This is a genomic window from Paenibacillus rhizoplanae (assembly GCF_042684125.1).
Lineage (GTDB): Bacteria > Bacillota > Bacilli > Paenibacillales > Paenibacillaceae > Paenibacillus_AQ > Paenibacillus_AQ rhizoplanae.
In genome coordinates this window covers 1-57,671 of record NZ_JBHUKY010000012.1, presented here as the reverse complement: position 1 = coordinate 57,671, position 57,671 = coordinate 1, and the positions used below count along the sequence as shown (strand labels likewise).

The window sequence follows — 57,671 nt, the reverse complement described above, 5'->3', positions numbered from 1 at the left end:
CGCACCGTATTCCGGCGAGCCGAGATAGTTGGCCCAAGGAGCAGGCGTATTCGGCTTCGTAATCAGATACTCTTTGTTCTTGTCGTCAAAATGACCGTATTGCATAACCATTCCTCCTCATGATAGATGACAGGCAGGGTTATGAACGCGCGTTCATAAATGACCGAAGAATCCCGCCCAATTCCATTATAAGACAGTTGTGGTCTGACAATATACCCTATATTTGAGAAAAAAACAAACAGTAGAGTCTTTTTATAGCAGTTTCCTATATTTGAATGGGCACATGGCCTTGTTAAGATCAAAAGGAAGATCTATGTGAGTGCAGCCGAATGGCTGGAGGTATAAGGAGGAGTGCGCGATGAGTGTAAAGCAATGGTCTGAAGATACGATATCCTACGATTTAAATGGTGAATGGACTATTCGGAGAGCAGAGCCCGGGGAGTGGGGAGTATATTGCTCCGTCTATTATAACATGCAGTATAACGGCTTTTTTAGAGAAGAAGTTTATACGAATCCGCGCAGGAATGCCTTTTGGATATACAAGGGGGAGAGTAGAATCGGCGGAGTCCGGATGTCACCGAATGTGATCTACCATCTCTTTGTAATCCCTCCGTTTAACGATTCATTCGGAATATTGAAGCAGCTTAAAAAGTTGTTGATTCAGTGGTCTGACCGGAAGGAACCGATACGGACCTATGAGGTTCTGCCCGATCAGGTTCAGCTGTACGCGCGGGCAGGCTTCTGGCCGGATGAATTCAGATGCCGCTGGATGCAGCGGCCTACAGAAGAGTTCCACATCAACTGGGAGGACAATCTGCGGATTGAGAGTCCTGAAGTAGAGGAGAATGAGGCAGGGGATAAACGGTTCATCCTCGCAGAGGAGATTGCCCGCTGTGATTTTGAGAGCTTTAGAGGCGGACTGGATGCAACCCGGAGGAAGCAAACCGTTGTGGGAGATTTCCTGCCCACTGATCCTAATTACTCCAATGAAATATTGACGCAGGCTTCCACGCTGGTATTCGATAACGCGACAGATCAGCTCATTGCGGGCTGCAGGCTGTGTCTCCAGGAAAATGTGGCCGCAGTCTATAGCATTGGCGTGAATCCCGCCTATCGGGGGAGAGGACTGGCAACACGGATGCTGCAAAGAGCGCTGACGATGCTGAAGGGGACTTATCCGCTGCTGAGATTGTATGTAATGGAGGGAAATGATGCGGAATCTGTGTACTATAATCTCGGGTTTAAGCCCGGGGTGCAGGAGGTTCAGAACATGTATATCCCGGTGAATTAACGGAAATAAGCTATCCGCAGGATCAACCAGGGCACCCTTAGGGTGTCTTTTTTTTAATTTTTTTCAAATGAATCACAACACAAGGTCGGGAGAATATTCGCAATTATGCAATGATCTTTGTCACAAAAAAGGGGATTTGTAGAGTTAATGTAGAGGACTGTCGGATAGTATTAGAAACTAAGAGATTATTATACACAACCTGTCGGTATCCGTATCGCATGATTTGGTGAACGCCTGCATAGGAAGGGAGGAATTTACAGGTAACAGGCAAGCGGTCTATGAACAATAGGAAGTGTCGGCTGATCCAATAAAAGTCCCTTTAGATGAGGAGAACAAAAAAAAGATGACAACATCGAAGAAATGGAATAAAAGATGGTCCCGAAGTCTGGCCGCCTCTTTGTCGATTGCACTGGTCGCCGCTAACTTTGCGGTACTTGGGCCAGTGGCTCATGCAGCAGTCGCGGATAATGATGGCTCAGAACAAATTTTTACCTCAGACCAGTACCGGAGCTTCACCAAGGATGCCGGAGCGGTAAAATTAACCTTCCCGGAGCTCTTTATCACCGCAGAAGCGGGTGAAATGATGTCAGGGGCTACGGTTGTCATTAACGGATATAAGTCAGGTGACAAAATTACGTTCGCAACGGCGGGTACAGGAATTACAGCTACCTCCGGCCCGGGTGACGGTGTCTATATATTAAAAGGGGAAGCTTCAACTGCAGATTATCAGAAAGTATTGGAAAATGCTGAATTCACTATGACATCACCAGGAGAGCGCAGTCTGACCTTCGGCCTTGGTCCTGTCCCGGCCTTTAATAAAAATGGTCATTTCTATCAGTATGTGGCGGAAACTAGCATCACGTGGCCGAAAGCCAAGGCGGATGCCGAGCATAAAAGTTATTATGGACGCAAGGGGTATCTGGTGACGATTACCGACCCGGATGAGAACGCTTTTATTGTTGAAAAGACTCCGGTGATTGGCTGGATTGGCGGGAAAGATGTGGCCCGAGAACAAAATGAACAACAGAACGATAGGGCAACCACACGTGTTTCCACCTTACAGAACATTGAAAAATATAAAGGCTACGGCGATTGGCGCTGGGTGAGCGGACCGGAAGGAGAGATGAAGTACGAAGGTAAACCCGGACTTCCTTTCTTCAAAGGGTATCTCGCTGACGGAGGGAAAGATGATACCGCCGTGGTTACCGATGCAACTTACGGCCCCATGTACACTAACTGGGACGCGCTAGAGCCCAATGACGCCTCGTACGAGCATGTGGTCCATATTTATGCTAGTGGTGCTAAGAAAGGTAAATGGAATGATTATCCAACTAACTCCCAGGGGGTGCATGCCTACCTAGTGGAATACGGCGGCATGCCAGGCGATTCCAACACCAGCATTAACACAACCATTACACTGCTGGACAAAACACCGCTGAAAACGGATGCCGGTAAAGCGCAGAAAGACTATCTGGACGCTGCTCCGCAGACCTATACAAAGGAGTCTCTGGCCGTTCTTCAAAAGGCAACAGATGCTGCCAACGCTGTCCTTGAAGATGACCATGCTACCCCGGAAGAGATCGAAGCTGCCCGCAAGGGTCTGGAGGATGCGATTGCCGGATTGGTGAAGCAGCCGCCGGTGGCTGACAGCGCAAGCTATACAGCCGGAAGCAACAATCAGGTGTCTATCAAGTTCGACAAGGACATCAAGTTTAACGCGGACGATGCGGATACTACGGATGACTTCAGAGTGACTTTGGACGGAAGACTGGTCGACGTTACGAATGCTGTAGTATCGTCCGAAGATCCCAGTGTCATTATTCTGACCCTGGCCAGCCCGCTGGTTAATGACCCTGTGGTTAGAATCGAATATGATGACGCGCAATCGGCAATCGAGGCTAAGACACCGGGGAAAGAGCCGGTTTCAGACTTTACGCTGATCGCGAACGGTCCATTCGGTGACTCTTTGCAGATCCAAGAGCCTGCGAAGGGAACAGAGGTATATGGAGCAGACTTCCCACTCCCGGTAAGCGGACAAGCTGCGCTGGACTCGGTAGTTACGGCTGCTGTCTATAATGTGGACGCCCATCCCGACGCCTATCTGTTTGACCTTGAGGTGGGAATTACCGTAACCGATAATGTCTACAAATGGGATACCAAGCTGCCGGGTCCACTGGCACCGGGCTCCTACCATGTGGCGGTGACTTCTACCAAAACGTTCGGCGATGAAGTGAGAACCGAAACGAAGCTGGTGCCGTTTACTGTGCCGCAGCTAGAATTGACCCATGTGGCGGTGAACGAAGGTCAGCCGGATCACGCTGTATTGACTTTCAACCAGCCTGTAGGTTCTATGTTGACGGCTGCTGATCTCACGGGACTTACCGTCGATGGACGTAAGGTTATTGCTGTGAAGTCTGTACAGGGCGATAAAGTTGAAGTCGTTCTGGAGGATGCGCTTGGTCCAAATGATCCATTGGTCGTAGGGTACGATCCTGCTGCCGGTAATGTTACGGCTGAGGGCAACGTCCTGAACGAATTGAAGCCGATCCATGCCGGCGACCAGTCAGGCATTACGAAGGATAACAATGTAATTCCACTTCAGCTGATTGCCGCCTATCCCGAAGCGGGCAAGCTTAAGCTGGTGTTCAACAAGCCGATCAACGACTTAACGGATCTGGCCGGATTCACTTACGGCGGAGTGCCGCTTCAGGCACCTTTTGAGATCAATGGCAATGAACTGATTGTTCCGATTCCTGCTGATCATAAGGGCGGTCTGTTGAGCTACGATCCAGAGCTTGGCAACGTCACGGAGAATGGCAACAAGAATAACCCGCTTACGGGTCTACAGCCGGGAATTGATCTTGGCGGGGATTCCAAGTATATCTCAGACGCAGGCAAGCTGCCTGAGGACGGTCTGGGATTAAGTGTTGGAGGTAAGCCGGTACCCTTAAGTCCAGCCTTCCAGCCGGATGTACCAAGCGGCTATCAGGCGACCGTGCCTAATGAGACGGGTACTATTGCGCTGAATCTTGCTCCGGCAGGAGACAACGATACGCTGCGCAAGGTTAGCTTGAACGGTGTAGAGGTTCCTGACGGAGACTGGAGCAAGCTGCCGCTTCAGGAAGGGCTGAACATCATCCAGGTAGATATTGTAGATGCGAAGCGTCCGGGCGTTAAGCTGGGGCAATACCAGATTCAGGTCATCCGCGCAAGCGGGAAGCTCGTATCGCTGGAGCCTTCGAGCGGCACACTGCAGCCTGAGTTCAAGCCTGAAACTGCAAGCTATGATGTATCCGTAGCGAACAGTGTATATGAAATGTCATTCAAGCCGGTTACACTTGATCCGGGTGCGGTGGTAACACTCAGCATTGCCGGTGAAGCTCCGGTAGAGGTTACGAACGGTCAATGGAGCAAAGCGCTCCCTCTAAAAGTAGGCAAGAATGAAGTTCTGGTTACCGTCAAGGATTCTGCTGGTAAAACGAACACTTATACGATAATCGTTACCAGACAAGAGCCTGTTTCGAGTGGCGGCGGAGGCTCCGCACCTGCTCCTGCTCCAGATACCACCAAAACCGAAGTCATTGAGGTAGATGTGGCTATCGGCGGAGCCAATGTGGCTGGCATCACGAAAGTGCCGGTCCAGCGGACGACTCATAGCAACGGAACGATAACGGATCTGGTCCGCTTTACCAAGGATAAGGCCGAAGAAGCAGTGAAGAAAGCAAAAGAGACGGGACAAAGCATCGCCCGTGTGGTCATTCCGGATCCGGCAGACAATGTCAGCGAAGTGAATGTCCAGATTCCGGCAGAGACTGCCAAATTGCTGAAAGAGAATGGCATTGTGCTTGAGATCTACACAGAGAACGCGATCATCCGTATCCCGAACGCTTCTCTGGAAGGAATCGGGCAGGATTTCTATTTCCGCCTAGTACCGGTAAGGAATGCAGCAGAGCGCAATGAGATTGAGAAGAGAGCCACGCTTGAGGCTGTAGTCCGTGAAGTGGCTAAGGACAATCGGATTGAAGTGGTCGCAAGACCGATGACCATCGAAACGAACCTGTCCAGCCGGGCGGTAACCCTGATCCTGCCGCTAAGAGATGTGAGGCTGCCTGCGAATGAAGCGGCGCGTAATGCATTCCTGGCACAGCTCGGTATTTTCATTGAACATACCGACAGCACGAAAGAGGTTGTCAAAGGCAAAGCGGTTACCTATAAAGAGGGACTGCTTGGACTGGAATTCTCGGTAAGCAAATTCAGTACCTTTACGATTATCAACTTCAATAATCAGTCGCCTGCTACACATGTATCCTATATCGTTGGCTTCCCGGATGGTCAATTCAAGCCGGACGATCGGGTAACGCGCTCGCAGATGGCACTCATGATTGCCCGGAATCTGGGCTATGATGCTAGTGCGGCTGTAGGCACTCCTCCCTTCCCGGATGTGGCTGTCCGCCATTATGCGGCAGCAGCCATTGCCTTCGTGAATGCACAGGGCGTGATGAAGGGTGATCCGGCCGGGAAATTCCGGGGGAATGCACCGATTACGAGAGCAGAGATGGCCGCTGCTGCTGCCAACTACCTGAAGCTTGCCGTACCGGCAGACGGAAAATCGGGCTTCAGCGATACAACTGGACACTGGGCTCAGGCGGTAATTGAAGCCAACGTGTCGGCAGGCCTGCTCAAGGGCTACCCGGATGGCAGCTTCAAGCCGAATGCTTATCTGACCCGTGCGGAAGCAGTAGTCATTGTTAATCAGATGTTTGACCGCGGCCCGCTCCATGGAGCAGATGCGGTGAAATTCCCGGATGTCTCCAAGAATCATTGGGCCTACCTGGATATCCAGGAGGCTATCATCGACCATCAGTACCGGATCGACAGTGAACAGAAGGAACAACGGGTTACAGAATAAATGAATAGGGGTTGGAGGAGAGATCATTTCTCCTCCAGCCCCTAAATCATTAAATTTGAAGTATAATGGTTATACAACCGTACCGATTTCCAGTTGCGAAGGAGATCCGAATGAAAGCAATCCTGATTGACGATGAAGAATTGGCACTAAAGGCTTTGGAACGCCAATTGCATGCGCTTGGGTGTTTCGAGATTATCGGCAAATATACCGATCCGCTGCAAGGGCAGCAAAAGGTAGAGGAGACCGAGACCGATATTGTGTTTCTCGATATTCATTTACCGGAGCTGAGCGGGATTGAGCTGGCGGAAAGGCTGCTGGAACGGAGACCCGATCTGCAGGTTGTATTCGTAACGGCATATGATAAGTATGCGATCAAGGCTTTTGAGCTGAATGCCCTGGATTATTTGCTTAAGCCGATTCATATGGACCGTCTGAAGCTTACAGTTCGGAGATTGAATGCTCAGCAGAAGCCTGGCCTGGCAGCCCGGGCAGCGTCAGCGCAGACAAGCTGGAGAATGCTGATGTTCGATGCCTTCCGGATCTACGAAGGGAGTCAGGAGCTTCCGTCACTGCAATGGAGAACGGCGAAGGCGCAGGAAATCTTCTTTTATCTGCTGCATCATCGCGGCAAAGTGGTCAGTAAAGCCACTCTGATTGAATTGCTGTGGGCTGATTTTGATCCGAACAGGGCCTATCCGCAGTTATATACCGCTGTGTATCATATCCGCAAAATGCTGGAGCCCTTCAGCAGAGAACGGATTCTTCTGCAAAATACGGCGGACGGCTATCTGCTCAAGCTGGATGGAATCTGCCTGGACATTGATGAGTTTGACGGCTTTATCCAAGCGGGGTTAGAGCTCTCGAACGAGACACTGCCCGAATATGAACGAATCCTGAAGCTGTTCAAGAGCGAATACCTGGATGGTTACGATTATGTGTGGGCGGAGCTTGAACGGCAGAGATTCCAGCTGCAGTGGATTCGGCTGAAGCTGAATCTGGTCCGCTGGTATAAGGGGAATGCAGAATATGAACAGGCCTTCAAGCACATTGAACAGGTCTGCACCCGCTATCCGTTAGAGGAGCAAGCGCAATTATTATACATGCAAATATCGGATAGAATGGGTTTTCATTTTCTGGTGCAAAGACAATATGTATTGCTGGAAACGGTTATGGAAGCTGAGGTTGCGGAGAAACCGAGCCGGGAAATTGTCAAATGGTATAGGGATTGGGACAACAAGCGTCAAAAAGGGTGAATCCGTGGATTCATCCTTTTTGCCCTATCTAAATTATGATATATTTAATCTTGAATGAACTGGTTCTGCAAAGACCCGACGAAGGAGCACCCCATGACCCAATTTGTCTACAAGCAGATTATTGCTGACCTCAAAACGAAGATCTTTGCCGGGCAGTACGCCGATATGAAGCTGCCGGATGAGCGCAGTCTCAGCGAGGCGTATCAGGTTAGCCGCAGTACCATTAAGCGTGCGCTGATGAAGATGGAGAGCTCGGGCATTATTTTCAAGAAACGCGGCTCCGGCACCTTCATCAATCCGTTATACATAAAGAACGATTCGATCTTCAATTATGAGGGCTCTAACCTGGGGGTGTCGGATAACTTCCAGATGCACGGCAAGAAGCCGGAGATCAAGGTACTGAGCTTCGAGGTCATCCGGCCCACGGAGGAGCTTCAGCGGGATTTGTTCCTGATGCCCCATGATTTCGTGTATAAGATCGTGCGTCTGCGCCTGTTTGAAGGTGCGCCCTTCATGATTGAGACGGGATATATTCCGATCAAAATTGTGCAAAATCTCGACCAGACGATTATCGAAGGGTCGATTTTTCATTATCTGGAGGAGTCGCGCAATCTGGCGGTGACCAAATCCTTTTTGTCTATTTTTGCCGAGCCTTCGCTGCCTGAAGATCAGGAGCTGCTGCACCTTAAGGAGAATGAACCCGTGGGAATTATGGAGGGGATCTTCTTCCTGGATAATGGCACGCCGTTTGAATTCTCGCATATGCGCTTCCATTACGAGTATCTGAAGTTTAACACGTTCGTATCTGTGCATTAACGGACATAACTGAGGTATAGCAGGCCGGGAGGAGTCCCGGTCTTTTTTGGCAACTTTTCAGATGACATATTAAACCAAAATTATAAAATTAAACATCTTTTTGTACGTGATTTGCAGAGAATTTCATACTATGTTCAAAATTTCACAATATTGGACCGTATTAATTCCTAAAAAGATTGAATTTCTGAAATGCCGATGTATGATGTAACTGTAGAAGTGATACATTCAATTTACAAAGAAAAAGATTAGGGAGTGGAAGACATGGGATTAACAATCGAACAGGTGGATTATTCCTCCAAAACGTATCTGGCAAAGCTTGACGCTTACTGGCGCGCAACGAACTACATCTCCGTAGGTCAGCTTTATTTGAAGGATAATCCGTTGTTAAGAGAACCGCTTAAGGATGCAGACGTCAAAGTGAAGCCGATCGGACACTGGGGTACCATCCCTGGGCAGAACTTTATCTATGCGCACCTGAACCGTGTAATCACAAAATATGATCTCAACATGTTCTACATCGAAGGACCGGGACATGGCGGTCAGGTGATGGTCTCGAACTCTTATCTGGACGGAAGCTACACTGAGATCTATCCGCAGATCACCCAGGACATCCCTGGACTGAAAAAGCTGTTCAAGCAGTTCTCCTTCCCTGGCGGTGTTGCCTCCCATGCTGCTCCTGAAACACCTGGATCCATTCATGAAGGCGGCGAGCTGGGTTACTCCCTGTCGCACAGCGTGGGTTCGATTCTCGATAACCCTGACCTGATCTCCGCAGTCGTTGTGGGTGACGGCGAAGCAGAGACCGGTCCTCTGGCCGCTTCCTGGCTGTCCAACCGGTTCATCAACCCGATTACAGATGGTGCCGTATTGCCGATTCTGCACTTGAACGGCTTCAAAATCAGCAACCCGACCATCCTGTCCCGGATGAGCAGAGAAGAATTGACCGCTTATTTCGCCGGAAACGGTTGGGAAGCATTCTTCGTGGAAGGTGAGGACCCGGATCTGATGCACCCGGAAATGGCGAAGGTGCTGGACACTATTGTAGAGAGAATTGCCGCAATTCAGAAGAATGCCCGCGAGAATAACGATACTACACGCCCTGTATGGCCGATGCTGGTCTTCCGCTCCCCTAAAGGCTGGACTGGTCCGAAATCCTGGGATGGCGTGCCGAACGAAGGCTCCTTCCGCGCGCATCAGGTGCCGATTCCGGTAGATCAGAAGAACATGAAGCATGCTCCGGCATTGCTTGAATGGCTGAACAGCTACAGACCTGAAGAACTGTTCGATGAGAACGGCCGCCTGAACGCAGATCTTGCTGAAATTCTGCCAACCGGCGACAGACGTATGGGAATGAACCCGGTAACCAATGCCGGCAAGCTGATTAAAGACCTGCACAAGCCGGATTTCCGTAACTACGCCCTGGATAATTCTGTTCCGGGTCAAGTGATTGCGCAGGATATGGCCGTACTGGGCAAATACCTGAAAGAGGTTGTAACCCTCAACGAAGAGAACCGCAACTTCCGAATCTTCGGACCGGATGAGACCATGTCTAACCGACTGGGACCAGTATTCGAAGTGACCAAGCGCCAATGGATGGATGCCATTCAGGAACCGCAGGATGAATTCCTCGCTCCATACGGCCGTGTCATTGACTCCCAGTTATCGGAGCATCAGGCAGAAGGGATTCTGGAAGGTTATGTTCTGACTGGCCGCCACGGATTCTTCGCCAGCTATGAAGCGTTCCTGCGCGTGGTCGATTCGATGATCACCCAGCACTTTAAATGGCTGCGCAAGGCGACAGATCAGAGCTGGAGAGAAGATATTCCTTCCCTGAATGTGATTGCTACATCTACCGTGTTCCAACAGGACCATAACGGCTATACCCACCAAGATCCGGGTCTGCTCGGCCATCTGGCTGACAAGAAGCCTGAATTCATCCGTGAGTATCTGCCATCCGATGCGAATAGCTTGCTTGCTGTCTTCGACACGATCCTGAATGACCGCCAGAAGATCAACCTGATCGTATCCTCCAAGCATCCGCGTCCGCAGTGGTTCTCGGCTGATGAAGCTCAAGAACTGGTAACTAAAGGCCTCAAGATCATTGACTGGGCCAGCACCGACAAAGGTGGAGAGCCGGATCTCGTTATCGCTTCTTCGGGTACTGAACCTACAATGGAAGCCTTGGCTGCCATCTCGATCCTGCATGAGAAGCTGCCTGAGCTGAAGATCCGTTACATCAACGTGGTAGATCTGCTGAAGCTGAGAAGCCAGAAGCTCGATCCGCGCGGCTTGTCTGACGAGGAGTTTGATCAATTTTTCACAAAAGATAAACCGGTCATCTTCGCCTTCCACGGGTATGAAGGCCTGATCAAAGACCTGTTCTTCGACCGCCACAACCACAACCTGCATGTGCACGGCTACCGCGAGAATGGCGATATCACTACACCGTTCGATATGCGCGTACTCAACCAGATGGACCGCTTCGACCTTACAAAGGAAGCTGTGCTGAGCCTGCCGGAAGCAAGCAAATACCAGGCTATCGCTGACGAGATGGACGCCATCGTGCAGAAGCATCACGCATACATCCGCGAAGAAGGCATCGATCTTCCAGAGGTTGAGAACTGGGTATGGAAGGCTTTGAACTAGGCTTTAGATAATAGTGATATAGTAGGTTTCAATCAAGGAGTGCTCCGGGGTCAGGTAATGGCTACGGGGCGCTCCTTTTGTTGTAGAATGATTGGAACCTTTGGCGAATGAAGGATTTCCCGCAGTTTTTAGTTTATACTTGTGAAAAGAAAGACTATCACTTTATTGAAGTGTTCAGGAGGCTGACGATGATGGATATTAACAAGTTCATAGCCCCTCCTCTCCAGTTCGAGGTGCTGGAGCATGACCGTGTCATTGCTAAGGTTAAACTCCACTATATGAACCAGACTGTGGAAGTATGGCAAGATGATACGGTGGAGCCGGTATTCTTGCCTTTTCCAGGAAAATCAAAGGTACTTGTGAGCGATGTGCTCGACTATTTCGAATCCCGCTGTGTACCGCGCACCCGGCACCATATTGATAAAATCCTACAATCCATGGGACTGCAGGAATATGTTCCTACCGATATCGTGAAAAAGACACATGGCGTTCTATATGATGATTATGTCTGGATTAGATTCGCTGGTGAGGAGCTGAATTGTACGGATGTCCATCCCCGTTATGCAAGTGAACAAGGAATCTCGTCGGACCTTTATTAGTAGCAGTAAGGGCGATCAAATGAAATGGAAAATGGGAAACGTATGGGCAAAGGCCAATAAGTTTGGCTACGAGGGCTTAGCGGAATGGGCTTCGTACGAAATTATTAAGTGTTCCAATATTGATCCCCAGTTAATAGTTCCTTATAGTCAATGCATTTTGAGAGAAGAGGATACTACTGATTATCCGGGATGTTATTCGGAAGACTTCCTCATGCCCGGAGAAAGTCTTATTACTTTACAGCGTGTCCTTGAAAGCTATGGGATTCGCTTTGAAGAGATTACCCGTGACCGGAGCACTCACGATGCTGTACTGTTTATAGTTGAATTTATTCGCAACGCAATACATCTGGATACTTTGGAGTACTTCTCGATTATGCTCCCGCTCGATGCCCTGCTGTTAAACGAGGATCGTCACTTGAACAATATTGCTTTCATTCATGGGGATTCGGGATACCGGCTGTGTCCTTTATTTGATCATGGATTAAGTCTATTATCAGACACCAAGGATTATCCGCTCACCATGCCGGTTGATGTTGCTATACGAACTGTTAAAGCTAAGCCATTTAGCAAAGATTTCTCTAAACAGGCGCGTGCGCTTGATACAACTCTTCAGATCAACCGTTCCTCTGTCTTACAATTTATAGAGCAAAATGATAAACAACTAGGAAGAGTATCCAAAATCCTTAGATCACAGATAGTTAAGTATGAGTATTTATTTGTGTGAACTACCCTCCACCTAAGAGGTGGCGGCTTCTTGGTCAATGAAGCTACTGCTCCAAGTTTACCCAAGCTCAAAGGCTAGTCCCTAGCCCAATCATTGCAATATCACATTGCTAGTTTCAGTAGGTTTTGAGCAGCGTTTACATCGCGATCATGATGCACGTTACATTCTGGACAAGTCCACTCTCGCAAGGCGAGATTCTTCACCTCTGCGTTCTTATAACCGCAACAGGAGCAAAGCTGACTGCTTGCATAGTGCTTAGGGGCAATAATAAGTTCTCTGCCATACCATTGAGCCTTATATTCAAGCATCGAACGGAACTTACTCCAAGATACCTCGCTAATCGCTTTTGCAAGTTTGTGATTCTGCATCATATTCTTTACACGTAAGTCTTCCATCACGATGACTTGGTTTTCGTTTATCATTTTGGCAGACGTTTTATGTAAGAAGTCTTTACGCTGATTCGCTATTTTTTCATGTAGCTTGGCAGCTTTCAGCCTAGCCTTATGACGGTTATGGCTTCCCCTCTTCCTCCGCGATACATCCTTTTGCAGCTTCGCTAATCGCTTTTCAGACGTACGCAAGTATTTAGGATTGGATATGATCTCGCCATTTGAAGTCATCGCAAAGTCTTTCAGCCCAAGATCAACGCCAATCTTCGTATGCATTTTGGGCAACTGGACGATAGCCGTTTCAACCAATACAGAAGCATAATACTTTCCCGTTGGTGTTTTTGAAATCGTGCATGATTTGATCAGTCCCACGAATGAGCGGTGCAGCTTGATTTTGATGCCAGTTTTTAGCTTTGGAATCTTGAGATATCCATCCTCTATAGCCACTGTTCCATTTTGGTTATTCGTTGTGAAGCTATGATTATTCGTCTTCTTGCTCTTGAATTTAGGAAATCCCGTTTTCTTATCCCGATAAAAATTCTTATAAGCCTTGTCTAAATTCAGTTGTGTATTCGCTAAGGCAAGGCTATCGACTTCTTTCAGCCAGTCGAATTCCTTTTTGTATTGTGCAGGTGTATTCCTCAGCATCGTTTCCGTTTGCTTGTAATGTTCAATTTTATCTGCAAGCATTCTGTTGTAGATGAAGCGAACGCATCCGAACACTTTAGCGAAGTAGTGTTGTTGCCCATGGCTTGGATAGATACGGTATTTGTAGGCTTTCAGCAATGGCGATCACCCTTTCACACCTTGGTTTTCAATGTACTTTTGAATGACGTCTATTGGCGCTCCACCCGTTGTAAGCAAGCAATAGGAGCGTGACCAAAAAGCCTCTTTCCAAAGTGATTCTCGGAGGGTAGGAAACTCCTTCTTGATCAGCCTAGATGATGCACTCTTATAAGCGTTGAGAAATTTAGAAATGTCGGTATTAGGATGAGTTTTCATTAGGATATGAACGTGATCCCTGTCATGATTCCATTCCTGCAAAGTCACATTGTAAGTAGGCTGAATGTATGCAAATATCTCTTTCAGACGTTCGGATATTGGATCTGTAATGACTTTCCTACGATACTTGATGACTAGAATAAGGTGAAAGTGAAGGGAGAACACTGAATGGTTATTCGAGTCTAATTTCATTAATTTCACTGACCTTTCCAAGATACGACTGAATACTTTAATTATAGCATCTTAGGCGGTTAGAATCCATGTAGAATAAACCGTTTCCATTCATCCCCCACTTAAAGAAGATGGGAGAATTCTGTCAACTGGGGGTTAAAAGCAGCGGGGAGGGAACCGGCTGTCCTTGAATCCTCCGGCTGCAATGCCTTCTTCCGCTGCCCTGCGGCGAGTGCAGGCACACCGCCCCTCCCGTTCATCTCCACCATATGCTTCCAGTAGCGCTTCGGCATTAAGGAGGAACGCAGCCGGTCGTTGCGGCGCTCCTTGATGCCGATGGCATTATAGAAGCCGGTCCATAAGCGGCGGTACGCTTCCTCCGTCTCATCGGGCTCGGGCGGGGTCCACCCGCTTAACGGTACGATGGCCTCCCGCCCGGGCTCATGAATCAGCGCAGCCCCGTGCGTCTGATCATAGATCATGAAGCTCTCCCCCTGGAACCGGTCGCAGAAGTGCTCCTGAATCACAGGAAGCACATAGCCCTGCGGCTCAATCACTGCGGCCATGACCGGGCCGTATACGGAGAAGCGGACGAAGCCCGTATACAGATGCGCTTCATGCCGGAGCTGCTGAACGGCCTTCATCAGACTATTAACGGTGTCATCGGCCAGCAAATTCATGACCTTGCGGCCATGCCGGAAGCCGAGATACAGGAAGTTCAGCAGCAGCATCTCCTTATCGGGGGCGCAGCTCCAGAAGCCCAGACGCACCAGCTCCTCGGCTTCGCGGCTGATCCGCAGCGGCAGGGACTTCAGCACCCGCGCTGCCTTCTCCTTGTCAGTCTCAATCCATTTGGCTTCCAGCAGCAGACCTATTTCCCCGCCCTCAGCATGAATCGCCAGTGGAATCTCCTTCCAGGCATAGCTCTCAAATACACAGCACAGCAGACCCTCGAAGCTTCCGTCATAGGTGTACGCCAGTGCGGACGGCTTGAACATCAGGCCTTCGCCCCCTTCTTGAGCAGGTCCCAACCGCCTGCTGCCGGAAGGGCCGACAGGTTGAAGTCGTCGAATAGCGTTAACTGCTCAACTTGCGGCGGCTGATTAGGTGCCAGTTCCTGCCCTGACATGAGTGAGCGAAGCAGGGTGTGCTCGCTTACCTTCAGCCCTTCCAGCGGTTTGTCTTTGCAGGTGATGAAGAACTGGGCACGCTTGAGGACCACTCCCAGCTTCTTCAGCGCATGGAAATCGAGCGATCCGGCCCGTCTGGCCTTCACGATCCGTTGTGCACTTCTTACGCCGATGCCGGGTACACGCAGGAGCATTTCGTACGGGGCGCGATTGATCTCAACGGGGAATTGCTCCCGGTGGTTAACGGCCCAGCTGCATTTGGGGTCCAGCAGTGGGTTGAAGTTCGGCACGGCCTCATCCAATAATTCATTCGCCTTGAAGCCGTAGAAGCGCAGGAGCCAATCGGCTTGATAGAGTCGGTGTTCCCGCAGCAGAGGCGGCTTGGTGTCTAGAGCGGGCAGGAGGGAATCCTCTACTACAGGGGTATAGGCCGAGAAAAATACACGCTTGAGTGCGTATTTGCGGTATAAGCCTTCCGTCAGATTAAGGATCTGGTAATCGGTATCTGGCGTTGCCCCCACGATCATCTGGGTGCTCTGTCCAGCCGGAGCGAAGCGGGGTGCGTGATTATACCGGACGATATCGGAGCGGTTCTCTTTGATCCGGTTCGTGATCAGCCCCATCGGCTTCAGGATGGACACCTTGCTCTTATCGGGGGCGAGGCGTCCGAGACTCTCCTGCGAGGGCAGCTCGATGTTGACGCTCATGCGGTCGGCGAGCAGACCCAGTCTGGACAGCAGGGCTTCGTCTGCTCCAGGGATGGCTTTTACATGAATATAACCGTTAAAATGATAGACATTGCGCAGCAGCTCAAGCGCTGAGATCAGCTGCTCTGTAGTATAGTCCGGACTGCGCATAATGCCCGAGCTTAGGAACAGTCCTTCTATATAATTACGGCGGTAGAATTGCATGGTGATATCTGCGATCTCTTCGGGGGTGAAGGCTGCCCGGCGAATGGGGTTAGATTTGCGGTTGATGCAATAGGCACAATCATATACACAGCCGTTGGTCATAAGCACCTTCAGCAGTGAGATACAGCGCCCGTCCGCCGCGAAGCTGTGACAGATGCCCATCGCGGAGGTGTTGCCGAGCGCCCCGGCCTGGCCCTTGCGGTCAGAACCGCTTGAAGTGCAGGCCACATCGTATTTGGCTGAAGCGGTCAGAATCTCTAGTTTCTCCATTACATCCACGGTCTCAATCCCCCTCATATGAGTGCATTATATACCGAACATACGTTCTTGTCAAAAGCGTAAACCACCTCCCTGGCCGCCTGCAAAATGTATGCGCATTCCTTCTTGTGCTATAATAGAAACTGATGGTTCATGGAATGATGAATCATACGGTTATTGAAATCCGGGTTAGGAGTGTTGCTGAAGTGAGAGGATATAACATATGGCGGCCCATCATGCTGATTGCGGTTGCGCTGCTGACAAGACAGTTAGTGACAAGTATTTGCCTTATGTTCGGCATGTCGCAGGAATCGGCAGGCAGTGTAGCCATGCTGGGTATGATCGTTGCTGCTCTTATTATGTACAACCGCATGATGAAGGGCCGCCGCCGCAGATAAAATAAATAGAAGATCCGGCCGTATCTCTTCAGGCGGAGCGGATTGCATAGGAACAGGCTTGAAAGACGCCCGCACAGGTGTCTTTTTATTTTAGTATTGTCTTTTCCACTAAAAAAATTTATGCAGAAAGATGCGCATCCCGGCAATCCGGCAAGCGGTGCTTGAATAATATGGCTGGAGCTTATATCCTTAGAAGGATATGCTATATGAAGGACCATACAGATTCAAGGTAACGTAAATTCCCTGCGGGGAGGGCGTTATTTATAGAATCAACCCACAGCATGGGAAATGAACATACAGGAGGAAACCAATTGAGTACACAGAACATTGGAGTGCCGTTAGAGGGTTTTGCAGAATTTAGCCGGACGGTAGCCGCAGAAGGTGCGGTACTGCTGAAGAATGAGGGACAGGTGCTCCCGCTGGGTAACGGTGAGAGCGTTGCTGTTTTTGGCAGAATACAGGTGAATTACTACCGCAGCGGTACAGGATCGGGCGGTAGCGTTCACGTTGCATATACGACGAATCTGCTGGATGGACTGCGCAGCAAGAAGAACATTAGCGTGAATGAAGAGCTGGCTGCAGCCTACGAGGCCTGGATCGGGCTTAACCCGTTCGATGACGGCGGCAAGGTATGGGCTGCGGAGCCGTGGAACCAGAAGGAAATGCCGCTTACGGACGAGCTGGTGAAGCAAGCACGAAGCCAGTCAGCCAAAGCGGTTGTGGTTATTGGACGTACAGCGGGCGAGGATCAGGATAATGCCGATACCGCAGGCAGCTACCGGCTGACGGAAGATGAGAAGGCGATGCTTGTCTCGGTTGCGGCTCATTTTGAACAGACGATTGTGGTGCTCAACGTGTCTAACATTATAGATATGAGCTGGGTGAATGATGCCGCTTATGTGAATCCTATCTCTGCTGTGATCTATTCCTGGCATGGAGGCATGGAAGGCGGCCACGCGATTGCCGATGTTCTGGCCGGAGAAGTGACACCTAGCGGCAAGCTGACGGACACCATCGCATATTCCATTGAGGATTACCCGTCGACCCGTAACTACGGCAATGAGTTCAAGAACCTGTACGAGGAAGATATCTATGTGGGCTACCGTTATTTCGAGACCTTCTGCCCCGACAAGGTTCAGTATGAATTCGGTTATGGGATCTCCTACACGACCTTCAAGCTGGAGCCGGAGGAAGCGAAGCTGGTGAACCTGGCGGGCGAGCCACAGATTGAAATTGGTGTAACCGTAACGAATACGGGAGCAGCTTATGCGGGAAAAGAAGTGGTGCAGGTGTATGTTGAAGCGCCGCAGGGACAGCTGGGTCAACCGGCTAAAGTGCTTGCAGCCTTTGCTAAGACCAAGCTGCTGGAGCCTGGTGAGTCTCAGCGCCTTATCGTGAGCTTCCCGCTCCATTCCGTGGCTTCCTATGATGACGCCGGAGTGACCGGGCATGCTTCCGCTTATGTGCTGGAAGCCGGAACCTACCGCTTCTATGCAGGAACTAGTGTCAAAGCGGTATCAGCAGTGCTTCTGGATGGACAAGAAGGCTATGTGTTGGATGAGCTTAAGGTCGTGGAACAGCTGCAAGAGGCTATGGCGCCTACCGAGAGCTTCATGCGGATGAAGCCGGGTGCCCGCAAGGCAGACGGTTCGTATGAGCTTGTCTCCTCCGAGGTGCCAACGCGCAAGGTAGATCTGGCGGAGCGGATTGAACGCAATCTGCCGCAGCAGCTTCCGCAGACTGGCAATCAGGGATATACCCTGAGAGATGTCCATGACGGAAAAGTTAGCATGAGCACCTTCATTGCCCAGCTAAGCGACCAGGATTTGGCGGCGATTGTCCGGGGCGAAGGAATGAGCAGCCCTCTGGTCACTCCGGGTACGGCATCGGCGTTCGGGGGCGTGAGCGACAGTCTGTTCAGCTACGGCATTCCGGTTGCAGCTACAGCGGACGGCCCTTCCGGCATCCGTATGGATAGTGGAGCTAAGGCAACACAGGTATCAATTGGAACCCTGCTGGCCGCTACATGGAATGCGGAGCTGGTGGAAGAACTGTATCTCATGGAAGGCCAGGAATTATTGCGCAACCAGGTGGATGCGCTGCTGGGACCGGGGCTGAATATCCGGCGCAGCCCGCTGAACGGGCGTAACTTCGAATATTTCTCCGAAGATCCGCTGATCTCAGGAATCTTCGCTGCCGCCTGCACGCGCGGAATTATGAAGGGCGGCTCTAATGCGACGCTGAAGCATTTTGCCTGCAACAATCAGGAGAAGCACCGCAGTAAAGTTGATGCTGTCGTATCGGAACGCGCGCTGCGTGAGATCTACCTGAAGGGCTTCGAAATCGCAGTCAAGCAGGGCGGAGCCAATTCGATCATGACCTCCTACAACCCGGTGAACGGGCATTGGGCGGCCTCCAACTATGACCTCAACACCACGCTGCTTCGCGGCGAATGGGGCTTCCAGGGGATCGTCATGACCGACTGGTGGGCCATCATGAACGATGTGGTGAACGGAGGGCCGGCAGACCGTAAGAATATGAACTGGATGGTCCGTGCCCAGAACGATCTGTACATGGTCGTCAGCAATTACGGGGCTGAAGTGAACGCTTACGATGACAATACGATCGCATCACTGGAGAACGGTACGCTTACCCGCGGGGAGCTTCAACGTTCGGCAATCAACATCTGTGAGTTTATTATGAAGGCACCTGTATTCTCCAGAAAGCATGAGATTATTGAAGCGGTCGATACGTTCAAGGCTGATCTGGCTATCGCGGCTGAGCATGTACAGGTTCTGAGCGAGAACGCACAGGTAACTCCAGCGGTGTCCGGCCCGACTTACATTCAGGCAGATGAAGCGGGTCAATACCGCATTATTGTCAGCATCATGTCCCCTGAGCCTGAGCTTGCGCAGAGCGCCTGCAACCTGACTCTGAATGGACAAGCGGTAACCACCATTCAGACGAACGGGACGGAAGGCCGGTGGATCAGACAGAAGCTGGTCAAGGTTGAGCTGGAAGCCGGACGGTATGAGCTGAAGCTGGACTTCGTCAAGCCTGGCCTGCAGATTGAATGGATTGAATTCAAGCGGGTATAGCATCAGCAGCCATAGTATCTCAACCATTCATAGCAACAGCATCATGGCACCCTCCGGGGTGTCTTTTTTTGCAAATACAAGAATTTACATGCTAAGGGGTTATCCTGATATCCGCCTGATTCCGCATACCCGCACGGCCGCCGAATAAAATAGAGATAAAACGGCTACTATGAAGGGATGGCAGGAACGTATGCAAATACATGTAGTGCAGCCGGGCCAGACGCTGTATGGCATTTCACAGGCCTACGGAGTAAGCACTGATACGATAACTGAGGCGAATCAGCTCTCTGCGCCGGGAAGCCTGGTGGCAGGGCAGGCGCTGGTAATCCCGATTGCCGGACAGTATTATTGGGTGCAGCCGGGCGACAGCTACTACAGCATCGCCAAGCGGTTCGGCTTGAAGGCAAGCGAGCTGGCGGAGGTGAACGGGCTGACACTGAATCAGCCGCTGCAGGTCGGGCTCCGTCTGTACCTTCCCCCTGGACCGAGGCGGCAGGCGGAAGTGAACGCTTATGTGGAGCCCCGAGGGGAGAGTGTCTCCCAGCCGCTGCAGAATGCTGCACGTGAGGCTGCTCCTGAGCTGACGTATCTCGCACCGTTCAGCTTCCGGATCAAGCGGGATGGAACACTGGTGCCGCCGCCCCTGGACGGTCTCGCCTCCATTGCCGCAGAGCATCAGGTGACGCTGATGATGGTTGTGACGAATCTGGAGGATGCCCAATTCAGCTCGGAGCTCGGGCGCATCATTTTGAACGATCAGGAGGTTCAGGACCGGCTGCTTGAGAACATCATTGCGGAAGCGAAGCGGCTGAACTTCCGGGATATCCACTTTGATCTGGAGTTTCTCCGGCCGGAGGACCGTGAAGCGTACAATGCTTTTCTGCGGAAAGCGGCAGAGGTCATTCACAAGGAGGGCTTCCTGCTGTCCACCGCCCTTGCCCCCAAGACAAGTGCGTCACAGGTTGGGGCCTGGTATACGGCGCATGACTATAAGGTCCACGGCGAGGTGGCTGACTTCGTCATTATTATGACGTATGAATGGGGCTACAGCGGGGGGCCGGCGATGCCTGTCTCTCCCATCGGGCCTGTCCGTCAGGTGTTGACCTATGCAGCAAGCGAGATGCCCGCCGGTAAAATCATGATGGGCCAGAATCTGTACGGTTATGATTGGACGTTACCTTTTGTAGCGGGCGGGCAATATGCCAAAGCGCTCAGTCCGCAGGCAGCCATTGATCTGGCAAGGAACAGGAATACAGCAATTCTGTATGACTATAAAGCCCAGGCGCCGCATTTCAATTACACCGATGACGAGGGGCGGCAGCATAAGGTATGGTTTGAGGATGCCCGCTCGATTCAGGCCAAGTTCGATCTGATCAAGGAGTTAGGGCTGCGGGGCATCAGCTACTGGAAGCTGGGCCTGCCTTTTCCGCAGAATTGGCTGCTGCTGGAGGATAACTTCAAGGTGGTCAAAAAATAGACCGGAGACCGTGCTGCCAACGGCGGCGTAAGAAGCTCCACACCAAAACGGATGTGCCCATGCGAAATGGCGGCACATCCGTTTTTTTGAAAATATAAGTGTTAGCCCATTAAGCCCTTGAGCCCGCCCAGAAAAGGCCGGATCGACTTGATCATGTTGTAGCCCATCTTCATCACCGGCATAGCCTTCTGCACCATTCCGAACATGCCCATGAACCGTCCGAGACCCCCGCCGAGACCGGCCGCCCCGCCTCCCCCGCCCATCAGCGAGCCGAGTAGAGGCATGAAGCCGGATACCTCTGCTCTGCGCGCAGCTGAAGAGGTTTTCCGTTTCGAGGGTGGCCCCTTACGCGTGCTGGGTCTGGACAGAATCACTGCCTCCTGGTTCAGGTCTGTAATCCACCCTACGTAGGAACGCCCATTATGCAAAGTGATGCAGACCGGCTGGCCTTTCAGCTGCTGTGCCCGCTTGCGGAGCTTTGTTGAATTTGCCATTCGTCATTCACCTCACTGTTCTATTTACTTTATTTTACTCAGAACCTGGGGGGCGGCTTGTGCGGGTATGGAGTTCTGCTGAATATATTTGAACAACCCGGGGCTGTCTTTGGGGGCAGATGGTCTGAAAATATACAAATTGTGAATTCTATTTAATTGTCGTGAAATATTTTACAGTGAAAAAAAGGGAAATGAATATGCATGTTGAATTACCCTGAAGTACTGGGTTTGGAGTGAAAAAGCATGACTTTAGTCCCGGTGCTAATTCTATTGGGGAGTGACCTAATCTCTTGGCTATCCATCGTTCATTAAGAAATACTTGCTTCATCGTCTTATTGTTTGTTCTTCTACCCTTTACACGGAGTTACGCCGATGCCGGGCAAATGGCAGACATCAAAGGACACTGGGCGGAGTCCGATATTCAGCAGTGGCTGGATCAAGGACTCATTACCGGCTATCCCGATCATACCTTCCGGCCGGGGGCTGAAGTATCCAGAGGTGAGTTCGTAACACTCGTGAACAGAGCGTTTAAGTATTCGGATACGAAGGCTATCAGCTTCAAGGATCTGAAGCCAGTGAATTTTGCGTACATAGAAGTGCAGAAAGCTACCGCTCAAGGATATATCAGCGGATTCAGCGACTATACCTTCCGTCCTGACCAGCCAATCACAAGACAGGAAACTGCAGTTATCATATCCAGAATATTAGGCTTTGACAGTAAAGGGGCAACGACCTCAGGCTCTGCACAGGACGCGAATCTTATCCCTGCCTGGAGCAAAGCCGCCGTAGGGTATCTTTTGGATCAGGGGATCATGAGCAAGAATTCAGATGGTACCTTCCAACCGCAGCGCAAGATGACCCGTGCCGAGACTGTAGTGGTAATTAAGAAGGCGCTGGCTCTGAGTACAGTGGTCTATGATCAGACAGGTACATTTGGAGATGCGGCAGTAAGCACAGTACAGCATAATGTGAGAATTACAGGTTCCAATGTCACGCTCCGCAATATGCACATCCGGGGTGACCTCGTCATTGCTAAAGAGGTGGCAGATGGGAACGCCTACCTTGAACAAGTTCAAGTAGACGGCGTAACACGTATTGAAGGCGGAGGCAGCAACAGTATTCATATCCGGAACAGCAAACTAAACACAGTATCAGTGAATAGGCTGAATCATGCGGTGAGAGTTGTAGCCGAGGGTACAAGCGTTGTGCAGGACGTACAGATTCTATCCAGCGCGGTTATTGAAGAGAAGGATCTTACCGGCGATGGTTTTGTGAATGTAACCGTGCTTCCTGATGCTCAGACATCTTCATCAGAGCGCACAGTGGTGCTTGCCGGAGACTTTAAGAAGGTTTCTGTAGGCGGTAGCCTCAAAGAGTTCAATGTTCGCTCAGGCAGCGTAGCTAATTTGCTCATCCAAGAGAATCTGGTGATTCCTACTCTGAATTTCAGCAAGAATGTTGTTATTGATCAGCTGGAAATGAAGAGTAAGCTGAAGATTTCCGGCGAAGGCCAAGTCAAAGGCGTTGTATTGTCGGAAGGCGTCCCGGACCCTAAGCTGCCAAAAGAACAACAACCTGCTGCACCTGTAACTGGCGGCGGTTCTCCTGATCCGGGTACCGGCGGTGGGAACGGGTCTACTCCTGTACCGGCGATGGCTGTAACCGGAATTACCGCGGCCAATGGTATGGTTGAAGTCGTATTCAACCGGAACCTGGACAGCATACCAGATGCTGCTGATTTCGCAGTTCTCGAACAGGTCAATCATGGCGAGTTTCATAAGGTAGAGGTTACTCTGGTTACGCTGCTTGATAATAAAGCAACAGTACAACTTACAATCCCTTCAATAGCAATTAGCGAGGCTGAGCAATTGGCGGTATACTCCTTGTCATATAAGGGTGGAAGCCCTGTACTATCTGAAGCGATTACTGTGCCTAAGGCTAATGTGACTGTGACTGGGCGTCTGTTTGCTCAGCCTTACACTGAGAATAAGCCTCTTCCTGCCTACAACCTTCATATCTATCTAAGAGGAGTTAAGGATACTCGGGCGACTTATACGGCTATCGTTGGAAAAGGCGGAGAGTTCGCTTTTGACAATGTGATGCCGGGGACTTATGTTGTACTTATCCCTATCTCGCCGTACACATACTTTACAGAGGAATTCACAGTGTTAGCAGGCAAAAATCTGGTTCTGCCGGACCTCACAGTTATACAGAAGCTGCCTGAAGCTGAGGTTAAGCCAATTACTTATACAGATTTGCCTTATATTAGCGGCAGTGTCAAAGGTTTGGGTATGCCTTTCAGTGTTAAGATCGAGCTGGAGAACGGGGAGCAACTTTACACCCTTACCAGTAAATACGATACGTTCTTTGACATTGATCTATATAACTATAATCCGGATCTGCATCTGAAGGCTAATGATAAATTATTTGTGACCTTATACACAGATCGCGGTTGGACAAGCCAGCGGTTTGAGGTGAAGGTATTCGAACGACCGCAGACTAAGGCGCCGGTAGTGACCAGCGTGGTGTATGACGATACCAATAGGATCAGAGGCACCACAGAAGAATCTTCTGCTGATATTACATTAACCAGGGAAGATGGAACAATAATTGGGATAGCTAGTAGCTATGGTAGCATGTTTGATATCTATCTTGGTAATTCTAATTCCCCGCTTTTCCATGCTGGTGAGAAGCTGAAGGTCTATGCCCAGGCGAGAGATAAAAGAAAGAGCGAGCCTGCCTACATTACTGTTCTAGCACCTACGGCTGTAACAGCGCAACCGGTCGTTACGAAAGTTGTTTATGAATATGATAGGGAAATCTATGGCACATCTGATGGAGACTCGGACATCATTGTCAGACGTGCAGACGGAACTATTTTGGGGCTGTCAAAGAATTTCGGCCCATCCTCTAAAAATTTTTGGATGTATCTTAATTCGCAACTTGTTGCCGGAGAAACTCTATATGTAACCGCCAAGGGATACGAGAAACTCCCTAGTAAGCCTGTTGAGGTCGTAGTAGCCAGTAAACCAGTTACTCCCACACCTACGGTGGTTGGTGTGGTCTATGGTGACAGGACTAAGCTAGATGTTTATGTTCCTGGTCTATCCGGCGAATCGCATTTCTTTCTTAAGACCAAGGATGGTAATATAATTGGAGAGTTTTTTATGTTCGGTGAACAAGCCTCCTACTGGTATAGTAGACTTACTCCCAATACACAATATCAAGCGACGGTTGCTGGCCTACTAATGAAAGAGAGTGAACCTTTCTTCTTCACAGTGATAGACCGAACCAAAGAGGCCGAATAATGAAGCGCACATAGTAAAAATCTAAAGGACACCTGCGGGTGTCCTTTTTGATCGGCCGTTAACACACTGCAACTCAAGTCATATGTACACTCTAGGCCTCTGCTAAAATCAGCAATGGAAGGAGGAGAACAACAATGTACGAATGGAATGAGATGGTGCAGCGCATGATTGACTGGGTGGAGGAGGATCTTGCGGCTTCGCCTACGCTGCTGGAGATGTCGAAGCATTTAGGGTATTCGCCGTATTACTGCACCCGGCAATTTCATGTGCTGACCGGGATGACGCTGCGGGATTATGTCTGGCAGCGCCGAATTGGCCGGGCGGCACTGGAGCTTAGGGACACGGATGTGCGCATTCTGGATATTGCCGTGAAGTTCGGCTTTTCTTCCCAGGAGGCGTTCACGCGGGCCTTTCTCAGAGCCTTCAAGCTCACTCCCCATGCTTACCGGAAGGCTCCACAGCCGATTCCGCTGGCCATTCGTGCTGAGGTGTTCTCTCCTTATCATTATCTGATCAAGGAGCGGGATAGAATGAGACAGGTGCATTTGCAGGAAGCAGAGATCAAGCTTGAGTTCATACCGGCGCATAAGTTTATTGGCATCCGCGATATCGGCTCTAACAATTACGGAGGATTCTGGGAGAATGGGCATGACTGTGATGAGGTCTCTGGAACCCTTGAGAGTATGTCGCACCATACGCTCCAGGGGCAACTGGGCCAGACGGCAGGCTGGTTCTATCAGGAGGGGCGCAAAGGCTATCTGTATGGTATCCTTGTCGCGGCTGACTACGACGGGGCGGTTCCCCAAGGCATGGAGTGTTGGGATATCCCGGAATCGGAGTATCTGGTCTTTTTTCATCCGCCCTTTGATTACTTGCAGGATAATGGGCAGGTGATGCGTATCGTTGAGGAAGTGGCTTGGAATTATGATCCTGCGGTTATGGGCTATGTGTGGGATGAAGAGGAGAAGCAGGATTATCAGCGGCATTTTCCAGAGGGTTACGGGTATGCGGTGCTGCGGCCGGTCCGTAAATTAGACTAACTTCAGATAGCAGGCTGGCTTAAGCAAAAGCGTTCGGCGCTTCTGCTTAAGCTGCTGCATGTTATACAACAACGCTCCCTTAGGCGAGGCTCAGCACCGTTTGTGCGAGAGTGTCTCCCCGATGCTCCATTGTGGCAACCATCGCCAGCAGCTCTGCCTGCTGCTCACGCTGCCGGGTCGTCCAGCTGGCTCTCGGGGCAGCGCCGGTTGTTCGGAGTATGGCCGGGTCGGGCATCTCCTTATAGTATTTATCCAGCAGGGTAGCCATTTCCCCGTAGAGTTCCGTCATCTCCGCCAAGGCAGCATGTTGTTGCGGGTCATGCACCAGCGGCAGAGAGTCATGTAAGTAGGCGGCGGCGCAGCGGCGGGCATCTGCTAGGGCCATCATGCAGAAATGATTGACGGATAACCTGCGGCTGAAGGCTTCCTCGTCTGCTGCGGCATACCAAGGGTGATCCAGCAGTCCCTCTCTCCATAGCTCCAGCGCCTTGAAGCCTGATGCATAAGAGCTGCTGTTGGACAGGGTCTCAGCCTGCATAGATTCCAGCTTAACACGGAGCGATGCATACAGATTCTCAAGCGCAGACGGGGCCTCTGACTGATCGCCTAGGCGAATCAACCGGTAAGGCCATTGATCCACATGGAGATACCCTTGGCTTATCCTCATATGAGCCTGGAATTCAGCATCAGCTTCAAGCTCACTGAAGGTCTCATCGTCAAAATAACTGCGGCACAGCAGCACATCCCCCTCCGCCAGATATCCTGTAATGACTCCCCATTCCGGCGCTACCCTGAGGTTAATGGCAAGGGGCAGTCTGCCTTGGCGGATATCCTCCAGAATCGCCAGCTTCTCGGCTGTGCGCTGCTGCGGCTCCAACCGATTGGCCCGGCGGGCACTTAGTCCATAAGCCTTGCAGGCGGGGATGGAGTAATCATAGACGACAAGGGCATCCGCAGCGCTGTAGTCCCATGCCGGTTCAAAAGCCACTCTCCAGCAGGCTCCCGAATAGCCCATCACCTGCTCGTAGGTGGTCACTACGCCTCTGGCGGTAAGGGCGAGCGTCATGGCCCCTGCCCAGGAGCAATCCTGACCCCGTCCGAAGCCCAGCCGCGGAATCCCTTCAATAATGCACTGATCCCGGGAGGAGCGGGTCTGATAGAGATGACTGCGTTCCCCGCTGTAATGAATCTGTTCGCCTTCCGCGCAGCTTACGGCATGAATGCCTTCAGTATTCAGGTAGACCAGCAGCAGGTAGTCTTGACCATCGTTGCCGATCAGACTGGGAAACAGCTCATGTGTGGCGGTGAACTGAGTCCAGCGGAAATGCTCGTAATGCTTCATTTTGTCCGCAACGCTGCGGTATGCCTGTTCATTCCCATAATGGGCAGCAATAATCTGCAGCTCATCACTGGTTGAGACATACCCGTTCGAATGGATGTCTATTGTAAGCAGCTGGTCCTTCAGCACAAAGGTCGAATACATGCCGTCAGGGGTCTCATAGGTAACAAGCAGCAGCTTCAGGCGGCTGTCGGTCCATGAGTGGGGGAAAAGGTGCTCCCCGGGGATTAAGCTTAAGCGGTCTGAGGCTACGAACTGGTTCACAAGCTGGGTAACATCCAGCTCCTGCTGTCCGTCCGTATAGATTGCAGAGAGCACTACAAGCTCCTGGGGCAGGAGAATGCTGTCAATCGAGTGATTCAATGCGGCGGACAGCAGGGGAAGGGTGGCTGTCTCCGGCAGAGACTTGCCGGTCTCCCATTTGGATACCGCCTGGGCGCTGACATGGAGCAGTTCCGCTAATTGTTCCTGGGACAAGCCTTTCGTTTTGCGGAGGGTAGCAATCCGTTTACCAACTTTTTCGCTAACGATCATGTGCAGTACAACTCCTATAATGGATTCCGACGTCGTAAGTCAATTATAATCTCCACTCTCGAAATAACCCATATACTGGAGTAGGGCGCGCGGTATTAATAAATCAACCGTTAGTTGAGGCAAGCTGTGAAGCGCCAGCTAACCCCTTCCCAATGCAGCTATGTCCCTCCTTAACCATGATAAATAAAAAAAGACTTGTTCTTCTGAAGAATTCATGATATATTACTTCTTGCATTGCATTGATTGTTTTCTTTGCGGTCATGGCGGAATTGGCAGACGCGCTGGCTTCAGGTGCCAGTGGTAGCAATATCGTGGAGGTTCGAGTCCTCTTGACCGCATAATGGTTTTAACCGCAATGCAAGCTAAGGCCCTTCTTAAATGAAGGGTCTTTTTTTTGCTGAGAAAAGAATATAGGCGAAAAACCGAATACAATGTGCTGGCGTGACGGTGAGCGGACCAGTGTATGCGAAAAACCGAACACAATGGCCGTGTGCAGCCGCGAAGTAGAACACTATTCACCCGTTAGGGTGAATGTGTACTTAACAGCCCCCTTTCACCACAATCCCGCGGCAAAAGGGGGCTGCTGCATTAACATGCATGGCTCATCACATTTTTGCTGGTACACTGGGCGCCTACCTACTCTACCTACCCCCGCCAGATGTCAGCGATCCGCACCGGCTGGCCGGTCTTCATGGAGCGGTTAGCGGCTATACCCGTCATGATGGACATCGCGCCGTCCTTGTGCGAAGCTGCGCGGTTAAAGCGGTCTTCCTGCTTTTTGTCAAAAATATCGCTCAGCAGCACCGGATCACCGCCGCCGTGTCCACCGCTGCTGCTCTCGAACTCTACGCGGTAAGGCTCCTTGAAGTGCGGATAGATCATGATGCTGACGCCTTCCAGCGCGCCTTCGTTCTCTTTTTTGCCGCCGGAATTGACGTAGGACTGCTCGGTAATCCGCACCTCCATCCGGCCTTGTGTACCGTTGAACACGATGATGAAGCCCTCCCACGGCATATATGCGTTAAGCGAATAGTTCATGACGGTCTTATTCTTGTATTTGACCATGACATTCATAGTGTCCTCGATGCTGATATTGTCCCCGAACACACTCTGGTCGCGCTGGTACCCGTCCTCGTGCTCGGCATCCAGGTACATGCTCTTCAGGTGTTCATTACGGTCCAGGTGTAGCGCGAACGGGTCGTTCTCGGCAGCCTTGCTGCCGTAGGCACGCTGGTAGAACTCGGTGATGCCCCGTTTCTCGGCATTCTCTCTCCCGTAGAAGCGCAGATCGCCCATGGCGAAGACCGTGTCCGGCTGCGACCCCAGCCAGAAGTTCATCAGGTCGAAGTGATGCGTCGATTTATGCACCAGCAGGCCGCCGCTGTTCCGCTTGTCGCGGTGCCATCTGCGGAAATAGTCCGCTCCATGCTGGGTATTCAGCAGCCACTCGAAGTTCACGGACAGAATTTCGCCCAGCACGCCGTCCATAATGACCTCACGGATCTTCGTGTTATGCGGCGCATAGCGGTAGTTGAAGGTTACCCGCAGATTCCGGCCGGTACGCTCAATCGCATCGAAGATCTCCCGGCATTTCTCCTCGTCAATCGTCATCGGCTTCTCGGAAATGACATCACAGCCCAGCTCCATCGCGCGGATGATGTACTTGTGATGCGTCCGGTCAATCGTAGTCACCAGCACGAAGTCGGGCCGGGTCTCGGTGATCATCCGGTCGAAGTCTTCAGCCTTATACGTAGGAACCTCATGATAATCGTATTTGCCCGTAAGCATATGATTGGCGAAATTCATCCGTGTCTGATTGACATCGCAGAAGGCCACCAGCTCGGAGGTTTCCTTGTAAGCGGTAACAATAGCGCCATAGAAAAATTCAGCCCGGCCGCCAGTGCCGACAAGTGCATATTTCTTTTTGGACAAGGGGATCACTCCATTTACTTGGATTTGATTCTATTTTATAGTATAGAAAATGCAGAAAGTGAACGGTATTTAGTCTATTTTGCTCAAAAGTGTGTATATCTTATCCTGGCAGGGGGCTTGGTGAAGGTGGAACCTATCTTTCAGATTGAGCAGCTGAGGCGCATCGGGCATTTCAATATGGACACCGACCATTTCCATGATTTCTACGAAATATATTATCTGCTGTCCGGGCAGCGGCACTATTATATCCGCAATGGAATGTACGCGCTGGAGGCCGGAGACCTCGTGTTTATTAACAAAAATCACCTTCACCGCACAACTGGTGGAAGCCATCTGCCACATGAGCGGGTACTGATCAGCTTCAATGATGCCTATCTGGAGCCGGTGGCACCCGGGGCAGATTGGATGAATGTGTTCGAAGGCGAGAGCTTCCTGCTGCGGCCCACGGCGCATGAACAAGGAGTCATTACAGATCTGCTCCAGGCGATGCAGGAGGAACAGAAGATGGGGCTGCGCTGGAGCACTGAATATACAAGGATGCTGCTGCTGCAACTGCTGATTACGCTGGAGCGGATAAGGAGGGCGAAGCCCGCCCTGGTCTCCCCGGAGCAGAGCGAGGGGCAGCGCCGGGTGTACAGCATTATCGAATATCTGGACAACCATTACAGCGAGCGGCTGAGTCTTGGGGGAGTTGCCGAGCAGTTCTTCATAAGCGCAACATATCTGTGCCGGATTTTCAAGCAGACGACAGGCTTCACCATCATCGAATACCTTAACTATGTCCGCATCCGTGAGGCGAAGGCGCTGCTCACACAGACGAAGTGGCCGATCACCCGGGTGGCGGCGGAGACGGGATTTGAGAGCATTGCGCATTTCGGGCGGGTGTTCAAGGCCATTACAAGGCGTTCCCCTCTCCAGTACCGCAAGCAGCACAGGGGATGACGATTACGGCTCCCATTCGCTGTTTTATTCGACAATAATGGTGGATATGTTACATATTTTTCAATCTTTTACTCAGGATTTGCCCTATAATAGGGAAGATTAAAATACAAATATTGGGGTGTGTTATGAAGATGAAATCAGGGGGCCTCTGGCTTGCTGCTGCCATGCTTGCCGTATCCGTAACCGGGTGTTCCTCGGATAAGGCGGGTCCCGCACCAGAAGACCTGGACAAGCTGAAGACAGAGATTAGTGAGCTGCAAAAGGAGAACAAATTCCTAAAGGAACAGAATGAGATGTTAAAGGAGAGCCTGGTAAAGCCTGTGACAGCGGAAGAGGAGGGCGGTACAGCTGAACTTCTTACTACCGAAGACAGCCCCGCAGCGCCTGAATCCGGGGATGACCACAAGCTGATGGTAAAAGGCACGCCGCTGGTTATTGAGGGGACGGGTGAGTATACCGTAACTAAGACTTCTTTTGGCAAAAAGATTAGTCCTTCCAATCCGGGGTCCTTCTACACCTACTATGAAGCCAAGGAACCAGGGACAATCTATCTGGCGATCACCTTGAAGGTGAAGAACCTGGCAGGTGAGGCTATGGATGCAGAGGATGTAGCGGATGTGGAGGTTACCTACGACAACAAATACAAGTATAGTACCTTTGATACCATGGAAGAGAAGGGCGGGGAAGACTTCACCTATACCAGTCTGTCAGAGATCGAACCGCTGAAGAACGGCACGCTGGTGTTCCTGGCCGAGGTGCCTGATGAAGTGAAGTCCAGCGGCAAGCCGCTATATGCCGACTTCAGCATCGGGGGCGAAACCTACCGTTATACCATTGCGAAATAAGAGAAGAGCCTGTGCGGCCGCAGAATGAACTGTGGTTGGCGCAGGCTCTTTGTTGGTGTTAAGGGATTAGTCCTGACCGAAAAAGGACGGCAGATACTCCCTGTTCGCTTCGAGCATCTCATCCAGCATGGCGATGGCTACTTCCACGGAAGGGACGAGTGGGTGATGGGCCAGCGCCTGGATCGCCAGACTGCGGTCTCCAGTAACAGCGGCGTCGATGGCGAGCTGTTCATAGACTTTGACGGCATGAATCAGCCCCTTCGCCATCGGCGGAATCTGGGTCAGCGGGAGGGGGAGGGGGCCAGTCTTAGTGACGACACAGTTCACCTCGATACTGGCATCGTCCGGCAGGAAGTCTATGGTGCCCCGGTTTGCCACATTCAGCGTCTGAATGTCATTGGTGCCACTATAAAGCGAGCGCATCAGGTTCACGGCCGCTTCGGAATAAAAGGCTCCGCCGCGCTGCTCCAGCTGCTTCGGCTTCTCATCCAGCGCAAGGTCGCTGTAGATGGCGAACAGCTCCTCCTCCACACGCTTAACGACTTCGGCACGGTTCCCGCCTTGGGCGGCGGCTTCCTGCTGCTCCGCGAGCATCGCATCGGTCATGTAGAAGTACTTCAGATAATACGAAGGCAAGGCGTGCAGCGATTTCAGGAATTCGGGGTTCCATTCGCGTGCCGGAACATTCTTCGCGCTGTAGCCAGTGGTATCCTCCAGCATCTCCTGCAGCTTGTCTTCACCCTCCACATCAATGCGGGTAATCCAGTGCAGGTGGTTCAGGCCGACGAACTCGGCGTAGATCCGGTCAGGGGTCGCGCCATATTTGGCCGATACCTGCTTAATTAGGCCAATCGGGGCATTACAGAGACCGATGCTCTTCACCTTGGAGTACCGCAGCACGGCTTCGGTGACCATACCTGCGGGATTGGTGAAGTTGAGCAGCCAGGCGTCCGGTGCCAGCTCCTCGATATCCCGGCAGATGCCGAGAATGACCGGGATGGTGCGCAGCGCCTTCAGCATGCCGCCGGGACCGGTCGTCTCTTGGCCGATCACGCCGTATTTCAGCGGAATCGCTTCGTCGCGGGCGCGGGCATCCAGCATGCCAACGCGGATCTGCGTGCTGACGAAGTCCGCACCGGCAATGGCCTCGCGGCGGTCGGTGGTGAGATGGACCTCGATCGGCAGGCCGGACTTTTCCACCATACGCTTCGCCAGAGCGCCCACGATGTTCAGCTTATGCAGACCAGCCTCAATGTCTACGAGCCACAGCTCCCGGACCGGAAGCTCCTTATGATTGAGGATGAAGCCTTCTACCAGTTCGGGGGTATAGGAAGAACCTCCGCCGATGACGGCAATCTTAAGACCTTGGTTCGTTGTCACAATGAATCACTCCTGTCTGGTGGTAGTGGGAATAAGCTCGAACTCCCTGTAAGCACGCATCGTCTCATACATAGCCTGGCTGACGGTGATCCCGTCACTCTCCAGTGCCGACCAGAGAGCGCCGATCACAGGCTCGGTGGACAGTGTGACCACCGCCGCCTCCGGTGCCGCTTCGTGTACCGCCTGCTCGATCGGACCGCGAATCCAGCCGCGGTCGCCCCGGGTCAGCAGGCTTCCGGCCAGCACCACATTGAATTCATCGTTCTCCATACCGAGCCGATGAATGACGGCCGCCGCAGCCTTGCCAAGCTCCACGCCTTGGCGGTTCAGGATCGCCAGAGCGGCGGCATCGCCCTCAGCCGCTGCCGGGAAGAGCAGGCGGGCCGCATCAAGCGGTACCTGCTTCCCGTGATCCAGGAAGTCATCGTACATGTCTTCCACCTGCTCATAGCCGAGCAGCCTGAGGAGCGGCTCCGTCAGCAGCGTGGGGGCCTCGCGGCCGTCCCAGGCCCGGATCACTGTGCGGAACACCTCGATGTTCAGCGCGCCGCCGCCGCCGAAATCGCCGTACATATAATCGAAGCCGCCGCATTGGAAGTGGCGGCCTTGCGCATTACGGCCCGCCGCATTGGTGCCGGTGCCGCAGATCAGGGCTACGCCGTAGGAGCGGTCCGTCCCCGCCCGCAGGCCGATCATCGTATCGCCGCTGATCGTGTACTGTGTGAATCCGATCCGGCGGATCATCGGATGAAGAGTATTATAATCGGTCTGGCGGTCCGCCCCGGCCAGCCCGAGGTAGGCATGGCGGAGATGCTCCAGCCGGAGCCCGGCTTCGGCCAGCGCGCCGAAGGCTGCTTCGCGGATGCTTGCTTCTGCCTGCTGCACGCTGGTCTGGTGATTGCCGTTGCCGCTCCGGCCCTTGCCGAGGATGCGGCCTTGTTCATCGCATATGAGGGCGTAGGTTTTGCTGCCGCCCCCGTCGATTCCCATATAATAAGCCATTGATTTGTCACTCCTAGAGTTTTGTCTTCGTGGATTCCCGCACAATAAGCTCCGGATCGATCCGGATAGCAGAGCCGCGCTTCATCTCCCCGCTGATCCGGCGCAGCAGCATGTCAGCGGCGGCGACTCCGATCTTGTCCGCCGGCTGGCGCACAGTGGTCAGATGCGGGTGGAGCTGGGAGGCGATATAGTGGTCGTCGTAGCCGACTACAGCAACCTCCTCCGGCACCTTCACTCCCGCCTCCATCAGCGCATTGATCACCCCGAGGGCGATATTGTCATCTCCGGCGAATACGGCCCCCGGCAGCTTACCCTCCGCAAGCCAGCGCTGCACTGTATCGTAGCCCATGGCGATCTCGAATTCACCGGGCACGATCTCGAACGGAGCGAGGCCCTGCTCCTGCAGCGCTTGCAGGAAGCCCGCGCGCCGCTCCCGCGTACTGCGGAACATCTCCTGCCCGCAGAGATGGGCAATGGAGGTATGCCCCAGCTCAAGCAGGTGGCTGGCTGCGGCATACCCGCCTTTGAAGTTGTCGATGGTAATGGAATAGCTGTCATTCTCCGGCAGCTGGTTGTCAATCAGCACATAGGGAATGCCCCGCCGCTTCAGCTCGACAATATAATTGTCCTCTCTGATCGGGGAGAGCAGGATGAGGCCGTCCACCCGGTCTTCCTGAATAAGGTAGTGGCTCTCCCCGGAGCCAATGCCATCATGCACGGAGATGGCCAGATAATATCCGTGCAGGGCGAGCGTCTCATTCAGTTCCTTGACCACAGCATCGAAGAAGGAATCCTGCAGGGTCGTTACGATCAGGCCGATGATGCCGGTCTTGCCGCTGGCCAGACTGCGGGCTGCTGCATTCGGGCGATAATCCAGCTCCTTGATTGCGTCGAGCACCTTCTGGCGGTTGTTCTCCCGCACAGACGTTGCTCCGTTTAATACCCGCGATACGGTGACCACGGACAGCCCTGATTTTTTGGCTACATCAAAAATACTTACTTTCATCTCAAGCGCTCCTTGCGGCAGATTTGCGGGTGCTGATATTGGTTCTCCAGTAAACAGGCAATGCAAGGGTTCAATCTTGATCCTAATATTAGCCCAACGAGCTTCTCAAAAGTATGAGCGCTTTAACTTTAAGGACAAATCAAAGCGGTGAAAAGGGAATTGAATGTAGATAATGGTCCTATTCAAAATGTTGGATCTGACGCTGTATGAGTTTGAAAATATTATGTCTAAATAATTAAGTTAAATCGCTTAAACTTAATGCCCAGCTGTTGACCTTATCATAGTGGATGATCAGGAAATAATCAACAGTTCGTTAAGGCTATAGTGGCGGAGTTTCGAAAAAACCAACCCTCACTCAAAAAAAACCAAAAAACCGTCCGGCACGCCGGACGGTCCTTGCACCCCTATTAGCCGGTGCGCGGCTTAATTCAGTTCCACTGATGATCGCCGGACAGATACTTCTCCGTCAGTACCGACAGCAGCTCGATCCCGACCTGATTCTGTCCGCCTTCCGGGATGATCAGGTCCGCGTATTTCTTGGAGGGCTCGATGAAGGCCTCGTGCATCGGCTTCACCGTGGTCAGGTACTGCGTATGGATCGAACGGATCGTCCGCCCGCGTTCCTCGATATCCCGCAGCACCCGGCGCAGGATACGCACATCGGGATCGGTGTCCACAAACACCTTGATGTTGAGCTGCTCGCGCAGCTTCTCATCGGACAGCACATGCAGTCCTTCCAGAATGACGATATTATTCGGGGCGAGCTCCACGGTCTTCTCGGTTGAACGGGCATGAACCGTGAAGTCATACACGGGAGCGAAGGCGGCTTGTCCCGCTTTGAGACAATCCAGATGCTCGATCAGCAGTTCAGTGTCAAAGGCCAGCGGGTGGTCGTAGTTAATTGCACCGCGTTCAGCCATGCTGAGGTAAGAATGGTCTTTATAGTAGTTATCCTGGGATATGAATGTTACTTTGTCAGAGCCAAGACGGTCAATCACGGAGCGCGCTACCGTTGTCTTGCCGGAGCCGGTCCCGCCGGCGATACCAATAATAAGCATGGTGAATTTATAAACCTCCCTAAGCAATTGCCTTTGCAATTCCAATATTGTAGCACAGCGGTCAACTTATTTCACCTTGCTGGAGAGGAATATCATGTGAACATTCTAATAATTCGGTTATTTTGTAGAGGAATGATATAATTTCAACGATTCATTCAGTTCGGGTGCTACGGAGAAGGGGGCTAGGAGAACAAAATGAACGAGGAGAATGCTTTAATGGAGGCGTTCGGCAGGACGCAGGTGCAGCTTGCAGGCCATGGCGGACGGGACGCAGCCGTACTCAAGAAAGCGCTGGCTAGTGTAGAGGACAGTCTCGCTGCGGACATGTACGGGACAGGAACGGTGATTGAGGAGTTCCAGGCGGAGATGGCGGAGGCGCTGGGCAAAGAATGCAGCGTGTTCTTCCCCAGCGGCACGATGGCCCAGCAGATTGCCCTGCGGATCTGGAGTGACCGGGAGGGCAGCAAAAAGGTCGCTTATCACCCGCTATGCCATCTGGAGATTCATGAGCAGGACGGCCTGAAGGAGCTGCATTATCTGGAGCCGCTACTGCTGGGGAGTGCAGACCGGCTGATTACCCTGGAGGATGTGAAGGGCATGGGGCCGGGGATCGCCTGTCTGCTGCTGGAGCTGCCGCAGCGCGAGATCGGCGGACAGCTGCCGGAGTATGCCGAGCTGGAAGCGATATCGGCGTATTGCCGGGAGCAGGGAATTAAGCTCCACCTGGACGGGGCGCGGCTGTTCGAGGTGCTGCCTTACTACGGCAAGACGGCGGCCGAGGTCTGCGCGCTGTTCGATAGTGTATATGTCTCCTTCTACAAGGGCATCGGAGGGATTGCCGGAGCGATCTTAGCCGGCAGCCGGGAGTTCACAGAGACCTCGAAGATCTGGAAGCGCCGCCATGGGGGCGACCTGATCAGTCTCTATCCCTATATTGTCCCGGCCCGGTATTATTACCAGCAGAGAATCGGCAGGATGTCAGAATACTATGAGCAGGCCAAGGAGCTGGCAGCCTTATTCAACAGCTGCCATAAGGTATCCACGCTGCCGGAGGTTCCGGTCTCGAATATGTTCCACATTCATTTCGCGCTGCCTCTGGAGCAGCTTGCCCCTGTATTGATTGGGATCTATAACGAGACCGGCATTGGCCTGACACCACGGCTCAAGCCAACCGGCGGGAACTCCTGCTACTACGAGCTGAACATCGGCGATGTCTACGGCGGACTCTCCAAGCCTGCTCTGAGGGAAACGTTCCGGCTGCTGGATGAGCGGCTGAAGCAGCTCTGATCAGCAAGCTTGCCAAGCCAAGAGAAGAAGCCTCTGCGGATTTACCCGCAGAGGCTTCTTTACCTTACATGCAGTTCAGCACCCGCCTCACGTAGAGTCCTAGGCCTGACTCCGCAGAACCATTTTTCTAACCGGTCCGGCCACCATCTGCTTCTCCGCCCCGTTCAGTCCGAACAGCCACATGGTAAGCACATAGAGGAGGGAGTACAGGATGACATACATGCCAAGGTACACGTAAGAAGTAATGCTCACGAAGCTAAGCAGGAACCCGCACACACCGGACAACAGCACCACCGGAATGAAGACGCGGATGATCTGCAGCCAGAAGTGAAGAATATCGAACTTCAATTTATATTTGTAGTACACATTATTCAGGCATACATTGATGATCATCCCGATAGCCGTAGCAATGGCGCAGCCTGTAATCCCCCAGATCCGGATGAACCAGAAGGTTAAGGCCACCTTCAGAATAGCAACTGAGAAGTAGATGAAGGCCTTCACCCTGTGCATATTCATCGCTTCCAGCATGGTGGCGAACAGCGATTGCACAATCGACGTGATCTGGGGAATGATGATGATCAGCGCAACCGTGTACGCATATTTGTAATCCTGGCCGAGCCAGATCAGAATGAAGCTCTGTCCGAATAACACGAAGCCCGAGACGATGTAGCCTACGATCAGCGCCTGGATTCTGCCTATTTTGACCAGCTCCAGCATTAAGGCCGCCTGATCTGCCCCCTTGACGATCATCTTGGTGAGCTTCGGCAGATAGAAGCTGGCCAGCACATTGGAGAAATTGAGAATATACGTGTTGAGCTGGGCGGCGATGGCGAAGATGGCGATGGGCGTAGCCCCGAGGAACATCCCGATGATCAGCGGATCAGCATTCGTATAGATCTGAAAGGCAATCGACGACAATAAGATATAGGAAGAATAGCTGAAGATCTCCTTGAACAGCTTGGTATCGAAGCCGTGGAACCGGACTTTCAGATTCAGCTTGGTCCGGCAAAAGACCACGTTAATCACGCCGATCGTCAGGTTCAGCACAAGCGCAACGGTGACCATTCCTGTCGATCTGAAATCGAACAGCAGGACCAGTACCATCATGGCGGGAGAGAGGACCACGCGGATCAGATTGATGATTTTGAGATAGACGAACCGCTCATAGGCCGTAATGATCGAGCTGAAGATATTCAGCGGGAACGAGACCGCTACATTGATGGCGGCAATGATAAATATGGTCTTCAGAATGCCCAGCTCAGCTTCATCGAGGCTGCTAAAGATCACATCGAAATTAAATACCAGAATCACACTGGCAAGTAAGGAGAGGAGTCCGATGGCTGAGAAAAGCAGCAGGAACATTCCGTTAATATTGCGCTGGCCTGCGGAGTCATTCTCAGAGATGTATTTCGCATTGAAGCGGATGACCGCACTGCCGAAGCCCAGATCCAGCAGGACGATATAGGCGATGATGGAGTTCACCAGCGCGAATAATCCATATTCGGATTTCCCCAGGGTCGACACAATAAACGGCGTCGAGCCCAGGGAGATAATAACGCCTAGAAATACCGAAGCATAGGTTATGATTGCAGCAAGTTTTATATTTGTTTTCAAGGGTGGGATCGCTTCCTCGCTACAGAGAGTGTCTTGTGCTTATCTTAAGCGGTAACGATAGACGAAGCAGGTTCTCTAGCGCTGCTGCTTGCCATGGATTCAATGATCTGGCTGTAATGCTGGACCGAGAATTCATTATTGTACCGGGGGCGCTGGATCGTCTTCAGTTCTTCCAGCAATGCCGGGATGTGCTTCACATCGTTCGTGAATTTCACATAACCCAGATGCTTGATCCATTCGTAGCTGCCTACGACCTTATAATTGTAATTCCCCAGTGCAATACAAGGCGTGGACGTAATCGCCGCAAAAATCATCCCGTGCAGCCGGTCCGTAATCACAACCTCGGCCTCCTTGAACTGATTCCATAAGGTGTTCAGCTCGTGGTCCCGGTCTTCCAGGGAGACAGAGCGGAGGATGCAGGTATCCGTGAACGTAGTGTTGCTGTAGTGTTTGGAGGTGTACTCCTGGATGACCTTCTTGTCCTGCTCGCTGAAAATGCTCTCCTTATCGGCTCTAATGCACAGAAGGGCACCGTGGCGCTCCTTGGGAGGGTCGGTGATGTCCAGAGACATTACAATGTCCGGCGTTAACAGCACTGCGTTGTTTCTGAAACCGGCTTTCATAATTTCATACGACGTTGCCTCTCTGGCGACCAGCGTGAGGTCTTTGTGGGAGCCATAGATATCCTGTGTCTTCTTGAACTCCGCGCGGCCCAGCTCGGTATCACCGAAGTAGATGGTTTGCGGGAAGACGATGATTTTGTTATTTGGGAATTCAGAGATAATCTTGCGGCGCACCTCTTCCTCGCGGAAATACTCGATTCCGAAGTTGCCCCCGCCCTGAAGCACGAAGATATCCTCCGGCGAACAGAATTCCTCCAGGCACTTCATGTTATGCATCAGCCGGTTGGCTACAATCTCTATGAGCGTATAGTCGGGAAAAGCTTTCCGCAAAAAATTCATCTGCGCATAAGTGATGGCGTGATCGCCCAGATTGTCATGCTCGGGGGAGCCGACGACGTAAATGGCTTTCGTTTTGTCTTTATATGCATTCCGGTAGCTCAGATAGCCCTTATAATATTGATAGACAGGAATATTGCTTACATAATTGCGGAAAGACAGCGGCAGGATTTTCTCAAGGGCTTGACTCATATCATATTACTTCCCTTCAAACGGAGTTTGGAATAATACAGCATTTTGTATACCGTGGAGCTGGTCAGAATAAGCAGGGCTGCGGTCTTCATCTCCCGGCGGATAATACGGTTGCGCAGGATTGCGGAGGTATGCTTGCTCAGGAACCCGCCCAGCTCGGCCAGATATTCCTTGTTCACTGCAGTCTCGCCGGTAATCAGCTGGAAGTTGCACAGCTCAATGCCTTCGGTTACGGTCCGGGATAACGAGATTTCTTTGGCGATCGGATAGTTTTTATCCTGAATCGTCTCGTAGATCTCCAGCGCCGCACAGAAGCGGTCGTAATATTTCCGGTTGTTCATCGCTCCGGTGATGCTGTCGCTTCGCTTCAGATACAGGTATTTGGGGGAGTCCAGCGAGACGGTCTTGTTCGCCTGGAGGAATAATTTATAGGTGGTAAAAATGTCCTCGAAATATCGGCCGACCGGATATCTCACCTGGCTGAACAGCTCGGCCTTATACAGCTTATCCCAGGCAAGGTTCTGGATCTCGGTATCTTCCAGCAGCTTGTCAAAGGCATGCGCGTTATCGTATACACGCACCTGGTGCGTGAAGGACTTTTCCAGCTTGACCTCATCCTGCACCTCACAATGACCGCATACAGCGATATCTGCATTGTGGGCGGTGATGAGTCCGTGCAGGGCTTCATACATGTCCGGTTCTATCCAGTCATCGCTGTCAACGAACCCGATATACCGGCCTTGGGCCACATCAATACCATAGTTCCGGGCATCGGACAATCCGCCGTTCTGCTTATGAATAACTATGACACGGGGGTCCAGCTCCTTGTAATACTCGCATATCTCGCCGCACTTATCGGGTGATCCGTCATTGACCAGAATCAATTCAAAGCTGCGGAAGGTCTGCGCCAATATCGAATCCACACACTTCCTCAGGTACAATTCCACGTTGTAGATAGGCACAATAATACTTATCTCTGGCTTCACTCGAGCAGTCACTTCCTTTCCCGGTTCTGATTCGGGTCTACGCGTCACTTGATTTGTGAATATCTTACTATCCGGGTCAAAAGGTTGTATATACTACTAAAGTGTACTTATCCGTAATGCAGGGTACCTCGCAGCAGCAAAAAGGGGCTATCCCAAAAGGGATAGCCCGCAGCTTTTAAGTAGGATTAACGTGAGCACATAGGTGGACGCTCCGCGAACGGACCGTTGTTACAATCGCTGTTGTGTCCGGATTTTATTGTATTTACCTTAGCGGTGAAAATCCGAACACAAAGGCGACCGCTGCCGCTTTTCCACAATCGTTCCGTTCGCTCCGCTGTTTAAGCGGGATGCATATTTCATTCTTTCAAAAACGATTTCTACGGACAGATTGCGGGGCAATCAGTTAAATGTAATCGTCAGCGAGCTCGTAAAATGGCCCTCCGGCGGCAGGGAGATGACGTTTTGCTTTTCCCGGAAATCGCCAGTGAAGCCTTCGATATCGGCGACACCATGCCAAGGCTCAATACACACGAACGGTGCATTCTTCGGCTGCCAGATGCCGAGATCGGGGAAGCCCGTGAAGGCGACCGTTACGCTCCGGTCAGACTGTCTGCTTTTGAGGGCAACCGATTTGGACTGGACATTGCGGAAGACGAGGGCGTCATGCGCGAACATCTCGTGGTTCAGCGGCATCTTGTTGTCCACGCCGAGCATGGTCTCGCTGGTACCCTGGATGATCTGGCCGGTCTTGTTCAGGAACAAGCGCTCCAGGCGCTCCGGCTGTTCGAATTCAAGGTAATAGTCGGTGAAGCTGCCTTCTCCGCCAATCGGGCAGTTGAACGCCGGATGGGTGCCGAGCTGGAAGAAGATCTCTTGTCCGCCGGGGTTCTCCACACGGTAACCGATCTCAAGCGTATTGCCGCTCAGGGTGTAGGTCAGGAACAGGTTGAACGGGTAGGGATAACATGCCAGAGTGTTCTCGCTGTGCGATAGCCGGTAGACCGCCTGCGTCTCGCTTGCTTCCACCAGCGTGAATTCACTGCGTCTGGCGAAGCCGTGATTGGCCAGCTTGTACGCCTGCCCGTCCACCTGGATCTCGCCGCCCATGGCTGCCCCGATAATCGGGAACAGCACCGGCGAACGGCCTGTCCAGTAAGCGGCATCCCCGCTCCACATATATTCCGTCCCGGTATCTGTTCTTTTGAAGCTGACCAGCTCTGCTCCGAGTGAATGAATCTCGGCTACGGCTGAGCCGCTGCGTAAAATGGTATTCATGCTCTGTACCCCTCCCGTAATGGTAATGCTAACGTCTCATATTCTAACAGAATTCTGCCCAAAATTATTACAGTATGTAAAATGACAAAAACAAGGAATGAGTTAACATAGATAGCAAGGCAGTGACGGAGCAGATACACCCATAAGAGCGAATGAAACGGAGGAACAGTCCATGCAGCTGAAGCAAATATTCGTGAACGGTGAGCGACTGAGGAATACGATAGAGACCTTTGCCGATTTCGGGCGGACAGACCATAACGGAGTTACACGGCTGTCGCTGTCGGAGCAGGATGTGCGGGTGCGCGGCTATTTCACTGCCTGCTGCGAAGAACTGGGCATGAGCGTAAAGGTGGATGATATGGGCAATATGTATGCCACTCTGGCTGGCAGTGAAGAGGGGCCGCCCATAGTGATGGGCTCGCATCTGGATACCGTTAAGAAGGGCGGCAGATTCGACGGTGTGCTGGGGGTGATTGCCGGCCTTGAGGTAGTGAGAACCTTGGTGGATCACGGGATTAAGCCACGGCTGCCTGTCACGGTGATGAACTTCACCAATGAGGAGGGGGCGCGCTTCGAGCCGTCCATGATGGCCTCGGGCGTCTTGTCCGGCAAGTTCGATAAGGCGGCTATGCTGGAGAAGAAGGATGCGGAAGGCATCAGCTTCGGCGAGGCGCTGGAGGCCAGCGGTTATGCCGGGGAGGCGGAGAACCGGATCAGGGAAGCGGCGGCTTATCTGGAGCTGCATATTGAGCAAGGCCCTGTTCTGGAGAAGGAGAACGTTAAGATCGGATTGGTTGACTGTGTTGTGGGTATGGTCTGCTATGAGATTGAAGTGACCGGGGAGTCGGATCATGCCGGGACTACGCCGATGGATATGCGCCGGGATGCGCTGTTTGCCGCTACGGATATTATTACGGAGCTGCGCCGTAAGCTGGCCATGCTAGACCCTGAGCTGGTCTATACGATGGGCCGGATGAATGTGCTGCCGAATATCCATACCGTGATTCCGAACAAGGTGATCTTTACCGTGGAAGCGAGACATAAGGACATGGATGTGGTCCGTAAAGTTGAAGCGATTATTCACGGCCTGCCGGAGGAAGTGCTGGAATGCGGCGTATCGAAAACAAAGCTGTGGGGCCGCGACACGGTATGGTTCGATCCGGGGATATGTGCGCTGGTAGAGCAGGCTGCGCAGAAGCTCGGTTACAGTAGCCGGAAGCTGGCGAGCGGCGCGGGGCACGATGCCCAGTTCGTGGCCGGGTTCCTGCCGTCGGCGATGATTTTCGTTCCAAGTGTGAACGGGAAAAGCCATTGCGAGGAAGAGCTCACCTCCTATGAGGATTGTGAAATGGGTGTGAATGTGGTGCTGGAGACGGTGCTGTCGCTGCTATCCCGTGCCTGAGGGGCGGGTAGGCTAGGCGAACTCCATAGTTTGGCGATGAAGACACTTAACGGTGTCTTTTTTCGTGTTGGTGAAGGTGCGTGGGCCGGATATAGCCCAAAGGGAGCGAATGTGGAGCACTATACTGCACTAGAATCTGCCGGAAGCGGGCGGTACGTGATCTCACCTGGCAGGCAGGCTGACTGGGTTAAGTTAATTAGCTGTAGAGTTAAGGGGAGCCGTGAACAGCGGTTTTAATCAGGAAATTCAAATACAACAGCGGCCGGAAGTCCAAAACTTCTCTGGAGTCACGGCTTATCCCCAAACGTAATCTTTTGACCGAATCAATCCTGATTTCTCAATATCCGTATGCAATTCCTGTGCTGGACAGGGTATAAGCAAGATATCGATATCGCGGCAAGAATGGGAGATAGTCAAGGCGGGGGCGGAAACGTTAAGTTAGATAAGCAGGAGGGCAGAACACAGCAGGTCGGCAAACGAAGCGATCGTTCACCTCCGGCAGCTCTATGTCTATCATGAACACACGGGGGAGATGTGAAGGATGAAGAGATCTTGGAGAAGGCGGCTACTGATGAGTGCCAGTCTGCTGCTGGCGATAGGCGGACTGGCAGGCTGCTCGGGTGGCGCAGACGGGAATAAGAACGCGGAGGGCGCTGCGGCCAATGAGCCGACGCCGATCTCCATCTGGGCGTCATTGAACACGAATGTCTCGATCACGCTGAAGAATATGAGTGAGATCACGGCGATTCAGGAGTGGGAAAAGAAGACCCATATTAAGACGGAATTCCAGCATCCGGCGGTCGGGGCAGAGACGGAGCAGTTCAACGTGATGCTGGCCTCCAATAAGCTGCCGGATGTGATGTTCGTCTATGGCGATTATTCCAAGCTGTACACGGACGGCAGCATCATTAAGCTGAATGACCTGATCGATAAGTACGCGCCTAACCTGAAGAAGATTCTGGACGAGAATCCCGAGGTGGCGAAGCAGTTGAAAGCGGATAACGGAGACATCTATGCCATCCCGCATCTACGGCTGGGCAAGTACAAGACCTTCGGCGGCATGTTCATCCGCCAGGACTGGCTGGATGAACTGAAGCTGCCGCAGCCGGAGACGATTGCGGAGTGGGAGACGGTACTGCAGGCCTTCAAGGAGAAAAAGGGCGTAAGCGCCCCGCTCCTGTACGGCGCTCCGCCCAAGCTGACGACGATGGGCCCGGCGGCCGCGAATTTCCTGGAGGCCTACGGAATCACCAATACGATCTTCCTCAAGGACGGCAAGGTGGCGTTCGGGCCGGTCGAGCCGGAATTCAAGGAGTTCCTGACTACCTTCCACCGCTGGTATCAGGCGGGGCTGATCGATCCTGACTTCGCCACCAATGATCAGAAGACCTTTGATGCCAAGATTCTGAGCGGCCAGGCCGGTGCCTTCTTCACTTACATCGGCGGCGGCATCGGGCGATATCTGCCCGCTCTCCAGGAGAAGGAGCCGCAGGCCAATCTTACGGCCGTCCAGTTCCCCGTAGTGAACAAGGGCGATGAGCCGATGTTCACCGGCCGGTCCTGGGAGTGGAGCGGTGCCGGAGCAACGATCACCAAGAGCAACAAGCACCCCGAGGAGACCGTGAAGGCGCTGGATTATTTCTTCAGTGAAGAAGGCCATATGCTGAAGAACTTCGGCGTAGAAGGGGTGACGTACACGATGAAGGACGGGTATCCAACCTACACGGATGAGATTCTGAAGAATCCGGACGGGTTGTCGGTGGTTCAGGCGATGGCGAAGCATTTCATTGCCAACTATCCGTTTGTCGGGGAGGATGACGACCGGTACAACGAGCAGTATTACCAGTTCCAGCAGCAGAAGGACGCGGTAACGCTCTTTTCCAAATACAGCGACAATACGCTCAAGGTCGGTCTTCCTCCGGTCAGCCTGACTACTGAGGAATCCAGTGAGTACAGCAAAATCATGAGTGACATCACCACCTACCGCGATGAAATGTTCATCAAGTTCGTCATTGGTGCTGAGCCGCTGGAGAACTTCGATAAGTTCACAGCCCAGATCGGCAAATTCAATGTGAAAAGGGCGATTGAAATTCAGCAGGCGGCGGTAGACCGTTACAACGCAAGATAAATCAGGATTCAGGTCACCTGCGGAGCGGAAGATTAGCACTTTGCTCCCGCAGGCCTGTCCTGCAGATAGAAGAAAGGAGGGAGACTTGTGACACAGAAGTTATCCCTGGTATGGCTGAATTACAAGCGGAATAAAGTGATCTACTGGATGGCTCTTCCGGTGGTGTTATACTTCCTGGTCTTCAAGTATCTGCCGATGTATGGCGCGGTTATCGCCTTCAAGGAATACACCGTTGGCAAGGGCATCTGGGGCAGTGAATGGGTGGGGCTGCAGCATTTTCGCGATTTTTTTCAGAGCTATTATTTCTGGCGGGTGCTCAAAAACACACTGATTCTCAGCTTCTACCAGCTGCTGTTCGGCTTCCCGGCCCCGATCCTGCTGGCGCTGCTGCTCAATGAGCTGAGGCATGAGATGTTCAAACGCACGGTGCAGACGGTCTCTTATATCCCCCACTTTATCTCTCTGGTGGTCATTTGCGGGATGGTGGTCGATTTCTCCTCCCGTGACGGGCTGTTCAATTCCATCATTACGTTCTTCGGCGGGGAGAGCAGCGCGCTGCTGAGTGATCCGGGCAATTTCCGCACGATCTATACGGCCTCCTCCATCTGGCAGGAGCTGGGGTTCTCGACCATTATCTATCTGGCTGCCCTCAGCGGAATTAACCCGGAGCTCTACGATGCGTCGAAGGTCGATGGGGCCAGCAGGATACGCCGGGTATGGCATATTACGCTGCCGGGAATTATCCCGATGATTGTGATTCTGCTGATTCTGCGCATAGGCGGACTGATGGAGATCGGCTTCGAGAAGGTGATCCTGCTCTATAATCCCAATGTCTACGATACAGCGGATGTCATCTCCACCTTCGTCTACCGCAAAGGGATCAGCGAAAGTGCAGAGTTCAGCTACACTACGGCGGTCGGCCTGTTCCAGTCGCTGGTTAATTTCATTCTGCTCATCGGCGCCAATCGGCTCTCCAAGGCCGTATCTGACAATAAGCTGTTCTAAGTGGGGGATTCTCATGACCATTCAACGAACAATAGGCGAAAAACTGTTTGACAGTCTCAATGTGCTGCTCATGGTTCTGCTTATTATCATCACTTTGTATCCGCTGTGGCATGTGCTGAATGCCTCGCTCAGCGACTCCAACCGGCTGATGGCCCATAGCGGGCTGCTGCTGCTCCCGGACGGGTTCAATCTGGACAGCTACAAGCTGGTGCTCAGTAATCCGAGCATTCTCTCCGGCTACCGCAATACGCTGGTGATCGTAGTGCTGGGCACGGCGCTCAATTTGCTTTTTACTATCCTGGGGGCCTATACCCTGTCCCGCAAAAGCTTCATGCTGCGCAATCCGATCATGCTGGCCATTGTATTCACCATGTTCTTCAACGGCGGGATTATCCCGACCTACCTGCTGATCAACAATACGCTCCACCTCGGCAATAACCTGCTGGCACTGATTGTACCCGGGCTGGTCAGCAGTTATAATCTGATCATTATGCGTACAGCCTTTCAGGGAATCTCCGAGAGTCTGCTGGAATCGGCCAGAATCGACGGGGCGGGGGAGATGCGCATTCTCTGGCGGATTGTCGTACCCTTATCGATGCCGGTCATTGCGGTCATGATTCTGTTCTACGGCGTAGGCCACTGGAACTCCTGGTTCAGCGCCATCCTGTACATCCGCGACCGTGATTTGTATCCGCTTCAATTGGTGCTGCGTGAGATTCTCATCCAGAATAGTACGGATTCGATGACCACCTCGGCAGCTATGGGCGACAAGGAAGCGATCGGAGAAAGCGTGAAATATGCAACGGTGATGGTGGCGACACTGCCGATTCTGTTTATTTATCCGTTTTTGCAGAAATATTTCGTGAAGGGCGTCATGATTGGCGCAATCAAGGAATAGACAGGACACGTGCCTGGACTATCTACATCATGAACAAGGAGGAGGAGCGCCATGAAAAAGAAAAGCATCCTGCTGTCCTGGAGCCTCTCTTATCTGGTCATCCTGCTCATCCCCGTCACCATCGGGGCGGCTGTATTTGCGGAGTCCCGCAATCTGCTGAAGGAAGAGGTGAACCGCTCCAACATGGTGCTGCTGTCCCAGGTGCAGGAGACCATCGACAGCCAGACCCAGGATATCAGCAGCATCAGCAGCCAGCTCATGGCCGATTCCCAGCTCAGCAGCTTCATCAACCACGCCTCCGAGCAGGATGCCAGATGGCGGCTGATGGGGCTGGAGCTGATCAAGAACCTCAAATCCATCCGGATCGGGAACGGGCTCATCCGCGAGCTGTACATCTATGTGAAGTCTTCGGATGTGGCGCTGTCCTCCTCTTCGCTGGTGTCCAAGAAGCTGCTGTATGACATTTACTATGAGGGGACCGGGGTAAGCGGCCCGGAGTGGACCCGGCTGATGCAGGAGTCAGACCAGAGTGTTTTTCGCAAAATGAAGGTTCTCAGCGAAGACCGCCGCATTGAAGAAACGCTGGTCTACCTGCAGCCGTTCCCGGTTCAGGTGTCGCAGAGCAGCCCGGCGACCTTTGTGGTGATGCTGGACCCGGAACGGTTCCAGCAGGCGATCAATAATGTGCGGCTGGAGCCGGAGAGTATTGTATTCATCCTGGACCGTGACGGGCGGACGCTTTTTTCTACAGGAACGGTTGAAACCCCTTACACCATACATCAATATTTGCAGCAGAATAAGGACAGCGAACGGCGGACCGGCACGGCCGACTGGAACGGGGAATCGGTGACGGTCTCGCAAATATCCTCTAGTGTTGAGGATTGGCAGTATGTCTCTATCGTTCCGACCCGGATCTATGCCAAGAAGCTGATGGTGATCCGCAGCATCACCTTCGCCGGTGTGGCTGCTGTTCTGCTGCTGGGCGGCATCGCCGCCTGGTGGTTCACCCGCCGGAATTACCGGCCGCTCGGCCGGATTATGGATATTATCTCTGATAAGGTCAAGGGCAAGCTGGAACAGCCGGATGATGAGTTCGGCATCCTGCAGACGGTGCTGACCCGGGCCTGGGAGGAGCAGGACCAGTTCGCCACGCGGCTGAAGGAGCAGCAGTCGATGGTGCGCAGCAGCTTCCTGGCGAGGCTGCTAAAGGGGCGGGTGCAGCTGGGAGAAGGGCTTGCCGGTGAGATGGGGCGTCTGGGCCTTTTTTGGGAGAGTGATTCCTTCGCGGTACTGCTGGTACACCTGGAGAATTATGAGGGTCTGTTCCGCACACGGGCCCCGGAGGATGAGGAGGGAAAGCGCCAGTTCGTCCATCTGATCCTGACTAATGTGCTGGAGGAGCTGCTGGGCCCGGCCGGTCCGGTCTATTCCGCAGAGATGGATGGGCGGATCGCGCTGCTGGTCAATCTCCGGGGAAATGCGGCGGACGCTGTGCCGGAGCTGATCCGGGCGACCGGGGAGGCGCAGCATTTCATCCAGTCCCGCTTCCTGATCTATTTCTCCGTTGGCGTCAGCAGTGTCCACACCTCTCTGGCAGACATCTCCGCCTGCTTCCGGGAGTCGGAGGAGGCGCTGGAATACCGGCTGATTCTCGGCATCGGCCAGATTATTGACCAGGACCGTATCCGGCAGCCCAAGGAGGAGCTGTATTATCCGCTCGATCTGGAGCGTCAGCTGGTCAATTATATTGCCACAGGCAATTATGCCCGTTCCACCGAGGTGATGAATGAGATTCTAATGACCAATTTTGCCGGGGAGCCCTTATCCGTTGAGCTGGCCCGTTGCCTGATGTTCGAGCTGATCGGGACCATGCTGAAGGCTACGGAGCAGCTCAAGACCGATGACCTGAAGGAGCTGACCCGGCGCAATGAGCTGATCCGGCGGCTGTTTGCCTGTGAGACCTTCGAGGAGATAGAGACGGAGCTGCTGCAGATTCTGGAGACGGTCTGCCAGATGGTGCATGAACGCAAGCGTTCCCACAACACCGAGCTGAAGGAGCAGCTCCTGGAATTCATTCATGAGAATTACAATGATGTGAATCTGGGACTGACCCATATCTCGGAACGCTTCCGGTTCCATCCTACGTATGTCTCGAAGTATTTCAAGGAACAGACCGGCACCAACGTTATCGACTATATCAACCAGTATCGGATCGAAGAAGCCAAGCGGATTCTGGAGGCGGATGAACTGAATGTGCAGGAGGTCTCGGAGCGTGTGGGCTTCCTGAACAGCAATTCCTTCATCCGCGTGTTCAAGAAATATGAGGGGATCACTCCGGGCCAGTACAAACAGGCTAATCGGCTGATCCAGCAAGATAACCTATAACAAGGAGGAGTAACTGATATGTGGCAACAAGCAATTGAGGATGCACTTCGCGTAACGAAACGCAATATTACAAGATTCGGGGACCAGTTCCCCCATGTGAGTACCGGGGATGAGCATTATACGCTCAATGATAATACGGAGTGGACGGCGGGCTTCTGGTCCGGCATCCTCTGGCTCTGCTCTGAGTACAGTGAAGATCCGGTCTACCGCGAACAGGCGTTAAGGACCGTCCAGAGCTTCCGCCGCCGTATGGACCACAAAATTATTTTTGATCATCATGATATTGGTTTCCTCTACTCCTTGTCATCCAAGGCCCAGTGGATCATCGAACGGGATGAAGGGGCCCGGCAGCTTACGCTGGAGGCGGCGGACATGCTGATGAAGCGCTGGCGCGAAGAGCCTTGCTTGATCCAGGCCTGGGGGCGGGAGGGGGATGCCGTTAACGGCGGACGGATCATTATCGACTGTCTGCTCAATCTGCCGCTGCTGCTCTGGGCGCATGAGCAGACCGGCAATGACGCCTACCGGCGGGTAGCCGAGCTGCATGCCCTTAAGTCCCGCCGCTTCCTGGTACGCGGGGATGATTCCAGCTATCATACCTTCTATTTCGATCCTGTGACCGGAGACGCCATCCGCGGCGGTACACATCAGGGTTACCGTGACGGCTCCACCTGGACGCGCGGGCAGGCATGGGGCATCTATGGCTTCGCTCTGATCAGCCGTTATCTGAAGAGTGCGGAGATGCTGGAGACGGCGAAGCGGCTGGGCCGTTACTTCGTGGCCCATCTGCCGGAGGATGGGGTCGCGTATTGGGATTTCGACACTCCCGTAGAACCGGGGACGAAGCGTGATAGCTCGGCCTCAGCCATTGCCGCCTGCGGGCTGCTGGAGATTGCGGCGCAGCTGGAGACGGCAGATCCGGAGCGCCAATTCTTTCAGGAGGCGGGAGAGGCAGCGGTGCGGGCGCTGGCAAAGCATTATTCGACCCATGGTAACGAGCAAGCAGAGGGTCTGCTGGAGCACGGCGCATACTCGGCCAGAGCCGGGGATTCACCGGATGATTACACCATCTGGGGCGATTATTATTATCTGGAGGCGCTGATGCGGCTGGAACGGGGGATTCCAGGGTATTGGTATGAGCGGCCCGTTCTATAGATCCCAGCTATGTGGGATGGCGGTTCCGGGACCCGGCCCTGATAATTGGTACATGACCTGTTGTGGTCATGTACCAATTATCATTTTCGGAGGGGATGGAATGAACAGGAGGACATCTAATACAGCTAATACAGCTAATATAGCTAATACAGCCAATACAGGTAGTGCGTGGGAGCAGGCAGACGGCGATCAATATGTACAGAACATCAGCCGCAAAATCCCGGGATACCAGCTCCAGTATGACTTGATGGATACACTGCTAACAGCGCGGCTGGACAAGCGGGAGAAGCAGGAGCTACTAATCGTCGGAGCGGGGGGAGGACAGGAGATCCTGAAGCTGGGCCTGAGCCACCCGGCCTGGAGCTTCAGCGGCCTGGATACCTCGCAGCGTATGCTCCAGGCTGCACAGCAACGGCTGGAGTCTGCGGGTCTGATGAACAGAGTGCAGCTGCATCATGCCGAGATTACTGCCTGGAGCTGCGACACACGGTATGATGCCGCAACCTGTATGCTGGTGCTGCATTTCTTGCCAGGTCGGGAGAAGAAGCTGGCGCTCCTCCGCAGCATTGCCGCGCGGCTCCGGCCGGGTGCACCGCTGTGTATGTCCGCCATCTGCGGGGTGCCAGGCACTCCTGCATGGGAGCTTCAGATGGAAGGCTGGCGGCTGCATATGCTCGGTAACGGCATCGCAGAGGAACAGTGGCAGACCTTCGAGCAATCGTTCGGGGTAACCTCCCATCCGCTCCCTGCTCAAGATATGGAGGAGCTACTGGTGGAGGCCGGGTTCACGGCCGTATCCAGATTCTTCGGCGCTTATCTGATTGACGGTTGGGTGGCGGTGAATGCGCAGGATCAGCAGTTGGAATAACGGATCTTAATTCGCCGGATTTACAGGAACGATAGCAATTGCATTTTGTACAATGGAATGCTTTAAAAAAGGCTTCGAAATAGATTCTATTGTATTCAGTGCAATGGAATGTTGAAAAAAGGCCATTTTTCAGCTAAAACGCAACATTCCACTGTATGAAATACAATAGATTCTCATTTAACGGTCAGCTTTGCGTTTTCTATTGCAGGAAATACAATCAGCTACTTGATTTTAAGAGTAGAGATCGGCAACGGGTGCAGGATCAGCCTACTATTAGCTCAATGTTCATGCTCAGACTTTAACTGAGGTTCATTCTTACAGTTTTAAAGCCGATGCTGTAAAGCTCCTAGCCCTCCGCACCGTCACCCCTTCACCGCCGAGCTGGCCACCCCTTCAATAATGTATTTCTGGCCGAGCAGGAAGACGAGAATCATCGGGATGATACCGGCGGTTGCGGCGGCCATCATGCCGTTGTAGTCGACATTGTTCTCCAGGATGAAATTCTGCAGCCCGAGCGGAACGGTGAACAGATCCTGGTCGATCAGGAAGACGAGCGCATTCTCATAATCGTTCCAGTGCCAGGAGAAGTCGATGATCGCCAGTGTCGCCAGCGAAGGCTTGGCCATCGGCAGGATAATCCGCGAGAAGATGCGGAAATGGCCGGCACCGTCGATGAAGGCAGCCTCCGAGATTTCATGGGGCACGGAGAGGAAGAACTGCCGCATCATGAACACGCCGAAGATGGTGAACATGCCGGGCAGAATCAGCGCCCAGTGGGTGTTATAGATGCCGGCCCAGTCGAACATGATGAACTTGGGCACGAACAGCACCTGCGGAGGAACCATCATCATGGACAGATAGACCAGGAACATCGTGTTACGTCCCTTGAACTCAATTCTGGCAAAACCATAGGCTGCCAAAGCGGACAGGGAAACGGCACCTATGGTACTCAGCACAGCCACCTTAAGGGAATTCAGATAGTAAGGCACGAAGCTGCCTGTACCGGACCAGACCTTAACATGATGACTCCAGTTAAAGTGGTCCGGAATCCACTGGATCGGATAGCGGAATACCTCTGCAGGGGTTTTGAAGGAGGTGCTGATCATCCAGAGGAAGGGCACAATCATGACGATGCTGAAGAACAGCATGATTAATGTGGTGATGATTTTGGCAACAGCGGCTTTATTCATATTCTCAGCTCCTTAGTAGTGAACCCAGCGTTTCTGGCCCAGCCATTGAACGACGGTGAAGATCAGAATGATCAGGAACAGGGCCCAGGAGACCGCTGACGCATAGCCCATCTCGTAATAGCGGAAGGCATTCTGATAGATGAACAGGGATAATACGGTAGTGCTGTTTCCTGGTCCGCCCTGTGTGATCGCCTGGATGATGCCGAACTGCTTGATTGACATGATCAGCCCGGTGATCAGCAGCAGAAAAGTGGTGGGACTCACCAGCGGCCACAGGATGCTGCGGACCGTCTGCCACGTGCGGGCACCGTCGATGGTAGCTGCCTCCAGCAGCTCGCCGGACACCTCCTGCAAGGCGGCGAGGTAGATAATCATGTTATAACCGAGCATGAACCAGATCCAGATGATATCAATCGCATACATGGACGTATCCATCGTGGACAGCCAGCCGGGAGGGTTCTCGATGCCCATAGAGCGGAGAATGCCGTTAATCGGCCCGTTATTCGGGTGGAACAGCAGCATCCAGACGAAGGCTACGGCTACGCCGCTGGTAATGTAGGGCATGAAGTAAAGGGCGCGCAGCAGCTTTTTGAGATATACGGAACGGTTCAGAATGACAGCCACCAGGAACGCCAGTCCAATGGATACAGGAACAGAGAGCAGAAACAGCAGCGTGTTCTTAATGGCAATATAGAAGACCTCATCCCCCAGCATCCGCCGGATATTGGCCAGCCCGATGAACTTGGTATGGGGACTCATAAATTTGTAGTCTGTAAACATGAGATAGAACGAATACATAGCCGGTATGATAAAAAAAAGTATCACGCCAATCATATTGGGCCCGATAAACAGATAGCCCAGCAACTGCTGACGTCGCATCCAGGTTGCTTTCACAATAGCCCCACTCCTTTAGGTCTTTTGAGTACATTACAAGCATAGCAAGCGTTCCCTTGAGGGTTAAGGAACAAAACCACCCACTTCATGGCACAGAAATATACAATTACGCAAGCGGTGGCAGGCGCTTCGGTCTTAGTTATGTTCTATCCATGTTCCGGGCAGCAAGAAAAGCGGCATTCCCGGAAGGAATGCCGCTGGAGCAATACTATGATCGTTATCTGAAAAGCAGGCTATAGACTTAAGCTATCCGGCTTCTCCCGCTGTTGATGCCGGTATTGACTGGGCGTCTGCGCGGTCAGGCGCTTGAAGATTTTGATGAAGTAGTTATCGCTCACGAAGCCGACCCGGTTGCCGATCTCATAGACCGGCAGGTCGGAGCCGGTCAGGAGCCGGATCGCCTGATCTACCCGTACACGGTGCAGATAGTGGATGAGGGTGTGGCCGGTTTTCTTTTTGAACAGGGTGCTGACATAATTCTCGGCCATCATGACATACTGCGACATCGACTTCACGGTAATATCCTCAGCGTAGTGTTCGTGCAGATAGTGAAGGATCTTCTGGATCTCCGGGTGGCTCGTAATCTCCTCATGGGCCTGCGGGGGCGGGGGAGACTCCTGAGGGCTATCCGGTTCAGCCTTGCGGTTCTTCTCCAGCTCGCCGCTGATCTTGCGCAGTGTGTCCCGGAGTGAATTCACGCTCATCGACAGCTTCAGAATATAATTGGACGCCCCGTATTCCATGGCCTGCCGCACATTCTCGAAGTCATTCATGCAGGTCAGCATGACGAAGCGGGAACCATACCCCTCCTCACGGGTTCTGCGCAGCAGCTCGACTCCATCCATCTCCGGCATGACGATATCCGAAATCACCAGATCGGGCGTCTCCTCCCGGATCATCTCCAGCGCCTCTGCCCCGTTGCCCGCTTCTCCGCTGACCGTGAAGCCAAGCTCTTCCCAGGCGATAATCTCGCGCACGCTTTCCCGTACGAATACCTCATCCTCCACCAGCAGTACCTTCCACATGTGTAATCCCTCCCGTAGTTATGCGCTTCAAGCCGGATGTTCGTTGCCGTAAGGTGTGGACATTAGCAGCGGCAGCGTCAAGCGCACCGTAACGCCTTCACTGGTTGAGAGAACCTCAAGCAGTCCCTCTTCCCGGAACAACAGCCGCAGCCGCTCCTGAATGTTACTCAGTCCGATACCCGGACGCTTGCGCGGAGCCTTGGGCCCCCCGCCCTGCTCCATGCCTACGCCGTTGTCCCGGATCTCGACAATCAGCCTGTGCTCTTCGCGGCGGACATTCAGCTCAATGAGGCCGTGGCCGGGCAGTCTGCTGATTCCGTGAATGATGGCGTTCTCCACCAGCGGCTGGAGGCTGAGCTTCGGCACCAGAGCATACAGAATGTCCTCGTCATACGTGAACGTACAGTCGAATTTGTGGGCGTACCGGACCTGCTGAATATGGACATACGCCTCAACAAGCTCAATTTCATCCTTGAGATGGATAAGATCCTTATCGGTATTCAGACTGGCCTCCAGCAGCTTGCCGAGCGACAGCGTCATGTTCGTAATATCCTCGTTATGCTCACGGATGGCGATCCATTTGATCGTATTCAGCGTGTTGAGCAGGAAGTGGGGATTCGTCTGGGCCAGCAGCATCTGAAAATGCACCGCCTCCTTCTGGCGCTCCTCGGCCTTCAGCTTCTGGATCAGCAGGTGGGTGTCGTCAAGCATCGTATTGAAGGTCCGGGTAAGATCCAGGATCTCCCCGCTGAACTTATGCTCCGGCAGGCGGATCTTCAGGCTTTTCTGCACCGCCGCCTTCATCTTGTTCTGCAGATGGGACAAGGGCCGCGTAATGGTCGTAGCAATCACGAAGGTCATCATCAGGAAGATGCTCGTCAGCACCAGGAATGTAATGAAGTACTGCTGCTTCAGCCCCTCGATCTCCACGAACAGCACAGACAGCGGAATCCGGTTGACGATATACCAGTCCAGCGACTCCACATAGATATAGTTAATCAGGGCGTTCGAGTCCTTGTCGATAAAATACTGCTGTCCCGGCTGCCCGGCAAAGCCCGCCTTCACCTTCTCAGATAACTGGCTGCCCGGAACCGACTGGGAGATATCCTCACCCGAGCGTGTGATCAGGAAATATTGCTGCTCCAGATCGGACTGCTTGTGAATGGAGCGCAGCCAGTACGTATAATCAATGCTGATCCGGGCCATGCCATACGGCTGGTTCCGGGCATCCTCCAGATAGGCATATAAAGAGAGAAGATAGGCGCTGGTAGAGACATCGCGCAGCACGTAGTTGGCATCATTAGGCACCCAGTGATAAGAGCTGTTATTCATCTGCCCTCTGTCGAACCCGGGATTACCCCGCAGATCTGAATAGACCAGTGAATCCTTAGGCGGGTATGAGGTGTATGCGCTTTCAGATAAGTCCAGAATCATGAAGTAGACCGAAGGATTATACAGGAAGAAGCTGTTGTTCAGGTTCTTGAAAATATTCTCCATCAGCCGCTTATTCTCCAGCTGATTACGCTGTTCAGGATGGAGCAGTACAGACTTCACAGTGTCATCCTGCTTCAGGAACAGCAGCGTCTTGAAGGCGATGCTGATCTGGTCCTCCAGCGTGCGGTACATTTGCTCCAGCTGATAGTGGCTCTGCTGGCTGATTTTCTTCTGGACCAGCGTCTCAATACGCTGATAGTTATAGATGTTCAGTGCGCCGAACGGCAGCAGAATCAGGCACACGAACGCGGTGAACAGACGGTATTTCAACTTCTGGGGAATCAGCACACGCAGCAGCTGTGACACAGGGAAGCACCTCCAAGCCTGACCGAACCTACCCGGTTCGGGACGGTTGATATGCTAGATTATAGCATAATCCCTCCGCCGGATTGGCGATATTTCAAATTGCATGGTTTTGTTCCAGCGGGCACGGGAGGATGGCGGAAATGCATAGTTTTGTTCTATTCGGGGGGCTTGACAGGGAGGACAAGAAAGACGGAGCGGATAGTTATCCGCCCCGCCTTGTCAAGGGACTTCCTGAACCGCATGTGCTGCCTTTACCTGTGGACCGACGGACTCAGAAGCTCTTATTTGGCGAAAAAGTCAACTTTATGCATGCAGGCGGACTCAGAGGCCCTTATATCACTCCTGGTAACCGGAAATGAGGAGGAAAATGGCAGTTAAGCGCATCTGAGTCCGCATAGCTTCCATAACAGCGAGATTCGCCCAAATAAGCGCATCCCAGTCCGCAAAAGAAAGAGAGGTGCCATGATTCCCATGGCAAGCCTCTTGTACGCTACACTATATTTCTCTATTTCTTCTCTGTCTGCGCCCCGTCCGCTACTTCGTCTGCTTCAAATGGGTTTAGAATAGATAGTAGACGCCACTTAACGGACGGAGGGATAATAAGGATCACGGAGGTGTGTTGCCATGGGTGAACAACGAAAACGGTACAATGAAGA

The 57,671-nt window shown here is 52.5% G+C and carries 42 protein-coding genes and 1 tRNA gene (1 of these 43 running past the window's edge); 23 read left to right on the top strand and 20 right to left on the bottom strand.

The features are described 5' to 3' along the window. A protein-coding gene (locus ACFSX3_RS04745) for a GH36-type glycosyl hydrolase domain-containing protein (protein WP_209994042.1) crosses the window boundary here: on the bottom strand, positions 1-105 show its 5' portion. The gene continues 2,277 nt to the left of window position 1, outside the view; the window shows 105 of its 2,382 coding nt (coding positions 1-105); it begins with the start codon at positions 103-105; its stop codon lies off the left edge, out of view. Between the two features lie 253 nt (positions 106-358). On the opposite strand from ACFSX3_RS04745, the gene ACFSX3_RS04740 reads away from it, so the two are divergent. From ACFSX3_RS04740 to ACFSX3_RS04710, 7 genes are all read left to right on the top strand, one after another. Then, positions 359-1,291 carry a GNAT family N-acetyltransferase gene (locus ACFSX3_RS04740; protein WP_209994043.1) on the top strand — a complete coding sequence of 311 codons (933 nt, stop codon included), beginning with the start codon at positions 359-361 and terminating at the stop codon, positions 1,289-1,291. 343 nt (positions 1,292-1,634) lie between these two features. Continuing rightward, complete coding sequence (locus ACFSX3_RS04735) at positions 1,635-6,200, top strand: S-layer homology domain-containing protein (RefSeq protein ID WP_209994044.1); 4,566 nt, start codon at positions 1,635-1,637, stop codon at positions 6,198-6,200. A 110-nt stretch (positions 6,201-6,310) separates the two neighbouring features. Then, the gene (locus tag ACFSX3_RS04730) at positions 6,311-7,453 is read left to right on the top strand and encodes a response regulator (RefSeq protein ID WP_209994045.1); all 1,143 of its coding nucleotides are present in this window, start codon (positions 6,311-6,313) and stop codon (positions 7,451-7,453) included. A gap of 93 nt (positions 7,454-7,546) precedes the next feature. Continuing rightward, entirely contained in the window at positions 7,547-8,269 is a 723-nt protein-coding gene (locus tag ACFSX3_RS04725) for a GntR family transcriptional regulator (protein WP_209994046.1), read from the top strand. A 261-nt stretch (positions 8,270-8,530) separates the two neighbouring features. Then, positions 8,531-10,915, top strand: a complete 2,385-nt coding sequence (locus ACFSX3_RS04720; protein WP_379312664.1) for a phosphoketolase family protein — start codon at positions 8,531-8,533, stop codon at positions 10,913-10,915. A 188-nt stretch (positions 10,916-11,103) separates the two neighbouring features. After that, positions 11,104-11,514: a hypothetical protein gene (locus ACFSX3_RS04715; protein ID WP_209994047.1), complete on the top strand. Its 411-nt coding sequence runs from the start codon at positions 11,104-11,106 to the stop codon at positions 11,512-11,514. Positions 11,515-11,533: 19 nt separating this feature from the next. Continuing rightward, positions 11,534-12,238 carry a hypothetical protein gene (locus ACFSX3_RS04710; RefSeq protein ID WP_379312661.1) on the top strand — a complete coding sequence of 235 codons (705 nt, stop codon included), beginning with the start codon at positions 11,534-11,536 and terminating at the stop codon, positions 12,236-12,238. Positions 12,239-12,339: 101 nt separating this feature from the next. Here the strand turns inward: ACFSX3_RS04710 and tnpB are convergent, their stop codons facing one another. From tnpB to ACFSX3_RS04690, 4 genes are all read right to left on the bottom strand, one after another. Next, complete coding sequence (gene tnpB, locus ACFSX3_RS04705) at positions 12,340-13,413, bottom strand: IS200/IS605 family element RNA-guided endonuclease TnpB (protein WP_209994049.1); 1,074 nt, start codon at positions 13,411-13,413, stop codon at positions 12,340-12,342. Positions 13,414-13,419: 6 nt separating this feature from the next. Continuing rightward, positions 13,420-13,821, bottom strand: a complete 402-nt coding sequence (gene tnpA, locus ACFSX3_RS04700) for an IS200/IS605 family transposase (protein ID WP_209994050.1) — start codon at positions 13,819-13,821, stop codon at positions 13,420-13,422. 101 nt (positions 13,822-13,922) lie between these two features. Then, a complete protein-coding gene (locus tag ACFSX3_RS04695; protein WP_209994051.1) occupies positions 13,923-14,798 on the bottom strand; it encodes a TIGR03915 family putative DNA repair protein in 876 nt (291 codons plus the stop codon). After that, positions 14,798-16,111 carry a putative DNA modification/repair radical SAM protein gene (locus ACFSX3_RS04690; protein WP_379312670.1) on the bottom strand — a complete coding sequence of 438 codons (1,314 nt, stop codon included), beginning with the start codon at positions 16,109-16,111 and terminating at the stop codon, positions 14,798-14,800. Before ACFSX3_RS04690 ends, ACFSX3_RS04695 begins: the two co-directional genes overlap by 1 nt. A gap of 194 nt (positions 16,112-16,305) precedes the next feature. Here ACFSX3_RS04690 and ACFSX3_RS04685 point away from each other — a divergent pair, with 194 nt between their 5' ends. The 3 genes from ACFSX3_RS04685 (at position 16,306) to ACFSX3_RS04675 (ending at position 21,072) form a co-directional block, all read left to right on the top strand. Beyond that, a complete protein-coding gene (locus tag ACFSX3_RS04685) occupies positions 16,306-16,497 on the top strand; it encodes a hypothetical protein (RefSeq protein ID WP_036726332.1) in 192 nt (63 codons plus the stop codon). A gap of 311 nt (positions 16,498-16,808) precedes the next feature. Then, positions 16,809-19,595 (top strand): glycoside hydrolase family 3 C-terminal domain-containing protein, encoded by a 2,787-nt coding sequence (locus tag ACFSX3_RS04680; protein ID WP_209994053.1) that lies wholly within the window; start codon positions 16,809-16,811, stop codon positions 19,593-19,595. A gap of 190 nt (positions 19,596-19,785) precedes the next feature. After that, positions 19,786-21,072 (top strand): LysM peptidoglycan-binding domain-containing protein, encoded by a 1,287-nt coding sequence (locus tag ACFSX3_RS04675; RefSeq protein WP_209994054.1) that lies wholly within the window; start codon positions 19,786-19,788, stop codon positions 21,070-21,072. Positions 21,073-21,173: 101 nt separating this feature from the next. Here ACFSX3_RS04675 and ACFSX3_RS04670 read toward each other — a convergent pair whose 3' ends face one another. Next, on the bottom strand, positions 21,174-21,566 hold the full coding sequence (locus tag ACFSX3_RS04670) for a hypothetical protein (protein WP_209994055.1): 393 nt from the start codon (positions 21,564-21,566) through the stop codon (positions 21,174-21,176). Positions 21,567-21,856: 290 nt separating this feature from the next. Between ACFSX3_RS04670 and ACFSX3_RS04665 the strand changes: the two genes are divergently transcribed. Then, on the top strand, positions 21,857-24,874 hold the full coding sequence (locus ACFSX3_RS04665; protein WP_209994056.1) for an S-layer homology domain-containing protein: 3,018 nt from the start codon (positions 21,857-21,859) through the stop codon (positions 24,872-24,874). 134 nt (positions 24,875-25,008) lie between these two features. Continuing rightward, positions 25,009-25,914, top strand: coding sequence for a helix-turn-helix domain-containing protein (locus ACFSX3_RS04660; protein ID WP_209994057.1), 906 nt, complete (start codon positions 25,009-25,011; stop codon positions 25,912-25,914). Between the two features lie 79 nt (positions 25,915-25,993). On the opposite strand, the gene ACFSX3_RS04655 is transcribed toward ACFSX3_RS04660, so the two are convergent. Next, complete coding sequence (locus ACFSX3_RS04655; RefSeq protein WP_209994058.1) at positions 25,994-27,787, bottom strand: helix-turn-helix domain-containing protein; 1,794 nt, start codon at positions 27,785-27,787, stop codon at positions 25,994-25,996. Positions 27,788-28,041: 254 nt separating this feature from the next. Here ACFSX3_RS04655 and ACFSX3_RS04650 point away from each other — a divergent pair. After that, positions 28,042-28,125: transfer RNA gene (locus tag ACFSX3_RS04650), tRNA-Leu, on the top strand. A 307-nt stretch (positions 28,126-28,432) separates the two neighbouring features. Here the strand turns inward: ACFSX3_RS04650 and ACFSX3_RS04645 are convergent. Then, positions 28,433-29,719 (bottom strand): Gfo/Idh/MocA family protein, encoded by a 1,287-nt coding sequence (locus tag ACFSX3_RS04645; protein WP_209994059.1) that lies wholly within the window; start codon positions 29,717-29,719, stop codon positions 28,433-28,435. 126 nt (positions 29,720-29,845) lie between these two features. Here ACFSX3_RS04645 and ACFSX3_RS04640 point away from each other — a divergent pair, with 126 nt between their 5' ends. Together ACFSX3_RS04640 and ACFSX3_RS04635 are read left to right on the top strand one after the other, a co-directional pair. Then, a complete protein-coding gene (locus ACFSX3_RS04640; protein ID WP_379258432.1) occupies positions 29,846-30,661 on the top strand; it encodes a helix-turn-helix domain-containing protein in 816 nt (271 codons plus the stop codon). Between the two features lie 125 nt (positions 30,662-30,786). Next, a complete protein-coding gene (locus ACFSX3_RS04635; protein ID WP_379258430.1) occupies positions 30,787-31,506 on the top strand; it encodes a bZIP transcription factor in 720 nt (239 codons plus the stop codon). A 66-nt stretch (positions 31,507-31,572) separates the two neighbouring features. Here ACFSX3_RS04635 and ACFSX3_RS04630 read toward each other — a convergent pair whose 3' ends face one another. From ACFSX3_RS04630 to udk, 4 genes are all read right to left on the bottom strand, one after another. Then, the gene (locus ACFSX3_RS04630; protein WP_209994061.1) at positions 31,573-32,886 is read right to left on the bottom strand and encodes a 6-phospho-beta-glucosidase; all 1,314 of its coding nucleotides are present in this window, start codon (positions 32,884-32,886) and stop codon (positions 31,573-31,575) included. 6 nt (positions 32,887-32,892) lie between these two features. Then, complete coding sequence (locus ACFSX3_RS04625) at positions 32,893-33,888, bottom strand: N-acetylglucosamine kinase (protein ID WP_209994062.1); 996 nt, start codon at positions 33,886-33,888, stop codon at positions 32,893-32,895. Between the two features lie 13 nt (positions 33,889-33,901). Then, positions 33,902-34,894: a LacI family DNA-binding transcriptional regulator gene (locus tag ACFSX3_RS04620; RefSeq protein WP_209994063.1), complete on the bottom strand. Its 993-nt coding sequence runs from the start codon at positions 34,892-34,894 to the stop codon at positions 33,902-33,904. A 428-nt stretch (positions 34,895-35,322) separates the two neighbouring features. After that, positions 35,323-35,952 (bottom strand): uridine kinase, encoded by a 630-nt coding sequence (gene udk, locus ACFSX3_RS04615; protein ID WP_036726376.1) that lies wholly within the window; start codon positions 35,950-35,952, stop codon positions 35,323-35,325. A 195-nt stretch (positions 35,953-36,147) separates the two neighbouring features. Between udk and ACFSX3_RS04610 the strand changes: the two genes are divergently transcribed. After that, the gene (locus ACFSX3_RS04610; protein WP_209994064.1) at positions 36,148-37,239 is read left to right on the top strand and encodes a threonine aldolase family protein; all 1,092 of its coding nucleotides are present in this window, start codon (positions 36,148-36,150) and stop codon (positions 37,237-37,239) included. A 99-nt stretch (positions 37,240-37,338) separates the two neighbouring features. Here the strand turns inward: ACFSX3_RS04610 and ACFSX3_RS04605 are convergent, their stop codons facing one another. From ACFSX3_RS04605 to ACFSX3_RS04590, 4 genes are all read right to left on the bottom strand, one after another. Continuing rightward, positions 37,339-38,853, bottom strand: a complete 1,515-nt coding sequence (locus ACFSX3_RS04605) for an oligosaccharide flippase family protein (protein WP_209994065.1) — start codon at positions 38,851-38,853, stop codon at positions 37,339-37,341. A 44-nt stretch (positions 38,854-38,897) separates the two neighbouring features. Beyond that, positions 38,898-40,004 carry a polysaccharide pyruvyl transferase family protein gene (locus ACFSX3_RS04600; RefSeq protein ID WP_209994066.1) on the bottom strand — a complete coding sequence of 369 codons (1,107 nt, stop codon included), beginning with the start codon at positions 40,002-40,004 and terminating at the stop codon, positions 38,898-38,900. After that, complete coding sequence (locus ACFSX3_RS04595) at positions 40,001-40,990, bottom strand: glycosyltransferase family 2 protein (protein ID WP_209994067.1); 990 nt, start codon at positions 40,988-40,990, stop codon at positions 40,001-40,003. The genes ACFSX3_RS04600 and ACFSX3_RS04595 overlap by 4 nt, the downstream gene beginning before the upstream one ends. 399 nt (positions 40,991-41,389) lie before the next feature. Then, positions 41,390-42,265, bottom strand: a complete 876-nt coding sequence (locus tag ACFSX3_RS04590; RefSeq protein WP_209994068.1) for an aldose 1-epimerase family protein — start codon at positions 42,263-42,265, stop codon at positions 41,390-41,392. Between the two features lie 172 nt (positions 42,266-42,437). Between ACFSX3_RS04590 and ACFSX3_RS04585 the strand changes: the two genes are divergently transcribed. The 7 genes from ACFSX3_RS04585 to ACFSX3_RS04555 all read left to right on the top strand — a co-directional run bounded on the left by ACFSX3_RS04585 (position 42,438) and on the right by ACFSX3_RS04555 (position 52,106). Next, positions 42,438-43,667 carry a Zn-dependent hydrolase gene (locus ACFSX3_RS04585; protein WP_209994069.1) on the top strand — a complete coding sequence of 410 codons (1,230 nt, stop codon included), beginning with the start codon at positions 42,438-42,440 and terminating at the stop codon, positions 43,665-43,667. Between the two features lie 541 nt (positions 43,668-44,208). Then, positions 44,209-45,795, top strand: a complete 1,587-nt coding sequence (locus ACFSX3_RS04580; RefSeq protein ID WP_209994070.1) for an extracellular solute-binding protein — start codon at positions 44,209-44,211, stop codon at positions 45,793-45,795. 87 nt (positions 45,796-45,882) lie between these two features. Beyond that, the gene (locus ACFSX3_RS04575; protein WP_379312656.1) at positions 45,883-46,800 is read left to right on the top strand and encodes an ABC transporter permease; all 918 of its coding nucleotides are present in this window, start codon (positions 45,883-45,885) and stop codon (positions 46,798-46,800) included. Positions 46,801-46,813: 13 nt separating this feature from the next. After that, on the top strand, positions 46,814-47,698 hold the full coding sequence (locus ACFSX3_RS04570) for a carbohydrate ABC transporter permease (RefSeq protein ID WP_209994071.1): 885 nt from the start codon (positions 46,814-46,816) through the stop codon (positions 47,696-47,698). Between the two features lie 51 nt (positions 47,699-47,749). Next, positions 47,750-50,083: a helix-turn-helix domain-containing protein gene (locus ACFSX3_RS04565; protein ID WP_209994072.1), complete on the top strand. Its 2,334-nt coding sequence runs from the start codon at positions 47,750-47,752 to the stop codon at positions 50,081-50,083. 18 nt (positions 50,084-50,101) lie between these two features. After that, entirely contained in the window at positions 50,102-51,238 is a 1,137-nt protein-coding gene (locus ACFSX3_RS04560) for a glycoside hydrolase family 88 protein (RefSeq protein WP_209994073.1), read from the top strand. A 100-nt stretch (positions 51,239-51,338) separates the two neighbouring features. Next, positions 51,339-52,106, top strand: a complete 768-nt coding sequence (locus ACFSX3_RS04555; protein ID WP_209994074.1) for a class I SAM-dependent methyltransferase — start codon at positions 51,339-51,341, stop codon at positions 52,104-52,106. 362 nt (positions 52,107-52,468) lie between these two features. Here ACFSX3_RS04555 and ACFSX3_RS04550 read toward each other — a convergent pair whose 3' ends face one another. The 4 genes from ACFSX3_RS04550 to ACFSX3_RS04535 all read right to left on the bottom strand — a co-directional run bounded on the left by ACFSX3_RS04550 (position 52,469) and on the right by ACFSX3_RS04535 (position 57,015). Beyond that, complete coding sequence (locus ACFSX3_RS04550) at positions 52,469-53,296, bottom strand: carbohydrate ABC transporter permease (RefSeq protein WP_209994075.1); 828 nt, start codon at positions 53,294-53,296, stop codon at positions 52,469-52,471. A gap of 12 nt (positions 53,297-53,308) precedes the next feature. Beyond that, positions 53,309-54,190: a carbohydrate ABC transporter permease gene (locus tag ACFSX3_RS04545; protein WP_036726391.1), complete on the bottom strand. Its 882-nt coding sequence runs from the start codon at positions 54,188-54,190 to the stop codon at positions 53,309-53,311. Positions 54,191-54,423: 233 nt separating this feature from the next. Continuing rightward, positions 54,424-55,215, bottom strand: coding sequence for a response regulator (locus ACFSX3_RS04540; RefSeq protein WP_209994076.1), 792 nt, complete (start codon positions 55,213-55,215; stop codon positions 54,424-54,426). A gap of 27 nt (positions 55,216-55,242) precedes the next feature. After that, positions 55,243-57,015: a sensor histidine kinase gene (locus ACFSX3_RS04535; RefSeq protein WP_209994077.1), complete on the bottom strand. Its 1,773-nt coding sequence runs from the start codon at positions 57,013-57,015 to the stop codon at positions 55,243-55,245. Positions 57,016-57,671: the final 656 nt, after the last annotated feature.

Excerpts from the sequence above, each read along its gene's own strand:
- ACFSX3_RS04555 (WP_209994074.1), top strand. The coding sequence starts at position 51,339 with ATGAACAGGAGGACATCTAATACAGCTAATACAGCTAATATAGCTAAT.
- ACFSX3_RS04740 (WP_209994043.1), top strand. The coding sequence starts at position 359 with ATGAGTGTAAAGCAATGGTCTGAAGATACGATATCCTACGATTTAAAT.
- ACFSX3_RS04550 (WP_209994075.1), bottom strand. The coding sequence starts at position 53,296 with ATGAATAAAGCCGCTGTTGCCAAAATCATCACCACATTAATCATGCTG.
- ACFSX3_RS04710 (WP_379312661.1), top strand. The coding sequence starts at position 11,534 with ATGAAATGGAAAATGGGAAACGTATGGGCAAAGGCCAATAAGTTTGGC.
- ACFSX3_RS04690 (WP_379312670.1), bottom strand. The coding sequence starts at position 16,111 with ATGGAGAAACTAGAGATTCTGACCGCTTCAGCCAAATACGATGTGGCC.
- ACFSX3_RS04560 (WP_209994073.1), top strand. The coding sequence starts at position 50,102 with ATGTGGCAACAAGCAATTGAGGATGCACTTCGCGTAACGAAACGCAAT.
- ACFSX3_RS04735 (WP_209994044.1), top strand. The coding sequence starts at position 1,635 with ATGACAACATCGAAGAAATGGAATAAAAGATGGTCCCGAAGTCTGGCC.
- ACFSX3_RS04610 (WP_209994064.1), top strand. The coding sequence starts at position 36,148 with ATGAACGAGGAGAATGCTTTAATGGAGGCGTTCGGCAGGACGCAGGTG.
- ACFSX3_RS04725 (WP_209994046.1), top strand. The coding sequence starts at position 7,547 with ATGACCCAATTTGTCTACAAGCAGATTATTGCTGACCTCAAAACGAAG.
- ACFSX3_RS04580 (WP_209994070.1), top strand. The coding sequence starts at position 44,209 with ATGAAGAGATCTTGGAGAAGGCGGCTACTGATGAGTGCCAGTCTGCTG.
- tnpA (WP_209994050.1), bottom strand. The coding sequence starts at position 13,821 with ATGAAATTAGACTCGAATAACCATTCAGTGTTCTCCCTTCACTTTCAC.
- ACFSX3_RS04660 (WP_209994057.1), top strand. The coding sequence starts at position 25,009 with ATGTACGAATGGAATGAGATGGTGCAGCGCATGATTGACTGGGTGGAG.
- ACFSX3_RS04570 (WP_209994071.1), top strand. The coding sequence starts at position 46,814 with ATGACCATTCAACGAACAATAGGCGAAAAACTGTTTGACAGTCTCAAT.
- ACFSX3_RS04670 (WP_209994055.1), bottom strand. The coding sequence starts at position 21,566 with ATGGCAAATTCAACAAAGCTCCGCAAGCGGGCACAGCAGCTGAAAGGC.
- ACFSX3_RS04620 (WP_209994063.1), bottom strand. The coding sequence starts at position 34,894 with ATGAAAGTAAGTATTTTTGATGTAGCCAAAAAATCAGGGCTGTCCGTG.
- ACFSX3_RS04655 (WP_209994058.1), bottom strand. The coding sequence starts at position 27,787 with ATGATCGTTAGCGAAAAAGTTGGTAAACGGATTGCTACCCTCCGCAAA.
- ACFSX3_RS04540 (WP_209994076.1), bottom strand. The coding sequence starts at position 55,215 with ATGTGGAAGGTACTGCTGGTGGAGGATGAGGTATTCGTACGGGAAAGC.
- udk (WP_036726376.1), bottom strand. The coding sequence starts at position 35,952 with ATGCTTATTATTGGTATCGCCGGCGGGACCGGCTCCGGCAAGACAACG.
- ACFSX3_RS04635 (WP_379258430.1), top strand. The coding sequence starts at position 30,787 with ATGAAGATGAAATCAGGGGGCCTCTGGCTTGCTGCTGCCATGCTTGCC.
- ACFSX3_RS04590 (WP_209994068.1), bottom strand. The coding sequence starts at position 42,265 with ATGAATACCATTTTACGCAGCGGCTCAGCCGTAGCCGAGATTCATTCA.
- ACFSX3_RS04720 (WP_379312664.1), top strand. The coding sequence starts at position 8,531 with ATGGGATTAACAATCGAACAGGTGGATTATTCCTCCAAAACGTATCTG.
- ACFSX3_RS04625 (WP_209994062.1), bottom strand. The coding sequence starts at position 33,888 with ATGGCTTATTATATGGGAATCGACGGGGGCGGCAGCAAAACCTACGCC.
- ACFSX3_RS04675 (WP_209994054.1), top strand. The coding sequence starts at position 19,786 with ATGCAAATACATGTAGTGCAGCCGGGCCAGACGCTGTATGGCATTTCA.
- ACFSX3_RS04715 (WP_209994047.1), top strand. The coding sequence starts at position 11,104 with ATGATGGATATTAACAAGTTCATAGCCCCTCCTCTCCAGTTCGAGGTG.
- ACFSX3_RS04585 (WP_209994069.1), top strand. The coding sequence starts at position 42,438 with ATGCAGCTGAAGCAAATATTCGTGAACGGTGAGCGACTGAGGAATACG.
- ACFSX3_RS04600 (WP_209994066.1), bottom strand. The coding sequence starts at position 40,004 with ATGAGTCAAGCCCTTGAGAAAATCCTGCCGCTGTCTTTCCGCAATTAT.
- ACFSX3_RS04565 (WP_209994072.1), top strand. The coding sequence starts at position 47,750 with ATGAAAAAGAAAAGCATCCTGCTGTCCTGGAGCCTCTCTTATCTGGTC.
- ACFSX3_RS04730 (WP_209994045.1), top strand. The coding sequence starts at position 6,311 with ATGAAAGCAATCCTGATTGACGATGAAGAATTGGCACTAAAGGCTTTG.
- ACFSX3_RS04695 (WP_209994051.1), bottom strand. The coding sequence starts at position 14,798 with ATGTTCAAGCCGTCCGCACTGGCGTACACCTATGACGGAAGCTTCGAG.